Origin of the sequence: Methylobacter sp. (assembly GCF_036845245.1) — a bacterium.
GTDB lineage: Bacteria > Pseudomonadota > Gammaproteobacteria > Methylococcales > Methylomonadaceae > Methylobacter_A.
Window position 1 is genome coordinate 1 of the sequence record NZ_DAIUEH010000013.1, and the last position, 57,671, is coordinate 57,671.

At 48.5% G+C, this 57,671-nt stretch carries 46 protein-coding genes and 1 pseudogene (1 of these 47 running past the window's edge); 28 read left to right on the plus strand and 19 right to left on the minus strand.

From position 1 onward, the window contains the following. The 12 genes and pseudogenes from V7051_RS07535 to V7051_RS07590 all read left to right on the plus strand — a co-directional run. A pseudogene (locus tag V7051_RS07535) lies at nucleotides 1–1,520 on the plus strand (hypothetical protein); the annotation flags it as partial. Nucleotides 1,521–1,622: 102 nt separating this feature from the next. Next, nucleotides 1,623–2,624 (plus strand): UDP-N-acetylglucosamine 4,6-dehydratase (inverting), encoded by a 1,002-nt coding sequence (pseB, locus tag V7051_RS07540; RefSeq protein WP_333874415.1) that lies wholly within the window; start codon nucleotides 1,623–1,625, stop codon nucleotides 2,622–2,624. Between the two features lie 36 nt (nucleotides 2,625–2,660). Beyond that, on the plus strand, nucleotides 2,661–3,365 hold the full coding sequence (pseF, locus tag V7051_RS07545) for a pseudaminic acid cytidylyltransferase (RefSeq protein ID WP_333874414.1): 705 nt from the start codon (nucleotides 2,661–2,663) through the stop codon (nucleotides 3,363–3,365). A gap of 415 nt (nucleotides 3,366–3,780) precedes the next feature. After that, the gene (locus V7051_RS07550; protein WP_333874413.1) at nucleotides 3,781–4,653 is read left to right on the plus strand and encodes a dTDP-4-dehydrorhamnose reductase family protein; all 873 of its coding nucleotides are present in this window, start codon (nucleotides 3,781–3,783) and stop codon (nucleotides 4,651–4,653) included. Further along, nucleotides 4,646–5,725: an N-acetylneuraminate synthase family protein gene (locus V7051_RS07555; RefSeq protein ID WP_333874412.1), complete on the plus strand. Its 1,080-nt coding sequence runs from the start codon at nucleotides 4,646–4,648 to the stop codon at nucleotides 5,723–5,725. Before V7051_RS07550 ends, V7051_RS07555 begins: the two co-directional genes overlap by 8 nt. Next, nucleotides 5,707–6,372, plus strand: a complete 666-nt coding sequence (locus tag V7051_RS07560) for a glycosyltransferase family 2 protein (RefSeq protein ID WP_333874411.1) — start codon at nucleotides 5,707–5,709, stop codon at nucleotides 6,370–6,372. The genes V7051_RS07555 and V7051_RS07560 overlap by 19 nt, the downstream gene beginning before the upstream one ends. A 3-nt stretch (nucleotides 6,373–6,375) precedes the next feature. Then, nucleotides 6,376–7,431: a Gfo/Idh/MocA family protein gene (locus V7051_RS07565; RefSeq protein WP_333874410.1), complete on the plus strand. Its 1,056-nt coding sequence runs from the start codon at nucleotides 6,376–6,378 to the stop codon at nucleotides 7,429–7,431. Nucleotides 7,432–7,450: 19 nt separating this feature from the next. Continuing rightward, entirely contained in the window at nucleotides 7,451–8,752 is a 1,302-nt protein-coding gene (locus V7051_RS07570) for a DegT/DnrJ/EryC1/StrS family aminotransferase (protein WP_333874409.1), read from the plus strand. 105 nt (nucleotides 8,753–8,857) lie between these two features. Beyond that, the gene (locus V7051_RS07575) at nucleotides 8,858–9,391 is read left to right on the plus strand and encodes a GNAT family N-acetyltransferase (protein ID WP_333874408.1); all 534 of its coding nucleotides are present in this window, start codon (nucleotides 8,858–8,860) and stop codon (nucleotides 9,389–9,391) included. Continuing rightward, nucleotides 9,376–10,308, plus strand: coding sequence for a hypothetical protein (locus tag V7051_RS07580; RefSeq protein WP_333874407.1), 933 nt, complete (start codon nucleotides 9,376–9,378; stop codon nucleotides 10,306–10,308). The genes V7051_RS07575 and V7051_RS07580 overlap by 16 nt, the downstream gene beginning before the upstream one ends. A gap of 14 nt (nucleotides 10,309–10,322) precedes the next feature. Next, the gene (locus tag V7051_RS07585) at nucleotides 10,323–11,480 is read left to right on the plus strand and encodes an N-acetyl sugar amidotransferase (RefSeq protein WP_333874406.1); all 1,158 of its coding nucleotides are present in this window, start codon (nucleotides 10,323–10,325) and stop codon (nucleotides 11,478–11,480) included. Continuing rightward, nucleotides 11,477–12,859 carry an amidase gene (locus V7051_RS07590; RefSeq protein WP_333874405.1) on the plus strand — a complete coding sequence of 461 codons (1,383 nt, stop codon included), beginning with the start codon at nucleotides 11,477–11,479 and terminating at the stop codon, nucleotides 12,857–12,859. Before V7051_RS07585 ends, V7051_RS07590 begins: the two co-directional genes overlap by 4 nt. Before the next feature lie 8 nt (nucleotides 12,860–12,867). Here V7051_RS07590 and V7051_RS07595 read toward each other — a convergent pair whose 3' ends face one another. The 3 genes from V7051_RS07595 to V7051_RS07605 form a co-directional block, all read right to left on the minus strand. Further along, complete coding sequence (locus tag V7051_RS07595; RefSeq protein WP_333874404.1) at nucleotides 12,868–14,568, minus strand: hypothetical protein; 1,701 nt, start codon at nucleotides 14,566–14,568, stop codon at nucleotides 12,868–12,870. A gap of 91 nt (nucleotides 14,569–14,659) precedes the next feature. Beyond that, nucleotides 14,660–15,460, minus strand: a complete 801-nt coding sequence (locus V7051_RS07600) for a hypothetical protein (protein ID WP_333874403.1) — start codon at nucleotides 15,458–15,460, stop codon at nucleotides 14,660–14,662. 43 nt (nucleotides 15,461–15,503) lie between these two features. Then, the gene (locus V7051_RS07605) at nucleotides 15,504–18,056 is read right to left on the minus strand and encodes an O-linked N-acetylglucosamine transferase family protein (RefSeq protein WP_333874402.1); all 2,553 of its coding nucleotides are present in this window, start codon (nucleotides 18,054–18,056) and stop codon (nucleotides 15,504–15,506) included. Between the two features lie 750 nt (nucleotides 18,057–18,806). Here V7051_RS07605 and V7051_RS07610 point away from each other — a divergent pair. The 9 genes from V7051_RS07610 (at nucleotide 18,807) to V7051_RS07650 (ending at nucleotide 30,818) form a co-directional block, all read left to right on the plus strand. Continuing rightward, nucleotides 18,807–20,075, plus strand: a complete 1,269-nt coding sequence (locus V7051_RS07610) for an HlyD family secretion protein (protein ID WP_333874401.1) — start codon at nucleotides 18,807–18,809, stop codon at nucleotides 20,073–20,075. A 9-nt stretch (nucleotides 20,076–20,084) separates the two neighbouring features. Then, on the plus strand, nucleotides 20,085–21,242 hold the full coding sequence (locus V7051_RS07615; protein WP_333874400.1) for a cupin domain-containing protein: 1,158 nt from the start codon (nucleotides 20,085–20,087) through the stop codon (nucleotides 21,240–21,242). Continuing rightward, complete coding sequence (locus tag V7051_RS07620) at nucleotides 21,229–21,456, plus strand: hypothetical protein (protein ID WP_333874399.1); 228 nt, start codon at nucleotides 21,229–21,231, stop codon at nucleotides 21,454–21,456. The genes V7051_RS07615 and V7051_RS07620 overlap by 14 nt, the downstream gene beginning before the upstream one ends. 1,719 nt (nucleotides 21,457–23,175) lie before the next feature. After that, complete coding sequence (locus V7051_RS07625; RefSeq protein WP_333874398.1) at nucleotides 23,176–26,001, plus strand: M16 family metallopeptidase; 2,826 nt, start codon at nucleotides 23,176–23,178, stop codon at nucleotides 25,999–26,001. 349 nt (nucleotides 26,002–26,350) lie between these two features. Then, the gene (locus V7051_RS07630; RefSeq protein WP_334168731.1) at nucleotides 26,351–26,761 is read left to right on the plus strand and encodes a cysteine peptidase family C39 domain-containing protein; all 411 of its coding nucleotides are present in this window, start codon (nucleotides 26,351–26,353) and stop codon (nucleotides 26,759–26,761) included. After that, nucleotides 26,739–28,499: a peptidase domain-containing ABC transporter gene (locus V7051_RS07635; RefSeq protein ID WP_334168730.1), complete on the plus strand. Its 1,761-nt coding sequence runs from the start codon at nucleotides 26,739–26,741 to the stop codon at nucleotides 28,497–28,499. Before V7051_RS07630 ends, V7051_RS07635 begins: the two co-directional genes overlap by 23 nt. Before the next feature lie 72 nt (nucleotides 28,500–28,571). Continuing rightward, the gene (locus V7051_RS07640; protein WP_333874396.1) at nucleotides 28,572–28,760 is read left to right on the plus strand and encodes a hypothetical protein; all 189 of its coding nucleotides are present in this window, start codon (nucleotides 28,572–28,574) and stop codon (nucleotides 28,758–28,760) included. Beyond that, nucleotides 28,754–29,272: a transposase gene (locus V7051_RS07645; RefSeq protein ID WP_333874395.1), complete on the plus strand. Its 519-nt coding sequence runs from the start codon at nucleotides 28,754–28,756 to the stop codon at nucleotides 29,270–29,272. Before V7051_RS07640 ends, V7051_RS07645 begins: the two co-directional genes overlap by 7 nt. A gap of 187 nt (nucleotides 29,273–29,459) precedes the next feature. After that, the gene (locus V7051_RS07650) at nucleotides 29,460–30,818 is read left to right on the plus strand and encodes a TolC family outer membrane protein (protein WP_333874394.1); all 1,359 of its coding nucleotides are present in this window, start codon (nucleotides 29,460–29,462) and stop codon (nucleotides 30,816–30,818) included. 41 nt (nucleotides 30,819–30,859) lie between these two features. Here V7051_RS07650 and V7051_RS07655 read toward each other — a convergent pair whose 3' ends face one another. Continuing rightward, a complete protein-coding gene (locus tag V7051_RS07655; protein ID WP_333874393.1) occupies nucleotides 30,860–31,303 on the minus strand; it encodes an NfeD family protein in 444 nt (147 codons plus the stop codon). A gap of 1 nt (nucleotide 31,304) precedes the next feature. After that, the gene (locus V7051_RS07660; protein WP_333874392.1) at nucleotides 31,305–32,216 is read right to left on the minus strand and encodes an SPFH domain-containing protein; all 912 of its coding nucleotides are present in this window, start codon (nucleotides 32,214–32,216) and stop codon (nucleotides 31,305–31,307) included. A gap of 217 nt (nucleotides 32,217–32,433) precedes the next feature. Here V7051_RS07660 and V7051_RS07665 point away from each other — a divergent pair, with 217 nt between their 5' ends. Next, entirely contained in the window at nucleotides 32,434–32,730 is a 297-nt protein-coding gene (locus V7051_RS07665; protein WP_333874391.1) for a hypothetical protein, read from the plus strand. A 39-nt stretch (nucleotides 32,731–32,769) separates the two neighbouring features. Then, complete coding sequence (locus V7051_RS07670; protein WP_333874390.1) at nucleotides 32,770–33,564, plus strand: hypothetical protein; 795 nt, start codon at nucleotides 32,770–32,772, stop codon at nucleotides 33,562–33,564. Between the two features lie 92 nt (nucleotides 33,565–33,656). Here the strand turns inward: V7051_RS07670 and V7051_RS07675 are convergent, their stop codons facing one another. The 3 genes from V7051_RS07675 to V7051_RS07685 all read right to left on the minus strand — a co-directional run bounded on the left by V7051_RS07675 (nucleotide 33,657) and on the right by V7051_RS07685 (nucleotide 35,579). Beyond that, a complete protein-coding gene (locus tag V7051_RS07675; RefSeq protein WP_333874389.1) occupies nucleotides 33,657–34,403 on the minus strand; it encodes a DUF5765 domain-containing protein in 747 nt (248 codons plus the stop codon). A 115-nt stretch (nucleotides 34,404–34,518) separates the two neighbouring features. Then, a complete protein-coding gene (locus V7051_RS07680; protein ID WP_333874388.1) occupies nucleotides 34,519–34,947 on the minus strand; it encodes a GlcG/HbpS family heme-binding protein in 429 nt (142 codons plus the stop codon). A gap of 29 nt (nucleotides 34,948–34,976) precedes the next feature. Further along, the gene (locus tag V7051_RS07685) at nucleotides 34,977–35,579 is read right to left on the minus strand and encodes an arylesterase (protein WP_333874387.1); all 603 of its coding nucleotides are present in this window, start codon (nucleotides 35,577–35,579) and stop codon (nucleotides 34,977–34,979) included. 1 nt (nucleotide 35,580) lies between these two features. On the opposite strand from V7051_RS07685, the gene V7051_RS07690 reads away from it, so the two are divergent. The 3 genes from V7051_RS07690 to V7051_RS07700 all read left to right on the plus strand — a co-directional run bounded on the left by V7051_RS07690 (nucleotide 35,581) and on the right by V7051_RS07700 (nucleotide 39,601). Further along, complete coding sequence (locus V7051_RS07690; protein ID WP_333874386.1) at nucleotides 35,581–36,321, plus strand: ABC transporter ATP-binding protein; 741 nt, start codon at nucleotides 35,581–35,583, stop codon at nucleotides 36,319–36,321. 182 nt (nucleotides 36,322–36,503) lie between these two features. Next, nucleotides 36,504–39,038: an ABC transporter permease gene (locus V7051_RS07695; protein ID WP_333874385.1), complete on the plus strand. Its 2,535-nt coding sequence runs from the start codon at nucleotides 36,504–36,506 to the stop codon at nucleotides 39,036–39,038. Between the two features lie 167 nt (nucleotides 39,039–39,205). Then, entirely contained in the window at nucleotides 39,206–39,601 is a 396-nt protein-coding gene (locus V7051_RS07700) for a glycine zipper family protein (protein WP_333874384.1), read from the plus strand. Between the two features lie 247 nt (nucleotides 39,602–39,848). Here the strand turns inward: V7051_RS07700 and V7051_RS07705 are convergent, their stop codons facing one another. The 9 genes from V7051_RS07705 to rpe form a co-directional block, all read right to left on the minus strand. After that, nucleotides 39,849–40,520, minus strand: a complete 672-nt coding sequence (locus V7051_RS07705) for a tRNA1(Val) (adenine(37)-N6)-methyltransferase (RefSeq protein ID WP_333874383.1) — start codon at nucleotides 40,518–40,520, stop codon at nucleotides 39,849–39,851. 414 nt (nucleotides 40,521–40,934) lie between these two features. Beyond that, nucleotides 40,935–43,577 (minus strand): methyl-accepting chemotaxis protein, encoded by a 2,643-nt coding sequence (locus tag V7051_RS07710; protein ID WP_333874382.1) that lies wholly within the window; start codon nucleotides 43,575–43,577, stop codon nucleotides 40,935–40,937. Nucleotides 43,578–44,213: 636 nt separating this feature from the next. Then, the gene (locus tag V7051_RS07715) at nucleotides 44,214–48,323 is read right to left on the minus strand and encodes a hypothetical protein (RefSeq protein WP_333874381.1); all 4,110 of its coding nucleotides are present in this window, start codon (nucleotides 48,321–48,323) and stop codon (nucleotides 44,214–44,216) included. A gap of 355 nt (nucleotides 48,324–48,678) precedes the next feature. Further along, entirely contained in the window at nucleotides 48,679–49,035 is a 357-nt protein-coding gene (locus V7051_RS07720) for a hypothetical protein (RefSeq protein WP_333874379.1), read from the minus strand. A gap of 2 nt (nucleotides 49,036–49,037) precedes the next feature. Continuing rightward, the gene (locus V7051_RS07725) at nucleotides 49,038–50,099 is read right to left on the minus strand and encodes an AAA family ATPase (RefSeq protein ID WP_333874378.1); all 1,062 of its coding nucleotides are present in this window, start codon (nucleotides 50,097–50,099) and stop codon (nucleotides 49,038–49,040) included. 72 nt (nucleotides 50,100–50,171) lie between these two features. Further along, complete coding sequence (locus V7051_RS07730) at nucleotides 50,172–50,762, minus strand: anthranilate synthase component II (RefSeq protein WP_333874377.1); 591 nt, start codon at nucleotides 50,760–50,762, stop codon at nucleotides 50,172–50,174. Next, nucleotides 50,759–52,246 (minus strand): anthranilate synthase component I, encoded by a 1,488-nt coding sequence (trpE, locus tag V7051_RS07735; protein WP_333874376.1) that lies wholly within the window; start codon nucleotides 52,244–52,246, stop codon nucleotides 50,759–50,761. Before trpE ends, V7051_RS07730 begins: the two co-directional genes overlap by 4 nt. Before the next feature lie 43 nt (nucleotides 52,247–52,289). Continuing rightward, nucleotides 52,290–52,466: a hypothetical protein gene (locus tag V7051_RS07740; protein WP_333874375.1), complete on the minus strand. Its 177-nt coding sequence runs from the start codon at nucleotides 52,464–52,466 to the stop codon at nucleotides 52,290–52,292. Nucleotides 52,467–52,620: 154 nt separating this feature from the next. Continuing rightward, entirely contained in the window at nucleotides 52,621–53,292 is a 672-nt protein-coding gene (rpe, locus tag V7051_RS07745) for a ribulose-phosphate 3-epimerase (protein ID WP_333874374.1), read from the minus strand. 118 nt (nucleotides 53,293–53,410) lie between these two features. Between rpe and V7051_RS07750 the strand changes: the two genes are divergently transcribed. After that, nucleotides 53,411–54,283 carry a fumarylacetoacetate hydrolase family protein gene (locus V7051_RS07750; protein ID WP_333874373.1) on the plus strand — a complete coding sequence of 291 codons (873 nt, stop codon included), beginning with the start codon at nucleotides 53,411–53,413 and terminating at the stop codon, nucleotides 54,281–54,283. A gap of 167 nt (nucleotides 54,284–54,450) precedes the next feature. Here V7051_RS07750 and V7051_RS07755 read toward each other — a convergent pair whose 3' ends face one another. After that, nucleotides 54,451–56,046: an ATP-binding protein gene (locus V7051_RS07755; RefSeq protein ID WP_333874372.1), complete on the minus strand. Its 1,596-nt coding sequence runs from the start codon at nucleotides 56,044–56,046 to the stop codon at nucleotides 54,451–54,453. Next, nucleotides 56,046–56,705 carry a response regulator gene (locus V7051_RS07760; RefSeq protein WP_333874371.1) on the minus strand — a complete coding sequence of 220 codons (660 nt, stop codon included), beginning with the start codon at nucleotides 56,703–56,705 and terminating at the stop codon, nucleotides 56,046–56,048. The genes V7051_RS07755 and V7051_RS07760 overlap by 1 nt, the downstream gene beginning before the upstream one ends. 173 nt (nucleotides 56,706–56,878) lie before the next feature. Between V7051_RS07760 and hemW the strand changes: the two genes are divergently transcribed. Next, nucleotides 56,879–57,671 carry the 5' portion of a radical SAM family heme chaperone HemW gene (gene hemW / locus V7051_RS07765; protein ID WP_333874370.1) on the plus strand. Its footprint extends 341 nt past the window's final position, so the window shows 793 of its 1,134 coding nt (coding positions 1–793); it begins with the start codon at nucleotides 56,879–56,881; its stop codon lies beyond the right edge, outside the window.

Below are 57,671 nucleotides of genomic sequence, written 5' to 3' on the forward strand. Positions count from 1 at the left end.
CCCAGCTGATCGAGTTGACCACCTCTCAGGTTGTCGCGTTGCGCACCGCACAAGCAGCGGCGTTGACCACGGCCCAGATCGCGGCGTTGAGCTCAACCCAGGCGGTTATACTGGAAACGGCCGATATAGCCGCGCTGAAGAGCGGCCAGGTTGCGGCTTTGACCACAGCCAATCTCGCGCTGTTGGAAACTGTACAGATCGCGGCCCTGAGCACCTCCGGGATTGCAGCCTTGGGCACCACTCAGCTGATCGAGTTGACGACCTCTCAGGTTGTCGCACTGACCACCGCGCAAGCGGCGGCGTTGACCACAGCCCAGATTGCGGCGTTAACCACCACCCAAGCGAACGTGTTGGAAACGACCGATTTGGTGGCGTTGAAAACCAGCCAGATTGCGGCGTTGGCGACTGCCAATATTGCAGTATTAGAAACTTCGCAGATTGTCGCGTTGACCACCGCGCAAGCGGCGGCGCTGACTACGGCCCAGATCGCGGCGTTGACCACGTCTCAGGCGGTTGCGCTGGAGACGGCCGATTTGCGAGCGTTGAAGACCAGTCAAATAGTGGCGTTGAGTACTGCGAATATCGTCGAGTTGACTACAAGTCAGGTTGAGGCTCTAAGCACTCGTCAGGTTGAAGCGTTGACAACGACTCAGATCTCAGCTCTATCGACTACTCAAATATCACATTTGCATTTGGGTACGCCTATCGTATTGGATTTGAATAACGATGGTGTCAAAACGCTCAGCATTTCAGCAGGCACAGAGTTTGATTTATTTGCAACAGGTAAGGCAGTTAATACTGGATGGGCTTCTTCATCAGATGGTCTTCTAGCTTTGGATCGCAATCATGATGGCAAGATCAACGACGGTTCCGAACTTTTTGGAAGCTCTACGACTCTTGCTAATGGTGAGAAGGCTAGCGATGGTTATGTTGCCTTGCGCGAACTGGACAGTAACGGTGACGGTTCAATCTCTAAAGACGATGCGGAATGGGCTAACCTAAAAGTTTGGGTAGATAAAAACTCTGATGGTATTAGTCAAGATGGTGAAATGCAGACACTTGATTCTTTAAATATCACCAAGCTTAATCTAGCTGCCGAAACGACTACCATCAAGGATAATGGTAACTTGATTGGCCTAAAATCCAGCTACGAGACTGCCGATCAAGCTAGCCACGATATGGCCGATGTCTGGTTTGTTGCAGACAAGAACCAGGATCTGCGGACTCAAGTGAGTGGCTTGACTCAAGCGATCGCATCATTTGATGATTCGCAATCCGGTACAGGAAGCGATCCTGCCAATCCGATGGCAAGTCTCTTGTCCGGTGCGCAATCGACGGCAGGAAGTCAAGCTGTTGTTAATGTAGGAGGAATAGTCGATACATTGAAGCAATTTGATAGTAACGGAAATCTGATTACTAACGCAGGCCAATCTTCAAGCACTCTTCAAGCGGGGGTCGGTGAACAATCGTCATTGGTAAATGCTCAAGATCCTACCAAAAACGGGTTCTTAGCATCATAACATTGTAAACCGGTTGTTTTTAAGAAGACGGCAAGACTGAAAGGTTTTGTCGTCTTTTTTTATGTTGATCTATATAATTTAGTATTTTGGATGGAAGACCCAATGCTCAACAATAAAACTATCCTCATAACCGGCGGCACTGGCTCGTTCGGCAAGCAGTTCGTAAAAACCATCTTGGGGCGCTTCCAGCCCAAAAAGGTCATCATCTATTCACGTGATGAACTGAAACAGTACGATATGGCGCAGACATTCAATGCGCCACAGATGCGCTATTTCATCGGCGACGTGCGCGATCAGTCGCGTCTGAAGCAAGCGATGGATGGCGTCGATTATGTGATTCATGCGGCGGCGCTGAAGCATGTGCCGGTAGCTGAATATAATCCGATGGAATGCATCAAGACTAATATTTACGGCGCGGAAAACGTGATTCAGGCTGCTCTGGCGTCAGGAGTCGAAAAAGTTATCGCGCTGTCTACCGACAAGGCGGCGAACCCTATCAATTTGTATGGCGCGACTAAGCTGGCATCAGATAAGTTGTTTGTGGCGGCCAATAACATGGTGGGTGAGCGGAAGACACGATTTTCCGTTGTGCGCTACGGCAATGTGGTCGGCTCTCGTGGATCGGTTATTCCGTTTTTCCAAAAATTGCTCGATGACGGTGCCACTGAGTTGCCTATCACAGATGAGCGCATGACCCGTTTTTGGATTACGCTGCAACAAGGTGTCGACTTTGTCATCAAAAATTTTGAACGCATGCATGGTGGCGAAATCTTTATTCCGAAAATTCCGTCGGCTACAGTGATCGGGTTGGCCAATGCAATGGCGCCAGGTTTGCCGATGAAGATAGTCGGCATTCGCCCCGGCGAGAAATTACATGAAGTGATGTGTCCGTTCGATGATTCGCACCTGACGCTGGCATTCCACGACCATTTCGTAATCAAGCCTTCAATAGTTTTCACCTCGCGGCCCGACTTTGCTTGCAACAATTTGGGCGAAATAGGCGAACCGGTTATAGGCGGTTTTGAATACAGCTCCGGCACCAATACCGACATGCTCGATGTGGAGGGCTTGCGCAAGCTGGTCGCGCAAGGATATGAGTCTTGATTAGTGAATACATGAATCATTCGTGAGGTTAGTCAGATGAATATCGCAATTATCCCTGCCAGGGGTGGCAGCAAGAGAATTCCGCGAAAAAATGTCCGTGATTTTTGCGGTCAGCCGTTGATCGCGTATTCGATCAAGGCCGCTAAGGCTTGCAGCTTATTTGATCATGTCATTGTCAGTACCGATGATGAGCAAATCCGCGAGATTGCCAATGCATGTGGCGCAGAGACACCTTTTGTGCGTCCTGCAGAACTGGCGAACGATCATGCGACTACTGTTCCTGTTATCAAGCAGGCGGTCGAATGGGTGCAGGAGCATATCGGCAAAGTCGATAATGTCTGCTGCATTTATGCGACAGCACCGTTCATTCAGGCCGACGCCCTGCAAAATGCTTATGATTTGTTGATCCGGAAAGCGGTTTCCGGGTATGTTTTTAGCGCAACCACTTTTCCGTTTCCGATCCAGCGGGCGTTCAAGGTCAAGCCGACAGGATTCGTTGAAATGTTTGAACCGAAAAACTATATGACCCGCTCACAAGACTTAGAAGAGGCGTATCAGGATGCAGGCCAGTTCTATTGGGGTTCGGCCGAGGCTTATTTGAGCGAAAAAATATTCTTTTCCACCGACTCGATGGCCTATGTCCTGCCGAGACATATGGTGCAGGATATCGATACGCCGGAAGATTGGACGCGGGCGGAATTGATGTACGAAGCGCTGAAGAAAAACGGCGACATCCAATAGAAATGACTGGGCCAGGTTTCATTGCATGGCCCATCTTCCATTTTTTATGGTAAAGACAAATGATCGTTCAAAAGAAATCCTGTGGCATAAAGTGTTGTCCCTAGCCTGTTAGATAATGAAATTTTAGTTATCCCCTAAGGAAGCGCTGATTAAGTCCTTCGACAGGCTCAGGATGAACGGTAAGTTGTTGATTCCGTTCGTGGTGAGCTTGTCGAACCATGAGCGGAATCGATTTGATCAGCGCTTCCCTAAGTCGAGGCCTCACGTGCAGCTTTAACGAAACGGGACATATGAAGCCTGGAGCCGACAACTGCAATGGGTACAATAGTTGGTAGCCGGCTTGTCACAGAACATAAAAATATTTTCAAGTAGTACTATAATACTTACCGCTTCCATTCATTTTTGTTAAAAAACTTTGACTACCCACATACTCGTTACCGGCGCGACCGGATTACTCGGCTGTGCTTTAGTGCCGGCGCTCGAAGCGTGCGGACATACGGTAACACGACATGGATTTCACGCTACGGCGCAGGTGCAGGCTGATCTTTGCAACTATGCTGAAACAGCCGCTATGCTGGCGCAATATCAACCCGATTGCATTATCAACCTGGCGGGATTGACCAATGTCGATACCTGCGAGCTAGACCCTCATAGCGCCTACCTGCTTAATGTCGTTACAGTCCAAAACCTATGTGGCGGGATTAAACAGGAATCTCCCGGTTGTCATTTAATACAAATATCGACCGATCAGCTCTATGACGAGCCCGGCCCGCATAGGGAGTCTGAGGTCATGATCCGCAACAGCTACGCCTTTTCCAAGGTCGCAGCGGAAATTGCGGCATCGAGTGTTCCCTCGACCATTTTGCGGACCAATTTTTTCGGACGCAGCCGCTGTACCAAGCGAGTCAGTTTCAGCGACTGGATTTATCAGAACTTGCAACAGGGCTTGCCGTTGCAGGTGTTCGAGGATGTCCTGTTTTCTCCGCTCTCAAGTCCGACCCTGTGCGATATGATTGAACTTGCAGTGCAGCAGCGTCCGCTCGGTGTTTTTAATCTAGGAGCGCACGATGGCTTGAGCAAGGCAGACTTTGCCTACGCATTGGCGGAAGAGCTGGGCTTGCCCAGCCAGACCATGCGGCGTATCCATTTGAATGAAATGCCCTCATTGAAGGCGCATAGACCAAAAGACATGCGCATGGATAGCACCCGATTCGAACAGCAGTTCGGCCTGCGCTTACCTAAACTCATTGATGAAATTATCTTAATACGGAGTCAATACCTTGAATAAGCCTGATCGCGTCTTGAACATAGCCGGTAAACTGATAGGCGATGCCTATCCGACCTATTTCATTGCAGATATTGCAGCAAACCATGACGGCGACCTGGAGCGCGCCAAGGATTTGATCTTCATGGCCGCCGAGGCCGGTGCCGATGCCGCAAAATTCCAGCATTTCAAAGCCAATACGATTGTCAGCGATGCCGGATTCAAGGCGCTCGGCCAACAAAAATCGCATCAGTCCAAGTGGAAAAAAAGCGTTGTTGAGGTCTATCAGGACGCCAGCGTACCCTTGATGTGGACCACGACACTGAAAGAAACGTGCGACAAGGCGGGTATCTGTTTTTTCACCAGTCCTTACGATAAGGCACTGGTCGATCATATCGATCCTTATGTGCCGGCATTCAAGATCGGCTCAGGTGACATTACTTGGCTGGAAATCATCGAACATATTGCGGCCAAGCAGAAGCCCTACATTATCGCCACCGGCGCCTCCAACATGGACGACGTGCATCGGGCGGTCGATGCCGCATTGGCCATCAATCCGCAAATCGCGCTGATGCAATGCAATACCAATTACACGGCCAATCTGGAGAACTTTCGATACATCCAACTGAATGTGCTGAAAAGTTACCGTGCTATGTATCCCGACATGGTGCTCGGCTTGAGCGACCATACGCTCGGCCATAGCACGGTGCTGGGCGCTGTTGCGCTCGGTGCCCGGATGATAGAAAAGCACTTTACCGACGATATCGGGCGCGACGGTCCCGATCACGGCTTCTCGATGAGTCCAGGTGCTTGGCGTGCTATGGTCGAGGCGACCCGCGAACTTGACCATGCGCTGGGTAACGGCATCAAGCGGATTGAGGCAAACGAAGTCGAGACTGCCGTACTGCAACGGCGCTCAATCCGTTTGGTGCAGGATCTAAGTGCCGGTACTGAATTGACGCGCGACCATTTGACGATATTGCGCCCTTGCCCGGCCGACGCGATTTCCCCCGCGTTGATCACGCAAGTAGTGGGCAAACGGCTTTCACGCGATCTTAAATCCGGGGAGTACCTGAAATGGAACGATCTCGCATAGCGATCATCGTTCCTGCCTTGAACGAGGCGGCTACGATAGGTGCGGTACTGGCGCGGGTCAAAGAATACGGTCTTCCAATCGTGGTCGACGATGGTTCAAGTGACGCGACGGCGGCGCTCGCGCGTGAGGCTGGCGCTGAAGTGGTCACTCATCAGCAAAATCGTGGCTACGACGGCGCTCTTAATTCAGGCTTCGCCCGCGCCGCAGCTTTGGGCTGCGCGTATGCGATCACAATCGATGCCGATGGCCAGCATAATCCGGCGCAATTACAGGAGTTGATCGCCTACCTGAATCAGGATTACGAACTGGTGCTTGGCGTGCGCGACCGCTACCAGCGTATCGGCGAAGTGATTTTCGCCTACTGCACCAAATGTCTGTGGAATATTTCCGATCCTTTGTGCGGAATGAAAGGTTATTCGCTCGATCTTTTCAACAAAGCCGGTCATTTCGATAGTTTTCAATCGATAGGCACCGAGCTCGCAGTGCGTTCTTTGGTTAACGGCTGTCGTTATATCGAGATGCCGATCCTTACACGCGACCGCCAGGATGAACCCCGTTTCGCACGTAAATTCGCGGCGAATTACAAGATACTGCGCGCGATGACGATACTGGTGTTGCGCTACAGCATGAATAAATTAAAGAACTAAGTGATGGCTGAAAAAACTCCCGTTAATGTGGCAATCATCGGTTGCGGCCTGATCGGCGCGCAATGGGATGCGTTTGTTCAGCAACCATCGGTATCCCTGACTCATGCGGCCGGATTTTCGAAGCATCCTGATGCCTGCTTGGTTGCGGTTTGCGATCAAAACATACAAAAAACCGAGCAAGCGGCGCAGCGCTGGGGCGCTCGGGCCTATACCGATCAGGACCGGTTGTTTGCCGAGAATCCGGTCGATGTGGCGGTCATCGCCACTTCCAGCGCGGCGCGTTGGTCAGTGGTTAAAGCGGCGCTGGCGGCCAACGTCAAGGTATTGGTAATTGAAAAACCGCTCGCGTCGACGCTGGCCGAAAGCAGGAAGCTGGTTGCCGAGATCGATGCGGCAGGCATCAAATCGGTGGTTAATTTCTCCCGCCATTGGGATCCCAGCATGCGCCGGTTGCGCGATAGCTTGAGCCAAGGCGAGTTCGGCCCGATTCAGCGCATTGTCGGTACCTACGGTAAAGGCATTTCCAATAACGGCTCGCATATGATCGATTTGGTCGCTTTCCTGTGTAACGCCAAACCGGTTAAAGCAAGGGCCTTAGGTTCGCCGTTGGAACCGGGTGAGGCGCTTTGGTCAAGCGGCAAAGATCGTGCGCTCGATGCGCAGATCGTCTTTGCCGATGCGGCAGGGAAGCAGTTTCATCTGACCATGATTGCTACCGACCAGACGGCTTTTACCTGTTTTGAATTGCGCGTGATCGGCACCCGTGCGTTCTGCGAACTGGCGCTGGGCGGGAGAAAAATCACTTACACGCCGGTTCGGGACGATCCGCATTACGCCGGCTATACGATTCCCGGCGAACCGGAGGCTCAATCCGCCAGGGGGATGGAAGCCATGGACAGAATGGCCGATGAAGCGCTGCAACTTGCGTTGGGGCGGATCGGAGAGTCCAGCTGCGATGTGCATACCGCGCTGCTGACGGCCTTGACCGTTGAAGCCGTCAATCTGTCGGAGTCGGAAGGCGGAAGCTGTATAGAGATAGCTTCGTTGACTACAGAATAATGATGAAGGAGAGATAGTTTTGGCTGAATTAGCAATTGCAGGTGGCGTAGCCACACGGGCTCAGGCGTTTCCGGTTCGGCGCACAATGGGCGAGGCCGAGAAACAAGCGGTAATCGAAGTCATGGACAGCGGCGTATTGTCCGGCTTTTTCGGCAGTCCCGGCCCGCAATGGCTGGGCGGTTCCAAGGTTCAGGAGTTCGAGCGCAAATGGGCCGACAAATACGGTTTCAAACATGCGATTTCGATTAACTCCTGGACCACAGGATTGATGACCGCTGTCGGCGCGATCGGGATCGCTCCGGGCGACGAAGTGATCGTGTCTCCGTACACGATGTCGGCCAGCGCGACCGCGATCCTGTTCTACGGTGGCATCCCGGTCTTTGCCGACATCGACCCGGACACATTCAATATAAGCGCCGCCAGCATTGAGCGCTGCATTACTCCGCGCACCAAGGCCATCATGGTGGTGCATATTTTCGGGCAAGCCGCCGATATGGACCCGATCATGGAACTGGCACGGCATCACCAGCTTAAAGTCATTGAAGACGCGGCCCAAGCGCCGGGCGTTCATTACAAGGGCAAGCCGGTCGGCGCGATAGGCGATATCGGCGGTTTCAGCCTTAACTACCACAAGCATATCCATACCGGCGAAGGCGGCATGCTGGTGACCAATGACGCACGACTGGCGCAACGTTGCCAATTGATCCGCAATCACGGCGAAAACCTGATCGAAGCCCAGCAGGTCGAAGACCTGACCAACATGATGGGATCGAATTACCGGCTGACTGAATTGCAAGCCGCGATTGGTTGTGCCCAGCTTGACCGCCTGGACGGCTATTTGACGCATCGCCAACGCTTGGCGGCCTATTTCGGCGAGCAGTTGGCCTCGATTGCAGGATTGACCGCGGCCAAGATCGCCGACGGCGCCGAGCATGCTTATTATTTATATCCGGTTAAATACGACGCCAAAGTGACCGGCATTGCGCGCAATGTGTTCGTCAAAGCGGTCAATGCGGAACTGCCTCTGCCTGAAATCTGGGAACAAACCGGCTGGGTCGAAGCCTATGTCAGGCCGCTGTATCTGGCGCCGATGTACCAGAAAAAGGTCGCGTTCGGAACGCCTGGCTTTCCGTGGAGCATGAATCCTGAGGTCGACTACAATTATAAGCATGGCATCTGCCCAGTGGTGGAGCGCATGTACGAGGAAGAACTGATCTATACTCCGTTAATGCGTGAGCCGCTGCTCGAAAGTGATATCGATGATTTCGTCGCGGCGATCAAGAAAGTCTTGTTGAATAAGGCCGAATTGCAGTCGCTGTGAGCATAAACCTGTTCAGCCGACGGTAATTTTTACTGCACGGATTCACGCTGTTTTGCTCTCACTAATATTACAAGCCTTGTTGAAAAAGAAGCGGAGAAAAATCAAGTGCAACATCTTAACTTGCGATTGACAGGGCAATTAGTGACGCTAAGGCCGTTTGCCGAAGCCGATATTGCCCAGCGTTATATCGATTGGCTAAGCGATCCGGAACTGATGAAATACAGCAATCAGCGCTTTCGCAGCCATAGCGCCGACAACTGCCGCGACTATCTGGCGTCATTCCACAACAGCGATAATTTATTCATGGCCATTATTTACGACGGACAATTGGCCGGCACTATGACCGCCTATGTTTCATCGGTCCATCAAACGGCCGATATCGGTTTATTGATAGGAACTCAATCTCAGGGGAAAGGCCTGGGGAAAGATGCATGGGTGGCGCTGATGGCGCACCTGTTCCGGTCGGGCATCAGGAAAGTGACCGGCGGAACCTTGCGTTGCAATAGCGCAATGGTGCGCATCATGGAGAGCGCCGGAATGCAGCCGGACGGGATCAGGGTCGCGCAAGAGCTGGTCGATGGCAAGCCGGAAGATATTCTTTATTTCGCAAGGTTTAATTCCCCGTGTACGCTGCCTTAGACGCTCCAGTCGCCGTTGTCGCCCATGATGCAGGGGCCGCCAACCATATTTTCGCTTGGCTGAGGACAAGCGGCCACCCCAATATTATTCCCTGTCTAGCCGGGCCTGCTTTGACGCTGTGGAAACAGGAATATGGAAAACATCCGCAAACCGAGCTGGCCGATGCGGTCGCCGGTTCTAAAACCTTGCTGAGCGGGACAGGATGGGCCAGTCATGTCGAACACGATGCCCGGCGTTTGGCACGCCAACTCGGCATCAAGTCGATTGCGGTGATCGACCACTGGACTAATTACCGGGAGCGTTTTATCCGGGATGGACATGAAGTTTTACCCGATGAAATCTGGGTCAGCGATGCTTATGCCCGAGAAATGGCTGAAACCATATTTCCGAATATCAAAATTGTGCAACAACCCAATGCTTATCTTGCTTATCTGGTCAGCGAAGTCGAGCGAATCGAACAGTCCGGAACACCGGAAGCGGACGACAGGTTGCTGTATGTGCTGGAGCCGATACGGCAGGCCTGGGGAGATTCCGAGCTGGCCGGCGAGTTTGCCGCGCTCGACTATTTTGTTGAAAATTTGCATTGTCTGCAATTGGGGAAAGACGTGCAGATTCGCTTGCGGCCGCATCCATCCGATCCAACCGGCAAATACGATCAATGGATTCGCAAACAAGGAAATCCGAACATTATGCTCGATTGCGCTCCGACTTTAGCCGAATCGCTGGCTTGGTCGACGTTGGTAGCCGGTTGCCAGACTTATGCAATGGTGACAGCGTTGGCGGCGGGGCGCAAAGTCATTTGTTCGATTCCGCCGTGGGCACCGCCCTGCGTATTGCCTCACCCTGAAATTATCAAATTATCCGCTTTAATACCACCAACATTCTCCGATCAGAATGTAAAGAATGAATCACGCTAATAAATGGGTCTCATATGAATACTACTAGTTACGGACAGCCTCTTTTTCCTGAAATGCGCTACTGCGCCCGCTGCTGCATGCCGGAATCGAACGAGGGCATGCAGTTTGACGAGATGGGCATTTGCCAGGCTTGCCAGTCTTCGGAACAAAAAATCCGTATCGATTGGGTTGAGCGCGAAAAAGAGTTGGCGAAATTGCTCGATTATTACAAAAGCTTGAACAATGAGTACGATTGCATTATCCCTATCAGCGGCGGCAAGGACAGCACCTTCCAGCTTCATGTGTTGACCAAGGTTTACGGCATGCGCGCGCTGGCCGTGACTTTCAGCCATACCTGGTTTAGTGAAACCGGAAAATACAATCTCCAGAATTGTCTGGAACAGTTCGATGTCGACCATATCATGTTTTCACCCAGCCGTTCGCTGGTTAACCGTTTGGCGCGTCAATCGTTGTTCAAGATCGGCGACGCCTGCTGGCATTGCCATTCCGGTGTCGGTGCATTCCCAATGCAGATTGCGGTCAAATACAAGATTCCGCTGATGATCTGGGGCGAGTCGATCGCCGAAACATCCGGCCGGGCCACGCACCGCAATCCGGTACGCAAATTCGACCGCGACTATTTCACTAAAGTCTCGGCCAAACGCTACCCGGAAGAAATGGTTTGCGACAGCATCAGCCTGCGCGAAATGGCCGCATTCCGCCTGCCTTCTGTTGAAGAAATTGAAGCGGTCGGCGTGGTCGGCATCCATCTTGGCGACTTCATCTTTTGGGACGATGAGCGCCAGATGGAGTTTGTACGCGATGTTTACGGCTGGCGCGAAGACAAGGTGGAAGGCACTTATAAGCATTACAAAAGCGTCGAATGCAAAATGGCGGGCGTGCATGACTATGCCAAGTTCCTGAAGCGCGGTTTCGGGCGCGGCACCGATCACGCCAGTGTCGATGTGCGGGCCGGTTTACTGACGCGCGAAGAAGCGTTTGAACTGGCCAAGCAAAGCGACACCGAGCGCCCGCCCGCGCTCGACTGGTACCTGGAAATTACCGGGTTTAGCAATGAAGAGTTTGACGCGGTGATGGCGCAACACCGGCGCGATCTGGGCATCGCAACATTGACCGATGAAAAATTCAGTGCAGCAATCGAAAGCTATCGTAGCTCGCAGGTGAAATCATGAATGCACAAACCGAGATGAAGCAATTATCCGAATACACAGCGACGCAATTAATCGACCTGTTACAGGCACGGGAGGTCAGCGCGACCGAAATAACCCGCTCCTGTCTCGACAGCGTAGCGCAACATGAGGCCGACATTCACGCATGGACTTATCTGTCACCGGAACTGGCGCTCAAGCAGGCGGAAGAAGCCGACCGCAAACTGGCATCCGGCCAAGGCGGAAAATTGTGCGGCGTGCCGATCGGGGTTAAGGATATTTTCAACACAGCCGATATGCCGACCCAGATGGGTAGCCCGATCTGGAAGGATTTCACGCCTGGCAATGACGCGCGCGTCGTGCATTACCTGCGCATGGCCGATGCAGTGATACTCGGCAAGACTGTGACCGCCGAATTTGCGGTGCATGCTCCCGGCCCGACCTGCAATCCGCATCATCTTGACTATATTCCCGGTACTTCGTCCAGCGGTTCGGCGGCGGCGACTGCCGCGCATATGGTGCCGATGGCGTTGGGCACCCAGACCGCAGGCTCTATCATTCGTCCGGCCAGTTATTGCGGCGTGTATGGTTTTAAGCCGTCGTTCGGGCTGGTGCCGCGCACCGCGATGTTGAAGACGACCGACTCTTTGGATAGCGTCGGCGTGTTCGCGCGCTGTGTCGACGATCTGGCGCTGTTGTTCGATACGATTCGTGTGCACGGCATCGATTTTCCGATTGCCCATGCAATATTGAATGATCCTGCCCGCCAAACCCGGGGCGAGCGTCCTTGGCGTGTCGGTTTGCTGCGCGGCCCGAAATGGGATTGCGCGGAAGACTATGCACAGCAGGCGCTGCTCGACTTCGGTTCCCGTCTGTCCACGGTTCCCGAACTGGAAATTGAAGATGTTGTGCTACCCGCATCGTTTCAGGACGCGCATGAAATACACACGACGATTTACGACCGTTCACTGGCCTATTATTTCAAGGAAGAGTTCGTCGCCCAGACTTTGGTCAGTTCGATCATGTACGACATCGTCCAGAGAGGGAACCAGGTAACGCTGGAGCAATACCAACAAGCGTTTGCGGCACAGACCGCGTTGGCTCATGAACTCGACGATATTCTGAAGCAGCGTTACGACATCATCATAGACCTTTCTACCGGCGGCGAAGCCCTGAAAGGCCTGGACTCCTGCGACCGTCCCGACAACTGCCTGATCTGGACCTTGTGCGGAGTGCCGACGATGAACTTGCCGGTATTTACTGGTCCTACTCAATTGCCGTTCGGTGCGCAGATTTACGCCCGCCGTTACAACGACTATTTGCTGCTGGATTTTGCCCGCCATTTGCAGGCCCATGGGGTGATTGGCAGCGATACCAATCCGGCGCCCACATTCAGGCGGTAATTCTAACGTTACAAATGCGTCCGGAGCGGCCGCACATGCTGGAACAGCTCTATGTAATTCCTGAATTGCGTATTGCGGAATGAGGAAAAGTTCATGGGATTGGACTTGAATCCTTTCAATCTACGCAAAATCGCATCGACGCTCTCCTGCGGTACGACGTTGGCATTGACCATCGTCAGTTCCGCAGGCGACAGCGGTTTAACGACCGGATTGAGTATAGGGACCGATTGCTTGAGGAAATACAGGGCCGCTGACGTCGGCGTATCGTACATCAGGCACAGGTCGCAATTCTCGACATGCTGATCCATTGATTCAGCCAGGTTCTGGTGCAAGGTCGCAATATCGAGCCCTATTTCCCTGGCCAGCAGAGTCATGATCGAGTAACTCGGCTTGCAGCGGATTTTTAATGCGATATCGTTGTCCTTACACCACGCGACAATTTTCCGGATACCGTCCAGATAGTCGGCCCATCGGGTGTAGAAAATGCCGTTCAGCGATTGCGCGTTCAACAGTAGCGAAACGGTTTTGATGCCTTCGCTGGTCAAGCTTGAGCTGCTGAAAGTTTCGGGATAAATAATCGCCTCGTTGATAACGTGCCTGCCGTTGGCGTCGAAAATGTCTCGGCCCTGAATTGGGTGGGTTAAAGCTACGATATTGTCGTATTTGAACTCAATGTCGGCGCTGGTCTTGGCGTGAGGCAATAATAAGACGGGTAGAAAATTTTCTTTTGCAAAAGAAACAATAGGCCCGTGAAAGCCAGCGTCATGATCGGACAAGAGTATTTTTGACGGCTTCGAACGCTGGAAGTGCCGGTTAAGCTGATAATAGGTAACGAGCTGGGCGCGATAGAGATTGCTGATATATGCGATCTGGCGTGTACGGTACAACGGTATGACAATGTAGGGCTTTAAAAAGCGATCCAGGGTCGCCGCCAGTTGTTCCGAGAAGATATTGATTTTTTCCCGGCTTTCCTCCGGCAAAGCGGCAATTGTTTGTTCGGCGCTGATCAGGCCCAGATTCTTGTGCGCCTGCACCGGGGTGGCGAAATATCTCGCCTCAATGTTAATCAGTGTCTTTCCGCTTGCCCTGGCTTCTTGGTCGAAATAACTGAAGTCGTACATGCATGTCGGCAAATGAGTTAAAATCTGCTCAAAATGGTCATCGCTGTTTTCGCCGGATAGGTCCGGTATCAGATCGGTATTGTCCGGTTTTTCTCCGTAGCTATAACCCGAAAACTCGATCTCATGGCTTTTCAGGTACCACAACAGCAAAAAGGACGGGATGAAGGAGTGAAAATAATAGGCGGCAGGATTGTCGCAGATGAAAATATGCACCTTTTTATGGGCAAATAGGCCACCGAGTTGATCCCACAGTGCGGTATACCATTTGAGTGACATAAAAAGATAATACAGGTTCAGGTGCTGCCATGAAGCGATTGATACTTCGGGTACAATAGCCCTGACAGCCAGGTCGAGTTCAGCTTCCAGCGCGAATGCGGTCGCGCGCGCATCGGCGTCAAGTTCATGATAGAGCGGGCAGTTATCCCAGGTGATAAGCTGGATATTTTTGAGGCTACTGGCCGCGACGAGGTCGAACAGCATCGGATCGAAAATATAAACGGTATATGTCGGCAAGTCTTTGGCTATATGTTCGGCGGCAGTGATGTCTCCAACATTGATAATGACAATCGCATTTTCCATATTCAGCATCTATCGTTGTTAAGTAATATTAAGAATTTGGCGTTGACCGGTATAGCCGCCTATCAAGCGGAAAAGAGGATACCGGCAGGGCTGAGTGCGTTTAGCGTAGCCTGTCGCGCAATGTGGCAAAGGCGTCGCGATAGTCGGCGAAGCCCTGTTCTTTCATCGCAATTTTTAACGCATCGCTCAGCACGGCTTCGAGTTTGAACTGGTTCAGGCGGCTGGCCGACCATGCCGTATTAAAAGTGTTATAGGAGCGTACCTGCCACTTGGTATTCACGGTCAGCAATACCGATGCGATGCGTTCCATCAGGAATACTTTTCTTTGCACCGCGCCCGGATAGGGTGTTTCATGTAGCAGCGCCTGTTTCAAGTCGTTATCATCGGCACCTTCGCAGATGGCGAACAGTTGTTCGTTGATATTCAGCCATTCGCGCCAGAACGCAGGCCGTGCGACAAAGTAATTACTGAATATGATCTGCCGCGAATCCATGACCAGCGTAGCGAGTGTCAAAGGCATGTTGATCGCCTGGAAGAATGCCTCGCTAGCCGCAGTAAAACCGGCCTCAAACAGTTCTTCCTGTTCGAAAATATTAAGGAAAAAAGCACCCATGTCCGGTTGCGGGCTAAAGGAAACCAAGTCTGCGTCAGGGCTGGCGCTTTGCACGAACCCGGTTACCTGTTCATGAGTCAGGCCGACTTTTTCCTGAAAGCGTGGCGAGAAGAAGCCGTAATAACTGTCATCGTCCAGCGTTTCTTCGAGCAAGAAGTTTCTGATCGGCCAATACTCGCGCCAGTCATTCCGCTCTGAGTCGAGGTTGTTTAATATCCCGTATCCTGGAGGGACTGATTGCAATGTTTCCGGGGAATAGGCGATATGATACAGGTTGACTTGATTCATAAATTGGAGAGGTTCGGTTGTATTTTTTTAGTATAGGTTGGTATCAGTTAACCGCGACCGCCCTGACGACATATTGAAACGGGATCGCGTCCTGCACCGCCATATCGGGATCGGCGCCGGATGCGCTTGCGATTTGCCGGATGCCGGCGATCATCTCTTCACTGGGTTGTTGAAGAATCCGCGAAATCATTTCCACAACCTGGAAGCCGTTGGCGTTAAACAGGTCGATTATGGTGATCCGGGTCAGCCAGCGTATATGGGTGCGATCGAGCAAGCCGGAATCCTGATAAATGAAACGGCCGGAATTGAGTGTGGACTGGATTCCCCAGTATTGCGCGTTAGGGATGCAGGCGATCACTTCAACACCGGAGCAGGCATTTTGCTTGATGCGTCTTAATAATTGCCAGGGATCGTAGAGATGCTCAAGCGCGTCGGCAAATACCCAGCATTGGGCGTCACCCAGCTTGCTGAAAGTTTCGTCCGGCAGTTTTTCGACATTGCCGTAGATAACTTCCGTGCAATGCTGTTTCGATGCTTCGGCGTAGTCTTCATCGATCTCGATTCCCACATAACTGCATGCCGGGTTGATGTTGCGATAAGCTCGCGCCAGAGCGCCGCTGCTGGAGCCGACTTCGACGATACCGGTGAAATCGGCGCGCATGAAGTTGAGCACATCCACGTTGTGGACATTGTTTATTGGTGTCTGTTTGATCTCTTGAGTTGTTTGCACGGCGATCTCTTTAAAAATGTTTTCCAAGTCGCGCACAAACTGCGGACTGTCAAATAACGAACAGCTTAAACGGTTTTCTTGCAATTGACGCTTCATCGCGGCGATTTGGTCCGGCTGCCCGGCCAGATACACGGCTTTGTCCTCGTATTCTTGCAGGTCGTAGGTGATCAGTTGCGGCAAGTCGACGGCCATCAGCAAGCTGCCTGCCATGCGCGAGGAGAATGTACGGCCGACGCAGGTGAGCAGCGGAAGCCCGGCCCATAGCGCATCGCTGGCGGTCGTGCCGGCATTGAACGGTATCGTATCGAGAAACAAATCAGCGACTTGATAGCGCGCTAGGTACGCGGCGGGGCTTACGCGTCCGGCAAAGAGCAGCCGATCCGGATCGACGCCCAATCGTTGCGCATTGGCGCGTAAGTTGTTGCGTACCGATTCATGATCGGATACTAGCCATAACACGCTACCAGGTACGCGCGACAGGATACGCATCCAAGTCTCGAAAACCTCTTCGGTAATCTTGAAATTATTGTTGAACGAGCAGAATACGAATGCGTCGTTCGGTAAATCGCAGTCGTCTCGGGTCGGGCACGGGCCGATCTCGCGCTGGCGGTCGTTGATCTGGAACGAGTGCGGCATATACAGCGGGCGCTCGGTGAAATAAGGAGCGAGTTCCGGCGGTAATACGAACTTGTCGGCCACCACATAATCAATGCAAGGCAGGCCGGTGGGGCCGGGAAAGCCCAAGTAGGTGATCTGCACAGGCACCGGACGCCAGGAAAGGATGTTCGGGCGAGTGCCCTGCGTCAAGCCGTGCAGGTCGACCAGGATATCGATTTCATGTGAGCGGATGCAACGTGCCGCCTGCTCATCGCTCATCTCTCCGATGCGGATGAAATGATCCATCGCGTTGATGATGCGCGCCCGGATAGGCGAGCCGTCTTCACTGCTCCAGCAAAAGCCGTAGACTTCGACCTTGGTACGGTCGTGCAATTCAAAGAGTTCCGCGGTCAGGATGGCGACCGCATGCGCATGTAAATCGGACGACAGATAGCCGATCCGTAACCTTTTATGTGCGTAACCATTCGGATCGGCGAGGGGATTGAGATGGGTATCGACGTGTTCTTCGACGTAATTGCGCGAAGCGGCCAGTTGGCGCGCCGGGTCATTCGAGGCGCTCAGCATCGCAAGCGCCGAGGTCGCTTGCTGCATGTCGTCCGGCGCTACGCCGTCGATTTCGCAATATACCGGCCATTCGCATTGCTTCTGCCGCAAATGGACAAAATGGGTCAGCACTTTCGGCTGTTTCGGGTCGATTTTCAGGCTTTGCGCCAGCATTTGTTCAGCTTCCGGCAGGCGTTTGAGCAATTCGAGCAAACGGCCGAGATTATTCAAGGCTTGCACGTGCAGAACGGGATCAATGTCGGGTTTGCGTCGGGCAATCGTAATAACGTTGCGCCAGAGGGCGAGCGCATCTTCAAATTGGCCGTGCCGTTCGAGCAGCGTGCCCAGATTCAGGTGCGCTTCGATGAAGTCAGAATTCAGCTCGAGCGCGCGGCGGTAAGCCGCTTCCGCTGCAACATCGTCTTTCGTATCGTTCAGGCAAACCGCAAGATTGAATTGGACGGCATATGCGACGGGGGACGTGGTATGCTCCAGCCATGAGCCGTACAAGGCGATGGCTTGATCGGAATGCCCGCAGTCTCTAAGCCATTGTGTGGCCGAAAACAATTCGGCGATGGGCAAGGAGGCGTCCTGTTCAGCCAGACGGGTCGCCAGCTTCATTACGGTGTCCGGCAGGTTGTCATTAAGTGCCTGATGCAATTGCCCCAGATAATCAGTCGGATTGAATGTCGTTTCAAGTTTCATGGTCTAATGTTTTCGCTCTAAGGCCGAGGTTGCTCTATTTTTCGCTGGCGGGCCCAGTGCAAGCCTAAACCGTGGTCATAATATAACAATCGGAAGGCTTTGAATACTCTGTTTCCGGGACCGAATAGGTCTGCCTGAAAACCGTTTACGCAGTGCGATAATATTGAAGCGCGCCACATTTAAGAGTAATCGCCCTGATGTATCTAGAATAGAACTTTCCACGAGGATCATATCCGTCTTGGTTAATAGTTAAACCCATTCGTAACATGTATTGATCAAGTTTCTGGGACAGGGAGATCGATAGGAAAAATGGCTCATACAACTCAAGTTGCTTGAATTAAGATATTGCTGGGCCAGCATCGCAAGTTGACATTTTAAAATATTGGATTTATAGTCAACTCAGTTTTCACGTAGAAGACTCATCGCCAGCCATGTCTCCCGACTAGCCAGCTAATATTTCCAGTGATTGATTTCGCCAACAATTAGGCATCGGGGAGACGTTATGACAAAGTCGTGTTTTGTCTGTCACATCGCGGTATTTACCGCAATTTTGTTTTTCGGTTCTTCAAAAATTTGTCTTATTGAACACTCGAACCGTGCACTGACTTGGAAGCGACAGCTTTGCAGCTGGTTTCGATATTCCTCCGGATGGAGTCTACATAAGGAAGACCTTTTTGTCGAATTCGCGCGAGAAAAAGCAACACTCATCGAACACCGAATTGGGTTGAGCTAAATTAAGCGAAACTTCCTATGAGTTTATACCGTATAGAATCGCTGGAGGCACAGGCCGACCGCTTTGAGGGAGAAATTTTACTCGCTAGATCGTGGTCGTCATGGGTTATTTTTTGGTTGGTATTGGCACTTATTTTGGCAACAATAGCCTATCTTTTTTTTGCCTCCTACACAAAGAGAGCCAATGCTCTAGGGATGTTGATGCCCGGCAGAGGCGCCATACTGATCGCCGCTCCCGCGCCTGGCATCATCTCTGAGATTCGAGTGGCGGAGGGGCAATTTGTACATGCAGGCGACTTACTTTTTACGTTAAAGGATGAGCGTCATTTTTCATCATCTATAAACCATTCAACAACAATGGATAACCGATTCGCAGACCGTGTTGAAGACGCGTTACGAGATGAAGAAGAGGCAAATCTACGAGAAAAAGAACAGATGGCTATATTGTCCAAGAAAAACGATTTGGCTCTTAGCCGGCAACTGGAGGCAATAAAAGTCATGATATCGGATGTTAGGCAACAATTAATTCAACATAACCAAAGGCTGGCTTTGGCAGAGCAAAAGTTACAAAAACACCAAGGCTTAGCGGTGTCCGGTTTTATCGCTAAAGACAAAATAAATGATGAAGTAGATAACTTAGCGTTGCTACGTGCCCAGGCTTTGGAGTTAAAACGAAATGGTGATGAATTAAATCGAAAAATGCTTGAACTCGAAGATGAGCGGCGCACCGCGCCTGAGAAAACACAGATTAATATTGCCAACATTGATCAGGATTTAAGCTTGCTTCGTCAAAAAATGCAAGAACGGTATATCCAAAATCAATTATCTATTGTGGCGCCAGTGGATGGCATTATTACCGGAATTACAGTTCATCTAGGCCAAAATGCAGATAACCAAGCTTTGGCAATACTATTGGCCGAAGGCGCTGAACTTACCGCACAATTATATATAACGACGCGAGAGGTTGGTTTTGTCGAGGTTGGCCAAAAAGTCCGTCTTCGGTATCAGGCATATCCTTACCAAAAATTTGGTCAGTATTCGGGTTCGGTAATCGCCGTGTCGCAAAACCCCGTTGCATCGAGCAGCTTACCCAAAGTATTTGCCAATACGCCGCCCGACGATTTTTACCGCGTTACTGTAAAGCTCGATTCGCAGTTTGCCATGGCATATGGTGAACAGAAAAAACTAGTCTCCGGTATGCTTTTGGAAGCAGACATTGAACAAGACACGCGAAAATTGATTGAGTGGATTATAGAGCCACTTTATGGGTTAACTAAATACAACTAGGGGGACGATATGACATATATCCATTTCGGGGTAGATCGACAAGAGTTTTTTGACAATGTCTATGGAAATAAATGGCTGTTACAGCGCCAAGCGTTGCCCGAGTTACGCTTGACGTGGAAAAATGTCGATTTTGCACTTTATGCATTAGAAAACGCGAGCACGCAGATCAAACTATATAAAGAAGGGGCTGTTGATCCAAGCCAATACACTGAAGTTTATTGGGAATTAGGTGAACAGCGCACTAGGATAGTAAAAGACATTCTTTATCGCTATCTAAAAGATGGCGCCACGCTCGTTCTCAATAAACTTCAATTGTATATGCCTGAAGTTAATGATTACTGTATGGATGTCGCGCAGTTTGTCGGCGAAAAAACCAATGCAAATTCCTATATCGCTTTCGGTGGTGAAGGCTCATTTGGAAAACACTGGGATACGCACGATGTGTTCGCGTTGCAATTGATTGGCAGGAAACGCTGGTGCCTGTACCAACCCACGTTTGAATTGCCGCTGAACCACCAAACCAGCTTAAATCACAAAGCGGAATGTCCACCGGAACCAGTATTGGACACCGTGCTTGAAGCGGGCGACATGCTTTATATTCCACGGGGATGGTGGCACGAAGCGTTACCTATCGAGGGAGAAGAAACATTTCATATTGCCATTGGTACGTTTCCACCGAAAATGCTTGATTACCTGATTTGGTTATCCGTTAATCGATTACCCGAGTGTATTGAAAGCCGTCAAGCTATCAATCCGTATCCGGAAACAGCCGGGCCGCTTAAAGACTTTGCGCAAACTACTCAAGCGTTGCTAATGCAGCCGGAGCATATGGAAGCATTTCGCATGGCGTTTGCAGAACAGCAAAGAGTAAAGTCGCGTTTCAGCATCGCTGGAGTATCCCCGGCCGCGGCTAAAGACAGCCAGCAAAGCGACTCCGCGTCTAAAGTTAGAATCAATTCTTTCTACCCTCTATCGAGCGGTCAGGAATCGCTTTTAGTGAACGGCTTTAAACTTAACCTGGATTCCATAAGCAGCAGTTTTTTGGCGGATATCGGCTCATTTAAAGATATTCAGGACAATCATATTAACGATTTTGACAATATGTCGGAAAAGCAAATGCAGCTGTTAGAGCAACTGTCTGTATTAGATGTTATTGAAATTTCATAAGAAAAATCTATCTAAGTTTCCTTGCAAATTATTTATAGCTATACCGAATACAATTAAAGCGATTGTATTTTTTCTTAACCAAAATGATGAAGATGAACAGGAGAAAAATATGCGTGAATTAACAATTTCAGAAATGGAGATTGTCGGAGGAGGGGTAGACTGGGACGAAGTAAGCGGTGGGTTAGCATTTGTAGGGACCGGATCGGATTACTAGTAGCCGCGCCTGAAATAGGCGCCGTCACCCTTGTGGCGGCAACTGCAGCCATAGTCTTAGGCGGATTTGCTGTAGGTGATGGCTTGGTTGAAGGCGGTGTTTTGAGCAGCGGAGGGAGTGGAGATGGTGATGATAGTTAATTATCATTTATTTACTTAACACTACATCATTACCACTATGAACGAGATACAAATCTATTTATTATCTTTTGGCCTTATTCTGATCGTAATTACGATCATATTAGCAAAATCTAAATATATCAAACCGGATTCAGAAACAACGAAAAAGAGAGCACTTTGGATCAGCTTAATAATTATCTATATAAGCCTCCTAATTCGTTTCGTATTAGATTTTTTTCGTGATTAATACGGATACGCTGTACTGTTTAACACCACTACAATTGGTTCGGTGGTCGATTAATATACCGGGCGAATTTTATTAAAATGCTAAAAATTGACAGGAGAAAATGTATGCATGAATTAACAATGATTGAGATGCCTGTTGTCGGTGGTGGGGCTATGTAGGAGCCGCGTTTACTGCGGGGTATACGTTAGGCCAATTATTAAACGAGCACACTGATATTCAAAAATTCATTGCGGAAAACATAGGCACGGTAGTAAACGCTCTGAACACAGGTACCTTAGTAAACGCCCAGTCTGGAGAAGATGGTGATGGTCAATGATAATTCGAGTCGCTTTGTCTGTAAGAAATTTTGCATAGCGGTAACCGTCGTAAGATTTCTAGCTTTATTCAGTGTCGTGATGGCTTTAAAAGCCGTTGCTAGGGGGGGCGGTTTGGGAGCGTCTACAACTAACGGGAGCAGGTTTTATACTTTGGTTTTCAGTTTTTCATATCTATGAATTAACGCAGCCCATTCATGGAGTTGCTTACTTGTTTAGGAAGCGTAAGGCTGTGACCGTTTTACATCGCATTGAATGGATATTCATTTGTCTATTTATATTCGGAACACTAGGTAGATTACTAGTATAGCAACTTATATTGTTGCTTAGTTTCTACTCACAAGTGCAATTCCGATTTGATGTGCTGTAAAGGGACTAGGGCGTAGCGTGAGATTTCAAATTCGGCACAATGCATTTGATTTGTTGGGCCTTAGGTGTCTCTGCATGGCGAAGATGGTGATGGCGGGTAGAGTGTAACGCTTTACTCTACAGAATATTTGTTGAGGGCTCGTGAAATGATTTACCTAGTCGTTAGCTTGTCGTTTGCTGCAATAGTATTCGCTATTTCTTTGGATATGTTGGTTAAAAGTGCATTGCGTGAAGCCGTGAATAAAATAACCAGAATCCAATTTTTACTTCATATGCTCAATTCCACTGCAATTTTAATAGTCGCGTGGTCTTATTTAAGGGATTGAATTTCATTTTTAGAGGGCCCTAGGTCCGATTAGTGAAACGTAATTGGAGGAATTTGGAGCCTTTATTCCTCCGATTACGCTATGGACATTCCACCCATGAGATTAAAAAACCGGTGTAAAACATTTCAATCTTTTGCCTTAAGTCTCAGTATAACCGATTCAACACGCTACGGAATTAAGCTCATTTTTATATCCGACGTATTTCAATAAACCGGGTTATTGCAGCCTCTAGGAGCACTTGTTGTATGGAAGACAATTCGCTGTTGGTTTTCCAAAATTGATTGCTGCTTGATCTATTTACTATGTTTCGATTTATTATCCAATCCTAGAAAGGAGTTTTGTCCATGAAACGCTGTCGTTCAGCTCTTATAACATTTTTGATGCTGGCCCTCGCCTGCACGTTAACAGCGCACGCTACGGAAAATAATACAAACAAGAGCGCCGCCGAGAAATACGGCGCGATCGAGCGGCAATTCAAGAATGGTTTCCGGGCGTTGTTGGTTTCCGATGAGAAGGCCGACAAAACGGCGGTGACGCTGGTGTACTTTAGCGGTTCGCTCGCCGATCCGGAAGGAAAATCCGGCCTTGCGCATCTGGTGGAGCATTTGCTCTTTAATGCACCTACTACACAAGGCAATCATTCGCTGGTCAGCGAGATGGCAAGTCGGAACATCGCTTACAACGGCAATACCAGTTTTGACCGCACTATCTACCACTCCGCCTTCTCCGCCAATCAGGAAGTACTGAACTGGCTGCTGGAGCAAGAAGCGTTGCGTATGCACAAGCTCACGATGACCGAAACGGATATTGCAAGAGAATTGTCGGTAATATTACGAGAAAAGGAAATTGTCGATAGCAATCAGGCGCAGAAATTAACTCAGCAAATACTGCCTGTTGCGACTCATTTCGCCCCCTATGCGCGCTCACCGGTAGGTAATGAGGCCGAATTACGCAGCATTACGTTAGGCAATGCACGAGATTTTTATCGGACACATTATCGCCCCGATAACGCTCTGCTGGTCATTACCGGCCGGTTTGACGTTGCGGCTACCTTAAAGCAACTGGAAAGTCATTTTGCTACGATTAAATCCACGAAAACTAAAGCGACACCAAAATTGAAACCTGTTGCTCAGTTTGAAAGCAGCGATTCGCAACGGATCTTTCGAGGCGAAGGTGACGCATCCTTGGTCTCTCTGTTTTATCCCCTGTCTGATTCGTCCAATGTCGGGAACGCCGCAGCCTTAAATCTTTTGAGCGGGATCCTGGCAGGTTCGCCCGCCAGTCGCCTGCATGAATCGTTGGTCGGCTCCGGGCAGGCGACCGCAGTAGCGGCAGCGCCATTGATATTGCGTAATGCAAGTGTATTTCAAGTGACGGCGCTCCCTCTAAAAGCTGATGCTGAAACACTGGAGCAGCTCCAAAATGCCCTAGTCGCGCAATTGAAATCCCTGGGCGATACACCCATCACCGAAATTGAATTGGAACGCGCTAAAGCTTTAATCCGCAACAACGCGTCACAAGTGCGCTCTCAATCCGCCGCATTGGGCTATCGGTTGGCTGAATCGGCATCCAGCGCGGACTGGAGGCTGTGGTTTGAAAGTATTGATGCAGTCCAAAAATTTTCCTTACCGGAGATTCAGCAAATCGCCAAAACGGTTTTCCAGCAGAGCGCTCCAGTTGCACAGTTGATGACCAATCACCACGCGACGAGCGCTGTGACGGAGAAGGAATCAGCTGTGCAACTCGCCACAGTAGGCGGGCCGTATCCTATTAACGCGCCGGCGCATCCGCCGGAAGCCGTTATTCCCGCAAGCAAAGACTCGACGGCGGCGCAACTCAATGCGCAAATCGAGCGCTTTACCATCAACGACTCGCTGGCAGTGGCCCTGTGGCCAAAGCCGATACCGACTGGTCGCGTGCAGGGTCTGTGGAATCTTCGTATGGGGACGGCCGAAAGCTTGTTTGGCAAACGTATTTTGGCGGATATAACCGGTAGTCTGTTGGCCCACGGTTCGGCGGAGATTGACCGCTTGCAACTTTTCGATCGATTGGTCAGTTTGGATGCTCGCTTGTCAATGACGCCCGTGGATGACCGATTATCCATTCGCTTTGATCTGCCCGCTAAATCGTTACACGACTTTCTTGGAATTCTGATAGATGTCCTTAGAAACCCGGCACTTCCGGAACAGGGATTCAAGGAGGTAAGGAACCAGTTACAAGTCGCCTACCAAAGTCAGGCAACAACACCGCAAGTCGTCGCCGAAGAAGCCGTGACGGCATTGACCAGCAATTACCCTATTGGCGATATCCGTCGAGATCCAACCAAGGCGGAATCTCTCGCTACGTTAGAGGGTATTGAATTGAACGATGTAAAAGCTTTCCATGATAATTATTTCGGAGCGAATGGGGAGTTGATGCTATCTGGAGAATTTGACGCGAAGACAACACGCCAGCAGTTGGAGAACCTGTTGGGTCCGTGGCGCAGCAAGCAGGCTTATCGGCGACCTCCGATGCCTTATGCTGCATTAATTCCCGGTCAGCATTTTCTTGCCGTACCCGAGGCAGCGCACGGTATTTACACGGCACAGCTCAGACGGCCATTGCAAGCGGACGAGACTGACGCGCTGGCGTTAGCGCTTGTTAATTTTGCGATGGGTGAGGATGCGCTTCAGTCTCGCCTTGGTCAACGCCTGCGTAAACAGGAGGGTATTTCGTACAGCGTTGCTAGTAAGGTGGGCGTTTCAGCGTTTGAACCGCGAGCGACCCTCACTATCAATGCTACCTATGCTCCGTCCATGCGACAACAGCTCTCAAAAGCCGTGCATGAGGAGTTGGCGCTGCTGGTTAAAAGCGGCCTCACGGATGCGGAGTTCAACAGCGCGAAAGCTAACTGGCGCAATCGCAATGACCTGAGCAAACTCGATCATGACAAGCTCTTCGGTAAGCTGAATCTGTTATTGCGCTTGCGGCGCGATATACAGTACTACTCTGACGTCAATGCCCGCGTTGAAGCATTGACCCTTGCTCAGGTAAATGCCGCGATTGCTCGCCACATTAATCCCGATCAGTTGCTCGAGGTTTTTGTCGATTCCGAAATTGGCGAGGCATCGAGTACTTTAAATAACACAAACGTTGTATCGAAAGGAAATTCACCGGAAGACAGACCATAAAGTTCACGTATCGGCACAATAACAAACTATCTGGTAGCTGGATTTAATAGGGGCGTAGGGCAGAATCGAGTAGCGTATTCCGCCGTATGAGATTTCAAATTCAGCGCAATGCATTTCATTTATTGCGGCTACGTCTCTATCGAGCGGTCAGGAATCGCTTTTATTGAATGGCTTTAAACTTAATCTGGGCTCCTTGAGCAGCAGTTTTTTGGTGGATATTGGCTCAATTAAAAATACTCGGTACAAATCATATGAACAATTTTTGACAATATGTCAGAAAAGCAAATGCAGCTGTTAGAGCGTAAGCATCTATCGGCACCACCTGTCAATCGAACTAACCCTTTGATATATGAATAAACTTAGCTACTCGCATAAATCTTCATACTTGCAAAGCACGGCGACCGAGTGTGGCTTGGCCTGTCTTGGCTATATAGCCGCTTGCTACGGAGCTGAGCACGATATGAGTGACTTACGAGCAAAATACCTGGTTTCGTTACGAGGAACCACTTTAATGGATTTGGTCCGTATCGGATCATTACTTGGTTTTTCGTGCAGGCCGGTGCGTCTTGAGCTGATGGAACTGAAAGATCTTAATATTCCATGCATTTTGCATTGGCAAATGAGTCACTTCGTAGTTCTCAAAAATGTAACACGTAAACATATAGTTATTCATGACCCTGCAAAAGGCGAACGTAAACTTACCTTCGCTGAAACCAATAAGCTTTTCACTGGCAGCCATGGAACTTACGCCCTCGCCTGACTTTGAATTTGTCGCGCCCAGACCACGTATTCCGGTAGGTAGACTTGTCGGAAAAATAAAGGGTCTATCGCGAAGCCTATCTCAGATTGCAGTGTTGGCTGTCGCACTACAAATTTTCGCGTTATTCACGCCAATTATTACGCAGTGGGTCGTAGACAGCGCCATTGTTTCGGGTGACCGCGAATTTCTGATGGTATTAGCTGCCGCCTATGTGCTGACTGCTATTGTCAAAATTATACTGCAGGCGGTTAGAGGCTGGCTGGCAATTGTGCTGTCAACGCAATTTAATCTTCAATGGGCGGGGCGAATCATCGGTCATTTGTTGAGATTGCCTGTGCATTGGTTCGAGGTACGCCATACCGGCGATGTAGTTTCAAGATTCCAGTCTATGCAAGCCATTCAACAAACCATTACCGGCAAGCTGGTGGAAGTTATTCTTGATGGTGGATTTGGTTTGATTGTTTTAGCTGTGATGGTGTTATATAGCGCCAAATTAAGTGCTTTTGCCATTGTTGCAGTTCTTTGTTATCTACTGATTCGAGTCGTCCCCCATGGCATCTATCATCGTTTGAATGATGAGGCATTGATCCATGAAGCCAAAGCGCAAAGCCATTTCCTTGAAAGTATTCGGGCTATACACACGACCAAATTGGCAGGGCTAGAGGATCAGCGGCGGGCACGATGGTTGAATTTATTTGTTGCCGGGGTTAACAAGAGAGTTAGTGCTCAAAAAATGACATTGGGATTTTCTATCGGTTACGGAGTGGTATTTGCCGCCGAAGCAATTGCTGTTTTGGGAGTGGGCGCGATCATGGTAATGGACAATGACCTTACTGTTGGTATGCTGATGGCTTTCATTTCGTATAAAGACGACTTTACTGCTCGAATGCAACGATTTATCGACAACCTGATGTCCATGCGCATGATCAGTCTGCACGTGGAGCGTTTATCGGATATCGTGCTCGCTGACAAGGAATATACGGAAGGTTATTGTTCGGAATGGGACAAATATCGACAAGGTGGTTTTAGCCCGATTATCGAGTTTGACAAGGTCGGTTTCCGGTATGGCGAAGGAAGCTCTTGGGTATTACGTAACTTTACAATGAGCATCCGACCTGGAGAGCACATCGCTATTATCGGCGCTTCGGGTTGCGGTAAAAGTACGCTCGCCAAGTTACTATTAGGCTTGCTCGAACCCACCGAAGGCAAAATAAGGATAGATGGCGTTCCTCTGGCACAATTCGGTATTGCAAATTGGCGAAAAATGGTCGGAGCTGTATTGCAAGACGATCAGTTATTCTCGGGAAGCCTACAGGAAAATATTTCGGGATTCGACTTACAAAGCGATTTGGAGCTTGTTAAAAAAAGTGCGCTACTAGCGGGAATCCATGAAGAAATTGCAACCCTGCCAATGAGCTATATGACACACGTTGGTGATATGGGAAGTAGCTTTTCCGGTGGGCAAAGACAAAGAATCATAATCGCCCGCGCACTGTACAAACAACCTTCAGTGTTAGTTTTAGACGAAGCAACGAGCCACTTGGATGTTAACAAAGAACGGAGCGTTAGCTTGGCGATTAATTCTTTGAATATCACCCGATTAACGATTGCCCATAGACCTGAAACGATAGCTATGGCTGGCAGGATTATTTCTCTTGATGGTAGTATTTATGACGAGAGGCCTGGCAGCTCTGATTGCTATGACGAGAATCCGGACAGCTCTGATTGCGTAGCATAATTAAAAATCCAATTCAATTTTGTCAATTAATAGTCCCAAAAGCTTTTGCATGGTTATGTTAAAATTAAGTTTATGAATAAATCCGAACAACGAAGCCAAAAGCGAAAAGAAGTCGTCGAAGCTGTAGCGGTGCGTAACGAACCCATAAGCGTGGTGGCCTGTATTTTTAACATTCCAATCCGGATAGTGCTCGGTTGGCTGGGGCCGATATTAAATGAAGAAAATCGCCGGGGACGGTTAACATTATCCAGACATTGCTAGATAATGAACGCCGATTAAAGCTATCGAAAAGCAGCGTATGCCGATTGCTCGGACACTTTGGCCTGAGTCCGCAACGGCCGATTTATAAGTCTTACCAACATCCCGACAAAGTTAGGGACTATCTGGCCGAGACCTATCCAAAGGCCGTTGCTGTAGCTAAAAAAAACCGAGCTCGCCTGTACTTTGTCGACGAGGCGGCGTTCCGTAGCGATGCGCACCGAGGCACGTTCTGGGGCAAGGTCGGAAAAACTCCGGTGGGCAAGGATGGTGGTGAGCGGTTCAGCTTTAAGCTAGTCAGTGCTGTTTCTGCTCAAGGGAACCAGCATTTCAACGTAATCGACAGGACGATGGACGCGGAAAGGTTTATTGAATTTCTAAAAAAGCTGCGCCACGATACCGGATGCCCTATCTTCGTTATTGTTGACGATGCAGGGCACCACCATAGCAAGAAAGCCGGCCTTTTTAGACACTCAGCGCGGGGAAGTCACGACGGCGTATCCAATCAAGAATGAAATGGAGGCCGCCATGCAATCCATCAAAGAAAAAACCGAGTTGGTGGAGAGTTTTCCGTTTGTCGGAAACGAAGTATGCAGGAGGCTGATCATGAACATTGTGTCAGAACTTTTGAGACGATAATAGCTATCGTGTAAAACGGCTTTTTAAAGTCATCAATGCATCCAACCCAAAAATAAAAATTGCATGTCCATTAATATAATCAAGCAAGCCGTAGCCAATTATTTATCTGGTTTAATCGTTATTTTTTTTATCGGGATTTCACCTGCCGCATACGCCCAGGATTTGTTGGAAATCTTTGAGCTGGCGCTGCAAAACGATCCTGTTTTGAAACAAGCGCGTGCCAGCCAGCTTGCGATCGGCGAATCAAAAGACCAAAGCGTTGCGAATTTTTTACCCGATGTTTCGGCGACGGGCATTAGCAACCTGAACCGCTTGGCTAATAAAAGGGCAACTTATCAAGGCAGCGGCGTACAGAACTATTCTGACAACAATTTTAATGTGAACTTAACCCAACCCTTGTTTCATTGGGAACACTGGATACAGCTGAGTCAATCCGATAACCAAATTGCCCAGGCCGAAGCGGATTACCAGACTGAACTGCAAAAGCTGATGGTTAAAATCACTGAGGCTTATTTCAATGTCTTATCTGCCGAGGACAATCTTGAATTTAGCCGCTCGGAAAAACAGGCGATTGCACGACAGCTCGAACAGGCCAAGCAACGATTTGCAATCGGCCTTATTGATATTACCGAAAGTCGTCAGGCTCAAGCCGCTTTCGACACAGCCACCGCCAATGAAATTGAGGCATCCAATAATGTCGATAACCAAAAAGAAGCGTTAACAGAGATTATTGGCGGACAAGACCTCGAACTTAATAATATGGGCGAGATCATTCCACTCACCAGGCCGGAACCGGATGACATATCGATATGGAGCGATTCTGCCGAAGTCGGTAATTTCAATATCATTTCAGCGTTTAACCAGATGGAGTTTTCTCGAAAAGCGATTGATTTACAACGTACCGGGCATCTGCCGAAATTGGATTTGGTTGCTTCTTTGGGCGAATACGATACCACCAGCCAGTTTGGTTTACGAGGATCGACAGAGATTGTAGGCGTGCGTTTAAATGTCCCTTTATTTGAAGGCGGTGCGGTAAATTCCAGAACCCAGCAGGCAATCTATAAATACGAGCAGGCAAAAGAGCAATTAACGGCTGCGAAACGGGCGGTCAATCGTCAGGTAAAAGATGCTTATCGGGGAATCACCACCAGCATTAGCCGGGTAGAAGCACTGAAAACCGCAGTCAGTTCCGCTGAAGTCGCCGTGCAGTCAACTGAAGCGGGTTTTGAAGTGGGCGTCCGGACCTTGGTTGAAGTATTGGACGAGCAAAGAAACTTATATCGGGCTAAACGGGATTATTCGCGCACCCGCTATGATTATTTGCTGAACAGCATCCGGTTAAAACAGGCATCAGGTAATCTTGCCCAAGAAGATATTGAACAAATAAACCATTTATTGGTGGCAAGCCCCGCTTCAAGGTAAAAATAGATTGGTTTCTGCCTTACGATAAATAATGGTGGGGGCTATTCGACCTTTTCCACGTCAAATACCGTGCCGCGAACCGCGATGACTTTTACTCTGGTGTTTATATCGCAATCTTCGCCGTGAACTTTCCAGATCGAATCGTCTACTTTTATTTTACCTTCGCCGTTTTCTATCGGTTTGTAAAGGCTAAAGATTCTGCCGATGTATTGAGCTCCGCGTTTATTTAATAAAGGATGGTCTGTTGTTATGGGATGTTTTTTGCTGTAAAGCTTCCATGCGGTAATCAAAACAACGGACAATACGGAAAAAATAGCGACCTGTAATTCCATACCGATTGCAGGTATCAGAAATAACAGGCATCCGGTTATAAAACCTGATGCCGCCATCCAAAGAAAGAAGAAGCCGGGAGCTAGCAGCTCAACCACTAACAAAATGAGCGCTAATACCCACCAGTTCCAAAAAACAATTTCCAGTTCAGCCATGTTAACTCTTTTTAGCCATGGCTTCTTTCGCCAGTTCGCTAATGCCGCCGAGAGCTCCAATCACACTCGACGAATCCAGCGGCATAAAAACCAGTTTGCTGTTGTTAGCGGCGCCAATCTCTTTCAACGCCTCTATGTATTTTTGCGCGACAAAATAGTTAATGGCCTGGACGTCGCCTTTGCCGATTGCTTCCGACACCATTAACGTTGCCCTGGCTTCAGCTTGGGCCAAGCGTTCGCGGGCATCAGCGTCGCGGTAAGAGGCTTCTTTACGGCCTTCGGCTTCCAGGATGGCCGCCTGTTGCGCACCTTCGGCGCGTAAAATCTCGGATTGTCTTAAACCTTCGGCTTCAAGAATGGAGGCGCGTTTCAGGCGCTCGGCTTTCATTTGCCGGCCCATGGCTTCGACCAAATCTTTGGGCGGGGCAATGTCTTTTATTTCGATACGGGTGACTTTGATGCCCCACGGTGTGGTGGCGTCGTCGACAACGGACAGCAGCCGTGCATTGATGTCATCGCGGCGGGATAACAATTCGTCCAGGTCCATCGAGCCCATCACGGTGCGGATATTGGTCATCACAAGATTCAGGATGGCCCAGCCTAGCTGGCTGACCTCATAAGCGGCTTTGGCGGCATCCATGACCTGGTAGAAGATCACCCCGTCGACAGTAACCATTGCATTATCTTTGGTGATGACTTCCTGCGACGGCACGTCCATTACCTGTTCCATCATCACCATTTTTTTACCGATACGGTCGATAATCGGCACGATGATATTCAAGCCCGGCGTCAGTGTGTTGGTATATTTGCCGAAGCGTTCGACTGTGTATTCCATGCCCTGAGGAACCGACTTGACGCTCATAAAAACTATCAAGACAGCAAAAATCAATAATGCTAAAACAAAACCACCCATGGAACCCCCTGACTTTTGTTATATGAAAAAACTCAATAGATGAGAGTTTTTTGATGCGGGATGTATCAACGTCTGTCAGCCGACTAAGACAATCCATGCCAACAATTCAGACCCTGATAAAGTAAAACCGTTAAAATAACATCACGGCGTGTTGCAAACAGCCGTGCAACTAATAATAATATAAATCTATCTAAATGTAAGTTAACGAGTAATTATAATGCTGATAACCGCCGCTTTTCACACAGGGATCTGGACCCTGCTTTTTTTTATTGTCGGAATGATTAAGCCGAAATGGCCTTTATTCTTTTTGAAAAAACCGGACAGATTTTTAGTTTTGATTATATCGACCGTCTTGTTTATGGTTTCCGCTACGCTTTATGGTGAAGGCAACCGTCAAAGAGCTTTAGAGGAAAAAACTGTTAAAGAAACTGTTTCCAAAATCATGGAGCCGTCTTCCGCTCCGGTTCCTGTCCCTGAAGTTCCCGCGTCCAAGCCAAATCCTCCGAAAAATTAGTACACTTCCATCAGCGGGTTATGTAGTTCCGGCCTTTCTGTGATAAAAATCGCCGGAACAACCGGTCTAAGTACATTATTTAAAGCATTTGCCGCACAGGCACTGGGTTTGGCGCTTACATTGACTCTGGCCTGGATGTCGCCTGCTCTGTTTCACGGCGCATGGCGATTGGCGCTGGTGCAAGGCGTAGCGGCTGTTTTATGGTCCCGCACATTACGCCAGCCGTATTGGTGGGTTCCGATCCATTTACTGTTTCTGCCTATGGCAATCGCCATGCTCACCTTGCAGTTGCCTTCCTGGTTATATCTGCTGATCGTGCTGCTGCTGGCGTTGGTGTTTTGGGGTACGGTCAAGGGCGATGTGCCGCTGTTTTTGTCTTCTACTTCAGTAGCGGATGCGGTAAGGGCAATTGTTGAACGGGAAAATGTCCACGCATTCGCCGATCTTGGTGCGGGAGTCGGTTCCGTGGCGGTACCGATTGCGCAGAGCCGAGCCATGATGGTCGATGCGTGGGAACGTGCGCCGCTGCCGTGGCTGATTACCTGCTGGCGTTGCCGCAAGTTGTCGAATGCGACCGTAAAACGCGCCAGTTTATGGGATTCTGATCTGGCCCGTTATGGAGCGGTGTTTGCTTTTCTTTCTCCGGTAGTCATGGCGGAGCTGGGCGAGAAAGTCAGGCGTGAAATGCGCCCCGGCAGCTTGTTTATCTCTTCATCCTTTCCGGTACCGGATTGGCAGCCTGAATCGATAATAGATATTTTAGATAGACGAAAGACTAAGCTTTTTTGTTATCGGGTATCAACTGCTGATCATCCGCGACAACGTTTTGAATGATTAAAGCATTTTATTCACCACGAAGAGCACGAAGTTTTTATTTCTTAGTGTCTTCGCGGTGAAGTCTTCTAACTTATTCTCCTGTAGTCTTTTCAGGTTTTCAGGTATTTCCACCAAAACCAGCTACGCACATGCAAATAATTACGTATCGGCGTTTTGACCAGCAATAGCAACAAACCGATTGAATACAAGCACCAGACCGCGGCCCATTCGTTGGGATTGGTCGTAGTCAGCCAAGCCAGGAACGGTCCGGTAACAATATAATAGGCGGTCATTTTCCACGAGCCGTAGAAAATAGGCATTACAAATGCTGCGACAACGTACATATTGAATAACATCAGATTTGCCGTAGCCGGGATTTCCCAGGCGATATGCCAGTCTCCGGAAGTAGAGCAGATCCGCCTGCCGCAAAACGGTACATTAAACGACTCGGCATATTGGCTGAACAGGATAAAACGGGTTTTAACCTCGTAACAGAATGGAGCCCATTCGAACGGATATAGGCGTATCAACAAGCAGACCGTGGTCACCAGGCAGATAAAATAAACCGATGCGGAAATCTTGTCCCTGATTTTTTCGGGGATAAAATACATCGACACCGCATTGACAAAAAACGGCTGGAAAGCGATATGAATATAGCCTAACAAGGTTGCTACCTGATTGCCCGGATTAGAGCAGTCGTCAATTACTGTATAGGTATAGGCCTGTAAGGCTTCCATTAACGACAAGAAGCCCAACGCATAACAAAGTGGGGCAGGTTCTTTTTTATAATAAAAATAAGCAGTACTCGATAATCCGATAGTTGCTAATACAGTCGAGGCTTCCCCGCTCCAGCACATAGTCTTTCCGTTATTTTATTAAATCCGAATGCTCAATTCAGACCGCTTGGTTTGTTAATTATCCCTGATTATAAAAAGAGGATAAGGTTTGGATATTCAGCTCGGTTTAACAGTTTTAAACCCCAGCAATAAAACCGACTGCTTCAATGCCTGCAATCGCGCAACGCTCGTCCTGGTCGGAAATATCGCCGCTGATACCGACTGCGCCGATCAGATTGTTTTTGGTATCGCGAATCAGGACGCCGCCCGGAACCGGCATTATTTTTCCATCCGCCATACTTAATAAGGCGTTCATGAAATCGGGCCTCTTTTCCGCCACGCTGGCCAAGCTGCGCGATGAGATGCCCATGCTGACGGCGCCCCAGGCTTTTGCGAGAGCAATTTGTTCCCTGATCATCGTTGCGCCGTCTTCCCTTTGCATGGCTTTTAGATGTCCCGCCGCATCCAACACTACTACGGTAATCGGTTCCATGTTTAATTTACGGGCTTTATTGGTTGCTGTGTTAATAATGAGATTAGCTTTTTCAAGTGTTAGTGATTTCATCAATTGTTCTCTTCTTGTTGAAGGTTTTGTTATTTTAATAGCGGCAGCAGTTGCGGCCATACTTTATCAGCAATAAACGGCTGCCCTTTGGCATTGGGATGCAGACCGTCTAGTTGCATCATATCCTTGGTCAGGGCGACATCTGCCATAATAAAAGGCACATACGAGACGCCCAGCTCCGTAGCTAATTGTGGGTAAATATTGTAGAAAAGATCAGTATAGCGCTTACCGTAACTGGGCGGGATTTTCATGGCCAGCAATAATATTTTTGCACCGGCTCGTTGAGCCCGATGGGCAATTTCGGCAAGATTGTTTTTTATCAATGGCGGCGGCAAACCGCGCAAGCCGTCATTAGCGCCCAGCTCAATGATGACGATATCCGGCTTGTGCAAGGCCAAAGCCCGGTCTATACGCGCCAAGCCGCCAGCCGTAGTATCTCCGCTGATGCTCTCATTATGAATAATATAGCCGGTGGCTTTTTCATTCAGTTTTTGCTGCAATAAAGCCACCCAGCCCTGAGAGACTTCAATTCCGTAACCGGCACTGATACTATCTCCCAAGACAACAATGGATTTGGCCGTAGCGGTCATCGACGTTAACGAGATTATCAAGGCAAATAGAAACCTGGTCATTATGCAAACTCAATCATTAAACAACATTATTGACCGCGCCTGCTCACAGCCGGACTGCGGTGTACATCCCATCCCTGATATTATAGTAACGGAAAACCTGAGTAAATCGGTAGCCACGTCCGATGGAATATTGCATATCTTGTCATCCATAGATTTGATAATCAAATCCGGTGAGAGTATTGCGATTGTCGGCGAATCCGGTTCAGGCAAATCGACCTTAATCAGCCTGCTGGCCGGATTGGATACGCCGACTTCCGGGACTATCAGTCTGGATGGAAAATTATTAACAAAGATGGACGAAGACGGCAGGGCGGCGATGCGTAATGAGCTGATAGGCTTTGTGTTCCAGTCCTTTCAATTGCTGCCGGGATTGACCGCATTGGAAAATGTGATGTTGCCTTTGGAATTAAGCGGCGATAAAAACGCTAAAGTTTCGGCCTCAGCGTTATTGGATAGAGTCGGCCTGTCGCACCGTTTATCGCATATACCCCAGAAACTTTCCGGCGGCGAGCAACAGCGCGTGGCGCTAGCCCGCGCTTTTGTGACTAAACCCGCAATCTTGTTTGCCGATGAGCCGACCGGCAATCTGGACAGCAAAACCGGTACCACTATTATTGATCTGTTGTTCGAGCTTAATTTGGAGAACAAGACGACGTTAATTCTGGTGACGCATGACCAAGCCCTGGCGGCTCGATGCCAACGCACCATTAAGCTGGATTCCGGGCGCATAGTGGATAATTAAATCCATGCAATGATTAAGAAATTTTCATCACGAAGACACGAAGGTTTAATGATCATCAGGAATAGGGCGTTTCATAATGACTACAGATCATAATTTCCATGAAAATCCAATTATTCCCTGTCCCTTTCTTGTATTCGTGCCCTTCGTGGTAAATTCAAAACATAAATTTTGTGGACAGACTTATGACACGTTTTAATTTGGCATTGCGGCTATTATGGCGCGACAGCCGTTCCGGCGAGTTAACCATACTGATACTGGCTCTGATCATTGCAGTCACCAGCTCGACCGCCATAGCTCTGTTTGCCGACCGGTTGCAACGCACTATGGTTAATCAGGCTGCGGAGTTTCTGGCGGCGGATTTAGTGATCTCAAGCCCGGCTGCGGTTCCTGCCGAATGGTTGTCCAAAGCAACAGAGCTCAATCTTGCTCAAGCGCAAACGGTTGAATTTTCCAGCGTGTTGATTGAGCATGACGAGTTATTACTGGCGAGCATTAAAGCGGTCAGTTCCGCTTATCCGTTGCGCGGTTTTTTAAAAACCACCACCCCGGATTATATCGCCAGGGACGGTGAGTATGCCGCTAGCCAGTCGGGAGCTGGCGCGGCGTCGACTGAAACTGTCGAGCACACCGGCCCAAAACCTGGAACGGCCTGGGTTGATAAACGCATCCTGTCGGCGCTTAAACTTAACCTAGGCGAACCGTTAACGGTCGGAGAAAAACAACTCATCGTCAGCAATGTCATTACTTACGAGCCCGATAAACGAGGCGATTTTTACAGCTTCTCCCCACGGGTGATGATTAATGCGGACGATTTGCAAGCTACCGGCATTTTGCAGCCGGGTAGCCGTGTCCGTTATTTCTTTCAGTTTAGCGGCGAAACCAAAAGCTTAACCGAATTCCAAAGCTGGCTCAAGCCGCGGCTGAACCCATCCCAGCGTATTATGGATATACATGAAGACCGCCCGGAACTGGGTTCGGCGCTGGAACGTGCCGAGCGTTATCTGGGCTTATCCAGCATTATCGTTATTTTAATCTCAGGTGTGGCGATTGCGATGGCGACGCGGCGTTATACCGAGCGGCACTTTAATGCGACCGCGATATTGCGCTGTCTCGGTTGTAAACAGAACGAAATACTCTGGCTTTACGGCAGCCAGTTTGTCGTGTTGGGTTTATTGGCCAGCGCGATAGGCTGCCTGCTGGGCTGGTTTGCGCAGGAGACGCTGTTTCATTTGTTAAGGTCGCTATTGCCCCAGCAGGTCGCCGCTCCCGGCTTGTTGGCGGTTTTTTTCGGTTTTATTATCGGCATGGCTATTTTATTGGGGTTCGCGCTGCCGCCGTTATTGCGCCTTAAAAAAGTTCCGCCGCTTAGGGTATTGCGCCGCGAACTGGAACCTTTGCCGAGCAGCGGATGGCTGATTTACGGTTTGGCAATCGGCATTGTCGGCGTATTAATCTGGCGTTATACCGATGATCTTAAAATGACCTTGGCTATTATCGGTGTCGGCTTGATCTCTTTGTTGGTATTCGGGTTGTTGGTTTATGCTTTGCTGAGGTTTAGCCGGAGATTATTGCCGCATCTTGGCTTGACCTGGCGTTTCGGCTTACAGGGATTATTAAAAAACAGTCAGGGCAGCGTCGGCCAAATATTGGCCTTCAGCATTACGCTGGTAGCGATGGTGCTCAGTTTTACCGTGCGTACCGATTTAATCAACGACTGGCACAAACAGTTACCGGCTAATGCACCCAATCATTTTGCGCTGAATATCTTTCCCGATCAGCAACAAAACTTTCAACAAGACCTGCAACAGCAACAAATCAACGACAGCCGGTTTTATCCGGTCGTCAGGGGCCGTTTAGTAGCCATCAACAACACACCGGTACAGCAAATCGTCAGCAAGGATTCTCAAGGCGAAAATGCCACGCACCGGGAATTAAGTCTTACCTGGACCAAGGAGCTGCCAGCCGATAATAAAATCACCGCCGGAAGTTGGTGGAACGATGCCCAAGCCGGGCAGGTTTCCATTGAGCAAAAGTTGGCCAAGAGCCTGAAAATCAAGCTGGGCGATTTATTAGCCTTTACCGTCGGCAGTGAGCAGTTTACAGCTACCGTTGCCAGCATTCGTGAGCTTCAGTGGGATACCATGAAGCCGAATTTTTACATGATCTTCTCGCCGGGCACGCTGGATGCTTTTCCCAGCACTTTTATCACCAGTTTTTACTTGCCGGAAAGCCAAAAAGATTTTTTAAATACACTGGTAAAAAAATACCCAAGCACCACCCTTTTGGAAGTCGATTTAATTTTGCGCCAGCTTCAAACCATACTGAGCCAATTGACCGAGGGAATCAATTACCTGTTGTATTTTGCGTTGATGGCCGGATTTACAGTGTTGTTTGCCGCCGTTTATGCCACCTTGGACAGCCGTATCCATGAGGGTGCGTTAATGCGGACGCTGGGCGCCAATCGCGCATTTTTAAGAAAAACCCATATCATCGAGTTTAGTCTGCTCGGACTGATTTCCGGCCTGTTAGCGGTCATCATCTCGGAAGTCATGCTGTACGCGTTGTACACTCAAGTGATGCATATGGATTACCGCGCTAATTTTTACTTATGGATCTATGTGCCGTTAACCGGCGCTTTATTTGTAGGTTTGGTTGGCTGTTGGGGTGTAAGAAACGTGGTTAATAAATCCCCTCTCCAGGTTTTAAGAGGGCTATAATCTCAAGACCTGACGGTTTGGTAACATTTTCTGGTGATTGACGTGACCGGGCTCTTTATTCTAAAATTTTTTGTAAACCACTAACTATCAGTATGTTATGGCATTCATACTTTATTCATGAAAATAAAGTATTCTGTAAGGAAACAATTTTATTAGAGGTAATTAACATGAAAAAACTAACAACCAGCATCGTTTTTATAGGCAGCGCATTAATCGCAGGCTGTTACAGTCAAGGCGGATGGACGCCAACCGTAGATGCCTATAACGATCCTAACGCCTATCGAATCAATCAGGATATGGCTGAGTGCAAAGATTTGGCGAGTCATGCCTCCGGCGGTACTGCGAAAGAAACCGCTATCGGTGCAGGTGTGGGCGGATTAGTCGGCGCGGCCGGCGGCGCCGCATTAGGTGCAATCTTAGGGAATCCCGGAACAGGCGCAGCGATAGGCGCGGCAGCCGGCGGTATTGGCGGCGGTGCTAAACAAGGTTTTGAGGGTGAGGCCGGATACAAAAGAGCCTACTCCAATTGCATGAGAAACCGGGGACACCGGATTGTTAACTAATCGGGCGAACCAAAAAATGCAATAAAGCTACGTATGTAGGCGTGGGTTGAGTTGCATTAGCACTCTGCATAAATTCAAGTCATAAAATCCGAAGATCACTAATCTTCCGCATTACTCCTTTATTGCCCACTAAAGCAGGCGCTTTAGTGGGCAGCCTCTGTCTGGTTTCAAACTGTATTGCTCAACTGAAAGCGATTCAGTTTGATTCAAAAAAACGGCAGCATAAATTGTTAGTACTTCAGGTAAGTTACTTAGGTTGGTCTTTAGCAAACCGCAACAGAAAATCCGCTAAATAAGTTTCAGCGTCCTGACTATAGACGTTGCGGGACTCATAAATCGTCAACAACCTGGACGTCAATGCAGCTGCTATGCGGCTGAATGTCAGCACGCTTACTTTGGTTTCGTTATGGGCATAGCCTCGAAAATCGGTTTGATTGATCAAATAAAATCCCGCCGCTAAAGCCTGCGCGGAAAACTTGGCGACTGTATGAGTGGGAATCAACAGGTAAAACAATCCCTGCGGGGACAATAATTGTCCGGTAATGCCGATTAAGTCGGCAAAAGGCAATTGATCGGTGTGCCGGGCGGTATTTCTAAGAGCATTGATGGTTTTGAGGTGGTTTTCAAAAAACGGCGGGTTGCTGATGATCAGGTCGTATTGCCGGTCTGCTGTTATGGCAAAGCTTTGAATATCCTGATGCACAGCCTCAAGCTGAGCTGCCCAGGGGCTATTGTTGAAATTAATGTCGGCTTCTTTAAAAGCTTCCAGCGTCAACTCAACTGCGGTCACTTTTGCCGCACCGAGCTGGGCTGACATTAGCGCAAGCACACCGGTTCCGGTGCCGATGTCCAATACCTGGTCGTCCTGATTGACCGGCGCCATCGCACCGAATAAAACGGCATCCGTGCATATTTTCATGCCTGAGTGCTTTTGTAATACTGAAAATTGCTGGAAGTGGAAGGTTGACATTAAACGGTTTTGTCAGCTTATTTGAGTGTCAGACACAAGTCGGGAGTAGCGCTGCTTACCTATCGTTATTGTCCCAAGGCGGAAAAATGCGTGCTTAATATTTGCAGCAAAAAAACAGCGGTTTTCAAGCGGATACGACGGTGGACAACATCAGCGTCAGTCCCGGTTACGGCTGGACCCGGAACTCCGATAACTGGATCATTAAATTGATACCGGGTCTGCCGTGTTCACCTGGACGATAGAGAATTTCTTCCGGTGAAGATTTTAAAATTAAACGGTCGATCCTTTATTTACAATGACGTAGAAAAATACCGAATCCCAGACCCGATCAGCTTAAAGCGGCTTATGCTCGACAGTGATTACTTAAAACTCTTCCCATTCATCATTAGCAAGGGCCAACGGTTGAGTTTTCGATTTTGCAGCAACAGGTTTTGTTGACAAAGCAACGTCTTTCTTCAAGCGTATAATGGCAACACCGACTGCGCTTGATGAAGAAATGAAGGCAGAGTTAGTGCTGAGCATAGTATTCGCTTCCTGGTGTCTGTTTTCATTGATAGCTTGTGCAACTTTGCCTGCTTCGACATGAAATGCGGCGTGTTGCGAAATACATTCTGAAAAGCTATCCAGGTGACCAAGATGCAGCTTGGTATTACCGTGTAGCCATTTGCCAAAATCACAGCAATTATCTTTTGAAATAGTGGCGACATCCAGTTTCTCGTGATGAGATATAGCGGTACGGAATTTCACTTTCCATTCGGCGTGCTTACGCAATGCGGTATCAAGCTCCATGCTGATTCCTTGCACATTATGGATGCTTTTATTGTCCTGAACAGGAGCCGTGTGATTGCCTTTATAGGTTTCTATTTTTACCGGCACCGCTTTTTGTTCTTTCCGGTTAATAGCCCGATTTGATGAGCTACCATCCGTTTTAAAAACAGCTACCGTAGCCGAGAGATTTTGAGTCTGTTCTTCCATGGATTCTGCCGCAGCAGCAGCTTGTTCGACCAGTGCTGCATTTTGCTGGGTTACGTCATCCATTTGAGCTATCGCTAGATTGACTTGCGAAATGCCGGAGCTTTGTTCGACCGAGGCGGCTGAAATTTCTGACATGATAGCTGTAACGTGTTGAATAGAATTAACTATATCTTTCATTGTATGGCCGGCCTGGGTAACCAACTTACTGCCGTCTTCAACTTTTTCTACCGAATCGGCGATCAAACCTTTTATCTCACCTGCCGCGGCAGCTGCACGCTGGGCAAGATTACGCACTTCACTGGCGACAACAGCAAACCCTCGCCCCTGTTCGCCGGCGCGAGCGGCTTCTACCGCAGCGTTCAGGGCTAAAATATTAGTCTGGAAAGCGATGCCGTCTATGACCGAAATGATGTCGACAATTTTATTGGACGATGCATTGATTGACTCCATGGTCATAACCACTTTGCCAACTACGGCGACACCTTTATCCGCTGTTTCGGCAGCGCTCTTGGCTAGCTGGTTAGCCTGTTTGGCGTTTTCAGTATTGGCTTGTACTGTAGAAGTCAGCTCTTCCATGCTAGCAGCCGTTTCTTCAAGGCTGGCCGCCTGTTCTTCAGTGCGGTGCGACAAATCGTTATTGCCCGATGCAATTTCTTTAGCTGCGGTGTTGATAGTCTCTGCCGCTTCTTTAATTTCACTAACCAGACTTTTAAGATGCTCTCCTGTCAGGTTCATACTCGCAATCACTTCTCCGAAGGTGCCGGGGTAGTCTTTGTCGATAGTATGGGTCATATCGCCTTCAGCCATCGCGTTGGTAACACTCAATATATCTTTAAAGCCAACGTCGCATGTTTCTATCAGGGTATTAAAATCGGTCAGTATGTCTTTGAACATGAACTCGAATTTGGAGGTATCGGCGCGCTTGGAAAAATCACCTTTGGATCCGGCTTCAGCAAGTGCATCGATTTCACTGCTGACGTCAAAAAGGGCCTTTTTAACGTTATCGACAGCTTCTGTAATTTTGGCTTTGTCGCCGGGCAAGCGATCCATATCAAGACTGAAATCCCCTTTGGCATAGTGAGAGATAATGTTCACTACCTGCATTTTTATATCGATATGGGATTTAACCAGTGTATTGATATCGCGCGCCATTTTGCCGTAAGTACCGGGAAACCGGGTGGCATCCATCTCTTCCCAGATCCAGCCTTCTGCGTGTTTTTGCGACATAACATTTTGTGCGGCGACGAAAGCATTGATCGACGTTTGTATGGTTTTAATTGCATACAATAAGCTGCTGTTATCGCCTTCGTCCAGGTTGATATCCCGTTTAAAATTACCGTGGGCGATTTCCTTGGCAATGCTTTTTGCATAGAATGGATCTATACCCAATTGTTTGTAGAGATAATTGGCTAAGTAAAAAGCGATGCCCAGGCTCAGCGTTACCAGTAGAACAGATATCCCAATTAAAAGATGAGATGCGTGCTTTGTCGCGCTGCTTAGCTCAGTGGTCGTTTGCAGCTGTTTATTGATCGCACCGCTCTTAAAGTTTCGCATAAGTCCAGCCAAACTGAGCGACGTAGCATCGAAATCTTCCATGATGGTATTGCCCGCTTCAAGCCCCTGATGAATATATGCAGCGGCCATGAGCTTGCCCTGGGCGTAAAATTGGTCGAAAGCAACATCAAGCTTGGTCAACTCTTCCTTTTGTGACGCGGTGATGGACTCAAATGCGAGGATTTCCTTCATGCTTTTTTTAAAATCAGCGGCGGCGGCCTCGGCATCCTTGTAGCCTTCGGGATCATGAGTTGCTGAGACATCCGTTAAGAACTGCTGGACTTGTATCACATCAACTACCATGTTTTCTGCGGCTACAGCAAAAGGCATAATCGTATTGTTTAATTCCGCCGTATTTCGCTGAACCGTTGAGAACTGAAGCAAACTTACATAAATAATGACAGCCATCATCATAATGAGACTGCAAAATCCGAGCAGAATACGGTTTTTGAAACTTATGAAAATATTTTTAAACATTTGATAAGCAAGGTTTTTATTATTATATTAATACGAAGCAGCCGTTGTTTGGCTGATGTTATCCAGTAGGCAATTGCAATCTCTGAATAACAATCTGATACGGCTTACTGGAAGGTAGAAAATGGCAGCTATTGCCGACCTGTTGGAATACTAAATTCCAAATTAAATCATACGCAATGCATGGGTATTATGCAACGATAGGCGGCGCATTCAATTACAGCAAAAACCTGGACTAACCCTGTTAGCCAAGCATTAAACAAGGGGCGTTTTTTATAAGTAATTGTAAGTAAATAACTACGGTTTATTTTAGGGGGAATTTACGCGTTTTGATTTGAATGATGAAACGGAATAAATAATATGGAATAACCTATCAGCTGTTTTTTTGTTAAATCATATCGTCCATGCTCACGCGGATGAGCCGTATGCAATGAACATGGTCGGCTTTGAGATTATCTATTGTGAAAGAAATGTAAAGCCGGCCGTATAAATCATTTGAGTAATGCGCGTTAACAGCTAAAACTTGTATAGGATTATCTTCTTAGCGTAGCAAGCGGACTGGTTTTCTTTTCTATGTGCCCATCCGAATCCGGTTAAACGCAATTAAAAGTTTTAAAAAAAATTTCGGTCAGCGCATTATTAACTGCCGGTGTTTGCGTTCTGATTTTCTTCTTTAACTTCCGTCTTCCGTTCAACTATATTTCTATGCCATAGTCCGTTGCTTGAGAAGCACTCCCAGCCCCATTTGAGCCAGTTGAGTAATGATACCGCCAGCCATAGCGACCAAGCCAGCATCAATAACCGATAGACTATCAGCGGTACAGAGATCAGTGTCGCTATGGGTAAAGTCGCCGGACTTCTATCCTGATACCAGTTTAAGTTGTAGGCTGAAGACTGGTTGCCGATGATCTGCATATTGGGTGAGCCCAATAAACCCTGCTCGACCGCTAAAAACAACATACCTAGCGATGCTACGGTTAATCCGCCGATGATGACTTGCAGCGCATTAAAATAGCGTAAGCCGGAAGCCTGTTGCGCCTTGCGCCAACCTAACACCATCAACCAAGCAATGACAATGCCTGCCGATTGTAGGGGTATCTGGCTAAGTCCTATCAATAATAAAAACCATTGCCGGGCTTTTAACGGCGTAAGCTCGATTTTTCCCAGGCCTGGCGACAACATAAAAATAACAATCAGCACGCCCCAAAATAAAACCGCCGGCCCCAGCTTCGGCCCCAGCGCAAACAATACCCAGCGATCCTGGCCCAGGCCGATATTCAGGTTCGCATTGACGCTCGCCAGTCCCAAGTCAACCTTTGGGGTCGTCATGACGTTTGCTATGCCGGTCGCTTCATGCCAGCCGATTGATAGCTCCTGCTTGCCGGGGTTAATCGGCAAGGTAAGCTTTCTGCCTTCTTGCCTGATTGGCTGGGTCTGCCCATTGATCGCGACGGATTGTAATACGGCTTTTTCCGGCAGGATTAGCGTGTGCTGCGAACCTTGCGAACTTCTGAGGCTGATATTCAATTCAGCTTCCTGACTGCGTTGTCCCGGCTTGATGCTTAACCGGCTGTTGTCGATGGTTAACGTTTGTCCTTCTGCCGCCTCTGGTCTTGTTATTTGCAGACTGATTTTTTCGCCCGGCCAAGGATGCCATTCCGGCAGCCATTGCCCGTCGTTATTCAGGTGTATCATCGCGATGCCAGCCGTTTCAACATGCCAGATGGGGCTGATATCGGCTTTTAGCACTTCGATCCATTGCGCGGTTTCGGTCGCGACAACATCGATTTTTTCCGATTTTTCGAGCGTAGATTCCCATTGCAATGCGGTTTGCTGTGCAGGTAGATTAACCTCGGCTTTTCCTTCTTGAACCCGAATGCCCGTCGTCGTGACCGACTCACCCGGTAACAAAGGAACGGACAAAAACACGGCGGAATCTGCCAGTGAAACCCGGATGATTCGGGTGATCACCCGCCAGTCCAAGCCCAGTTGCAAGGTGCGTTCAATCCTGACAAACGCGGGCAGTGCACCGGGCTCCAGCGCGGTTTCACTTTGTTGTTCGGTCCGGTTAATGCGGCTAAATTGCAGCTGATCGTCTATCTCGCTATTTTCCTGAATGCCGATAACTTGCCAGCCGGTATTTTGAACGCTTACCCAATTCGGTTTTAACGGCAACGGCAGGGTGAATTTATTTAATAGGGGGACAGCTCCACCCAGCACAACCTGATGTTCGCCTTCATTCAGGTTAAGCCACAAACCGTTGTTATTGCGATAAAGTCCCTCTGCTGTTTTGCCGTCAACAACGACATGATTAGGAAACCATTGCTCATATTCAGCGGGTAAAGGAATGGCCACGGATTGTTGGGCATGAACCTGTAGCGCGATTGTCAATTCCTTGTCGGAAATCGTTATTTTCATCTGCGGAATTTGCGCGCAACTCGGCAGGCAGTCCGGCGGCAGCGGTTTTTCCAGCAGCTTGCTACGCAGCTCGTCCAGTACGGTTTTATCCGGAATATCGGCATAGACTTTTTGCGATGGCATGGACAGCATCGGCAACAGCAAAAACCAGAGTAGTAACGGTGTTGAAGACCGAAAACCTTTAAGCCTGAATTTTTCCGCAACGCCGAACATCAGCAAGGCCAGGGTCGCAACTAAAATTGTACGGATAAAGTTGAGCAGCATGGTCAGCGTCGGCGTTAAATACCATAAATGCAGTTGTTGCCCTGAATCGACCGAACCGTTCCAGGATAGCAATATTTTATTCCATTGCCATTGCGGTAGGCCGGGACCGGTCTGCACTTTGGCTTTAGGGTCGATGCGGTCAAAATCGCTTACTGTGTCCGAATAGCTATAAAACGATGAGGAATCGGATGGCATCGATTTTCTTAATGCCTTTCCTTTCATTTCACCGATCGCTTCAGAGGCTGGTGCCGGTGCATTCATTTCCGTCACCTGTCCTGCCATGTCACCGTATTGAGAGCCCGGCATATTGACCTCTTGCCAAGGTTTTTCAAGTTGCGGATACAGCCCGGTGCGCACCTGTTCCACCATAAAAGGCAACGTTGTCATAATGAGCGCGAGCCAGAAGGCATTGCGATACCAGCTCATGAATTTTAAAAACTTACCCTGCGGTAATACTTTGATCAAGGCTGTCGCGGCCAGGATATTCAGCCAGACGAAATGAGGCGAGTCCGGTTCATGCCAGATTAGCACCAGCGTTACCAAGGCGAGCAAGCCCCAATAAGGATTCCAAAGCCGGCCTGTTGCCAGCGCCGCAATCAAAACCAGGAACAAGTCCAGTAAGGTCCAGCGCGAAATCCAGCTGTCAGGCACATTATCCACGCCACTTGCCGCCAGCAAGCGCCAGCCCGGCGGCAGGTTCAGTTCGGCGCTGACATTATGAAAGTCCTGTTCCCAGCCTACCGCGCTGATTGAGCTAACGGCACCAACGGCGCGGCTGTCGGCATTCAGCGCTATCGTGCCGTTTCTGACTTCAATGCCTTGCTTGCCGGATTTATCCAGGGTAATAAATTGGTTGTTGCCGTTTAAAGTGACTTTGCCCAGTTGCGTTTGCGGCAAGTTATTAAGCCGCCAGCCGCTGGTCATTTTGCCGGTAATCGTGTCATTGACGGTATAGCCTTCGCCGTCGAAATCCAGCCATAGTTTTCTGGATAGATTGAGCTGGTTGGGTTCAGGTTCCGGGTCGCCCCGGCGTATGGTTTTAAAACCCATAGACTGGCCTTGGTTGATTTTATAAGCGGGGAGGTCTTTCCAGTCGTCAGGCAAATTGGTTTGGTTGGGATCTACGGCACTTAGCTGTTCGATTTCAACGACACGAAGTTGGGGACGGGCATCGAATACCCAGATTTCCGATTCCGGCCATTGGATTTTCTCATTCTCAAGTTCCGGCTTGGGAGAGAGCGGTAGCGTATTCAGTTCTTTGCTGTTTTTTGCCAATATGTCGACCTGCCAGTGGCCGGGACGCAACTGCATCAATAGCTGTCCGTCAGGTTCCAGTCGTGCAGGCAATGGGCTTTGCAAGCTCAGCGGGATAAATCCGTCCAAAATAGGCCGGGGTAATTTTACCTCGCGCTGCTCGCCGGAGACTTCCAGCACCAACCGGGTTAGAACCTGTGCGGGGACTTCATCGATGATTTTTCGAAATACCTGTATGTCCATGTTATTTTGGATGTTTTCCGGCTTATTTAAGCCGGTCTCGCTTGCTTTCAGCCACAGCTGCCCGTCTTTAATGGCCGGAACCGGTATTGCCGTTCCGTTAATCCGTAACTCAATCAGTCCGCTATCGTCGGGTATCTTTAAGTTATCAGGAATCGCAGTCCACAAGAATCCGCCTTTGATTTGGTGCTGTAAGCCCGCGGCCAGTTTAATCGAGGGAGTGCCGTTTCTATCCATAACCAGCGCGGCCTTGTTATCAACCGTCACATTGAGCGGCCAATGTTTTTTATCGCCCGGCAAGCTGATCCAACTGTCTTGGTATACCAGCCAACTGATCGAAAAAGCGCCTTTGTCGGGCGTTAAGTCCAGCTGCGTTTGCGTAGGCCAGCTACAGCGCTTTTCTTCATAGCTGTTGTAGATGAAGGGGCAGGTGGGTTCCGGGATATTATCCTGCAATACCCAGGCTATCCAGGGTTTGAGTGGTTCAGGCACCTGTTCAGGGGTTAACGGTTTTGCCTGGGCGGCCGATGCAAATACTACTGCGCTGAGAAATAGCCAAGCGAGACGGTTCATGATGCACTCCTGAATAGTTAACCCCGAAAGAGACGAATTTTTCTGTGTTCGAAGATGATGAGCCCTTATTAAGGACAATTATTTATGTGGAGCTACTCGTTAACTTACATTCCACTCAAGGTCTTTCATTGATCTCATATCAACAACCAGTGGATGAGCATCAACTGGTTTTAGCAATTGCCGAATTTTTTGTTGCACATCCGCAGGTTTTATCGCGCGTGGACGCAGCTTTGAATGTTTCTCCGGTTGCTCAAGATGTAAGACTACTCTTAACTTCCGTGAAACCGATACGGCTCGAGCTAGTGTTTAATTGCAAAAATTAGATGTTTTATTTTTCAAATTAAGTAATTGATATTTATAAATAAATTATCTGAAGAATACGATTCGAATTAATGCAATTAAGCACTAGCTGCTTTTCATCAGTATCGGTTGCATGGACTTTTGCTGGAATGATTGCCGCTAATGTATCAAAAACCTTGTGCGCGACTTCTTCTGACAAATCAGAAGGTTTTGTGCGGGAATTGACACGATAATCTTTAACCTCGATTAACCATGCTGTTTTATTTGGATCAAGAGCAAGTAAATCCAAAGACTTGATACCGTTCCACATTCGTGAGAACTGATTCCGATAAAATGACCAGTCATCGTATTTGCAGACCTGCCAATCATCAGGAAAATCAAAATTTAACCCATCCACGTTAAAACGCTGCATGATCAGTCGACCGCTAGAAAGCGGTCAGATTGTGCCAGTTCTTCGTCCAATGCAGCAATATCGCCTATGTCGTCTACTGTGGACCCTTGATCGATTCTAACGCCATCCTCAGTTTGATGAAGCCCGAAGAATTTTGTTTTAACTTTTTTACGTATTGGATCCGATAGCAATATTTCAAGCTCTCGAAGCAAGAAAAGGCTATGTGTAGCAATAAAAACTTGAATACCGGAATCGCACAAATCCAAAATGCTTTTTGCTACTTGTTTTATAAGTATAGGGTTGAGATTGGCTTCAGGTTCATCCCAGAACAGGTAGCCTTTGTCGAGTAGCGCCCCTGTTGCAATTAGTCGTGCAAGCATCCCTAATTTTCGCAAGCCCTCGGCAACCAAGGGCATTTCCATACGGCCATTACCATTTTTTAAATAGAAACGTCCGTTCTTATCGAGTTCTATTGTTCCGCCCATTGCTGTTTCTAAAGGTCCAAGAAATTCGCGGATTCGTTTTTCCTTGGGACCTCTTTGTACTAATGCTCCAAGCAAAAGACAGGTATCCCGCCACGTTTCTTCAAACTCAAGATAGTGTCCTTCGTAAACCGGAATGAAGTTAGGATATATGGTCAGCAATTCACGTGTTGGCAGATACACTGGGGACACATCTATCCAAGTTTCCGGCAACGTTTCAATATTGACCTCGGATTTACTGTTGGTGGCAAAACTGAATGCGATGTTCCATTCAGTTTGCTCAAAGATTAAGCGAATATCGCAACGCTCACGTCCTTGTTTTCGTTTCACTAGGCGACCTAGCGATTCTGGGCGAAAGATATTGACCAGTTTATCAGCCAGTCGTATTTGTAAAAACGATTTAGTGGGTAATGACCATGCAGGAATTAGTCCCTTCGGCTTACGCTGTTCTTCCGAACTCACCGCCAGTACAGAATAAATCATCTTAAGTAGATGTGTCTTACCTGCACCGTTTTCGCCGATAATCACATTTAAATGCTGCCCGAATTCAAGGTCTGCTTCTGAAAAGACAGTCAGGTTTTTGAGGGTCATCCGCTTCAGCATTGTTGTTTCTCCATAGGAATCAACGCAGTATTAACCGTTTGTTGCTCTCAATCAGGAGGTGAAGTACCAAAGTCACCGCTCCAAAAAATTCCTCAACATATCATGCCCATGCTCAGTCAGGATCGACTCGGGATGAAATTGCACGCCCTCAATATCCAGCTGCTTGTGCCTTACGCCCATGATTTCATCGAGTTTGCCTGCTTCATCCTGTGTCCAGGCAGTGATTTCCAGACAGTCGGGAATGCTCTCCTGCTCAATGACCAGCGAATGATAGCGAGTGGCGGTAAACGGATTATTCAGTCCTTTGAACACGCCTTGATTATGATGATAAACCAGCGAAGTTTTACCGTGCATGATGCTTTTGGCGTGGATGATATGGCCGCCGAACGCATAGCCGATGCTTTGATGGCCCAGGCAAACACCCAGGATAGGAGTTTTTCCGGCAAATTTTAAAATGGCTTCAACGGATATGCCTGCTTCTTTGGGTGTACAGGGGCCGGGAGAAACCACCAGTTTATCGGGCGCCAGTTTTTCTACGTCTTCTACGCTCACCTGATCGTTACGCACGACGGTGACATCGGCGCCTAATTCGCCCAAATATTGCACCAGGTTGTAGGTGAACGAATCGTAATTATCGATCATGACGACTTTGACTGCGCTCATGATTGTTCCCCTTCCAAGCCTGCTTCGGCCATACTCACAGCGCGGAAAATGGCTCGGCCTTTATTCATGGTTTCATCCCATTCGTTGGTAGGTACGGAATCATAAACGATACCGGCACCGGCTTGTATATGTAACATATTGTCTTTGATGACGGCGGTTCTGATTGCGATTGCAGTATCCAGGTTGCCAGACCAAGCTATGTAGCCGACTGCGCCCGCATAAACGCCGCGTTTAACGGGTTCGAGTTCGTCGATAATTTCCATCGCGCGTATTTTGGGTGCGCCGCTGACGGTACCTGCGGGGAAAGTTGCCGACAGCACATCAAACGCGTTGTCGCCTTGCTGCAACTGTCCGGTGACGTTGGAGACGATGTGCATCACATGCGAATAGCGTTCGACAATCATTTTATCGGTTAACTGCACGGTGCCGGTTTCCGCGACCCGGCCGACATCGTTGCGGCCCAAGTCTATCAGCATTAGATGCTCGGCCAATTCTTTGGGATCGGCCAGCAGGTCTTTTTCCAATTCAAGATCCTGCTCCGGCGTTGCACCGCGCCGACGGGTGCCGGCAATCGGGCGGACGGTGACCATGTTATCTTCCAGCCTGACCAGGATTTCCGGCGACGAGCCGACGATATGGAAATCGTCCAGGTTCAGGTAAAACATATACGGAGAAGGATTCAGGCAGCGCAAAGCCCGGTATAAGTTAAGCGGCGAAGCGGTGTACGGGATGGACATGCGTTGCGATAACACTACCTGCATGATGTCGCCGTCGGTGATGTATTCTTTGGCTTTCAATACCGCATCTTCAAAGCCCTGCTGGGTAAAGCCCGAGATAAAATCGGATTCCTCTACCTGTTTGGGTGCATGATGATTTTTCGGCTTGGCTTGCAGCTCGCGCAGTTTGACGGCCAAATCGTTCACCCGTGCCACTGCACGGTTATAGGCGTCAGGTTCTTCAGGATTGGCGTGAGTCAGCAGCAGCATCTTGCCGGACAGGTTATCGAATACCAGCATTTCTTCCGACACCATCAGCAGTATGTCGGGATTACCCAACGGATCGGATTTTTTCTTGCCACGCAACTTCGGCTCGATATAACCGATGGTTTCATAGCCGAAATAGCCGACCAAGCCGCCGTTAAAACGGGGCAGGGTATCAATGTCGGGCACATTGTATCGTTCTTTAAACTGCTCTATCCAGATCAGCGGATTATCGTGCGTGAGCGTTTCCAGCAGTTCGCCGTTTTGTTCCAGGCGGATTTGATTGCCGGTAATTTTAACGATGGTAAGACAAGGCAGGCCGATGATCGAATAACGCCCCCACTGCTCGCCTCCGTGTACCGATTCAAACAAATAGGAATAAGCGCCATCCGCCAGTTTCAGGTAAGCGCTTAACGGCGTATCCAAATCGGCCAGCACTTCGCGGCAAATCGGGATGCGGTTGTAGCCCTGCCGGGCATAGTGATTGAATTGTTCTGGGGTCATGTTTGTTATTCAGCTGTATAGAGTTCGGCAAGTGAGGCCGATTTTAAAATAAAGAGCTATCATCAGGATGAGTATTGCGCTTTCTAAGCGAATCAAGGTCAAAATTGAGATTGACCTTACCTCTATAAAATTTTAGCTCTGCAACTTTATTTTTATTAATTAACTCTTGTATCGCCAATACAATAACTTTAGTTTTTGTTTTAGTGTTAATAAATTGCATGGCTTGTGGAACTCTTCGATTGGATAAAGCGTTGTTTTCATTTTTGTAGCTCTTTTGTTAGCCATTTTTTATAACACTAAAGAATGAACGCGTAGGGTGGGTTCGCCGCCTGCAATTACCGGTGCGAAACCGCCTTACGTCGTATTGTTAGCCTTTAAACGGCTTTAGCCAATTCGGCACGCATTTCGTCAATTACCGTTTTATAATCCGGTTGGTTGAAAATCGCTGAACCCGCCACGAAAGTATCGGCGCCGGCCGCTTTAATTTCACGGATATTATCGACTTTAACGCCGCCGTCGATTTCCAGACGAATATTCAAGCCGCTGTCGTCGATTCTTTTCCTGACTTCGCGTAATTTACCCAGCGATGAAGGAATAAAGGACTGGCCGCCAAAGCCGGGGTTAACCGACATCAACAAAATCATATCCAGTTTATCCATCACATAATCCAGGTAATGCAACGGTGTGCCCGGGTTAAATACCAGTCCGGCCTTGCAGCCGGAATCTTTAATCAATTGCAGGGTGCGGTCGATATGGATGGAGGCTTCGGGATGGAAAGTAATAATACTGGCGCCTGCTTTGGCAAAGTCAGGAATAAGACGATCGACAGGTTCAACCATTAAATGCACATCAATCGGTGCGGTAACGCCGTGTTTTCTCAGCGCTTCGCAAACCAAAGGCCCGATGGTCAGGTTGGGCACGAAATGGTTATCCATCACATCAAAATGCACAACATCGGCGCCCGCTTTTAAAACATTATCAACTTCTTCGCCTAATTTGGCGAAATTGGCTGACAGGATGGAGGGAGCAATCCAGTTTTCGTTCATTTTATGATCCTCTTGATTTAAAAAATTATTAATTATATCTTTTTTTTTGCACAAGCTCTTGGGTTTACGCTTGCGTTTATAATAGCTTTACTTGAAATTCTACGGATAAGCTTAGCTGATGAAACTGGTAACTTTTACTCATAATCACGAAACCCGTGTAGGCGCAGTCGTTGATGGCTTTGTCGTTGACGGCAAAAATAATACTAGAATCCCGGCAACCATGCTCGAATTTCTGAGTGCAGGTTCCGGGGTGCTGGATGTGATGCAGCGGCAAATCGACAGCGGCAACGATCGTATCGCTCTGGATCAGGTCAAGTTGCTGGCGCCGGTGCCAAGACCCGGCAAATATTTAGGCGTCAGCCTGAACTATAACGACCATATTGAAGAAACCGGACTGGACAAGCCGGAATATCCCAGCTTTTTTACCAAGCAAGGCACCTGCGTGATCGGGCCTGGCGATGCGATACACCGGCCTAAAGTCTCCGACAAGCTGGATTATGAAGGCGAGCTGGCGTTTGTTATCGGCACCCGCTGCCGTCATGTGCCTGTCGATAAGGCTCATCAAGTCATTGCCGGATTTACCATTGCCAATGATGTTTCGGTACGGGACTGGCAGTTCCGTTCGCCGACCTTCACGCTGGGTAAATCATTCGATACCCATGGTCCGCTGGGGCCGTGGATCGTTACTGCCGATGAAATCAGCGATCCGCATAACCTGAATCTTAAAACCTGGATTGATGACGAGTTACGGCAAAACTCCAATACCCGACACATGATTTTTAACTGCTATGAAATGATCGCCTATTTATCGCAAGCGATGACGCTGGAGCCCGGCGATGTGATCAGCACCGGTACGCCGGGCGGGGTCGGCGTAAAAATGAAACCGCGCGGGTATATGTTGCCGGGGCAAACCGCCCGGATTGAAATTGAAAGTATAGGGACTCTGGTTAATCCGGTTATTGAGGAGCCGGATGATCTGGTTATTTATTAACTGATATTGCGTTACGGATTGTGCACGAAAAGCGCGAAAGACACGAAATAAGCGAGTACATTAATTGTTTAAGTCATCCATTCTTGGGGTGACGAACTACCGTCCGGCATTTTTTAGAATATTTTCGTGCTTTTTGTGGCTTTCGTGGATTACGCAATTTTCTAGGTTCAAGCGCTTTTCTTGATAGTAAAAAAACTTAACTTGCCAACATTTTTTTTAATTACAGCCCTGGCCGGTAAGGTAAATATAACCGTCACTTTCAAGCCGCCGAATTCGGATTCGTCCAGGACAAGCTCGGCATCATGTATCGTTGCAATGCGTTGCACGATTGAAAATCCCAAGCCGGTACCCTGTACTTTATTGGCGGTTTCAACACAACGATGAAATCGTTTTAGCGAGTTTTCATATTGATCGGGTGCTATGCCCGGCCCGGAGTCTTCAATGCATAGCTTTAATTGATGTTCGGTTCCTGTCAGGCTAATTCTTACGATTCCTTGAGCCGGTGTATATTTGATCGCGTTGTCGATAATGTTCCTGACCAAAATATTGATCAGCAGGGTGTTTGCCACGATGGGGACCGCATTAGCTTCATCGTATTCCATATGAATCCGTTTTTTATGGGCCTCCGGATCCAGCTCCGCAATAATTCGCATCACTTCACGATTGAGCACTGTCGTTTCTTTGGCTAAATACTCAGTGCCGGATTCGATACGCGAGAAGGTCAATAATTGCTGCACCATATAAGTCATGCGGTTAACGGCTTGCTCAATTCGTTTGAGCGCCTGATGGCGAACCGATTCATCGCCGGTGCGCATCGCAACCTGAGCCTGGGTCAGTAAGCCTGCCAACGGTGTTCTTAATTCGTGCGAAGCATCGGCGGTAAATCGGCGCTCGTGTTCAAAGGCCTGTTCAAGCTGGGCGAACAGGTTGTTGATTTCATTGACCACGGGGATGATTTCTTTAGGAAGCTTTTTACTGGATAGCGGCTTAAGAAAGCTGGCTTCCCGTCTGGACAAGGCTATTTCCAATCGATTAAGCGGTTTTAACGCATGCCCGACAATAATCCAGATCACGATGCCTAAAATCGGCAAGCCGACCAGAAATTGCATAACCAGTTGCGCCGATATTTCATCGGTTAATTCGGCGCGAATTTCTTCTTTTTGGCCGACATGAATAATATATTCGCCATTTGAGCTGGAAATACTGAACACATGCCACACATGTTCATCGATATTGGTTTCACTGAAGCCGTTAGCTGCCGAGGAAAAGGCAAATGTCGGCGCGCTTTCCGAACGCAGCAATAAGCCGTCGTTCTTGGACCACAATTGGAAAGCGACTTTTCGTTCATATTTATGACCTAAAGCATTGGCTTCCAGAAGCCCGTCAAAGACATCCCATAATTGGTCATCAATATTTTTTTTGCTGAATCCGTGTACCGCAAACTCAGGTGAGTTTTCCGAACGCAGTAATAAGCTGTCCCCTTTAGCCCAGAGCTGAAAGGCGCTTTTATTTTTACGCCCGGTGTAAGGATGTAAGCGTTCGTCAGTCTGCGTTTGCGCCCAATGCTTGGATAACGAGCCTTCCCGCACCAGGCTTTCGACAAATACATGCAGTACTTTTGCCGATTGCGCCAATTCCGCATCAAACAGGCTGGCAACTTCGTCCCGGGTGACTTTATAGCTCATATAAGCCGTCACTCCCCAGATCAACATGGATGCGGAAAGCAGGCTAAACAATAACAGTTGGCGTAGCGAATAATTCATTAATCTTCATCAATAATATAACCCACACCCCTGACGGTGCGGATAATGGACGGTTCGAGCTTTTTTCTAAGATGGTGTATATGAACCTCGACGGTATTGCTTTCTACATCCGAATCCCATGAGTACATGCTTTCTTCAAGTCGGGCGCGGGAAATAACCCGGCCGATATTACTCATTAAAAAACTCAGTATTTCAAATTCTTTTTGCGACAAATCAACCTTTTCATCGTTCCAGGTCACTTGATGCGAGGCCGGGTCCAGAATAATGCCTTTATATTCAATATTGGGAGCGCTGCGTCCTTCGTTTCTTCTAGCCAATGCTCGTAACCGGGCGCACACTTCGTCCAGTTCAAACGGTTTAATTACAAAATCATCGGCACCGCTATCCAAACCCATGACGCGATCCGGAACGGTATCCTTGGCGGTCAAGACCATCACCGGCGTTTCATCTTTACGTCCTCTTAACGCTTTCAGGATATCCAGGCCTTCCATGTCCGGCAAGTTCAGGTCCAGCACGATCAGCTCGTAGCAATTGATTTTTAGAGCCTCGTCGGCAAGCTTACCGTTGGTTAGCCAGTCAACCGCATACCCTTCCATTTTTAAACCCTCGACCAGTCCATCGCCTAATATTTCATCGTCTTCAACCAGTAACAGTCGCATATGTTCTCGCTTTAAATCGTAGTTAATTATCAACAAAAAAGTATAAGCGTAATCAAGCAAAGTTAAGCTCTACTTAAAGTTCCATGGTGATTTGAAATCGACATGGAGTCTTATTCATCAGCGGTCCACGTGTTAAACTGAAAGCTATCTTAAACTATATAGCAAAAAATCTCTTGCCGCCGCTTAGTCTCTATATTCATATTCCCTGGTGTATTAAAAAATGTCCTTATTGCGATTTTAATTCACACGCCGTTAAAGCCGAACTGCCTGAATCGGCCTATATAGCTGCATTGCTCGATGATTTAGCCTTCGACATACAACGCTTTAATATCACCAGGCCGATAAGCAGCATTTTTATCGGTGGCGGTACGCCCAGCTTGTTTTCGCCTGAAGCGATTAATCGGTTGCTACGCGGTATAGAACAGCAGCTGAAGCTTGAAGAGGGGGTGGAAATTACTCTCGAAGCCAATCCAGGCACTTTTGAAAGCCATAAATTTGCTGAGTTCAGGGCGCTTGGCATCAATCGCTTATCGATTGGCATACAAAGCTTTAACGACCTCTTGTTAAAAAAACTGGGTCGGGTTCATTCGGCGCAAGAGGCCATTCATGCCGCCGAGATTGCCCACCAGTCAGGTTTCGACAATTTCAACCTGGATTTGATGTTCGGTTTGCCGGGCGCAAATCCTGAAAACAGTAGAATAGACATAGAAACGGCGATAAGCCTCAAGCCTACTCATATTTCCTTTTACCAGCTAACGTTGGAGCCTAACACTTGGTTTCATAAATTTCCGCCCAAATTGCCCGATGATGAAACAATCTTCAGTACGCAAAAACAGTGTCAGCAAATATTGGCAGATCACGGTTATCAGCAATATGAGGTCTCGGCCTATAGTAAACAAGGCCTGCAATGCCGGCATAATGTAAATTATTGGCGGTTTGGCGATTATTTGGGCATAGGTGCGGGCG

Coding starts and splice junctions, on each gene's coding strand:
- V7051_RS07625 (WP_333874398.1), top strand. CDS start 23,176: ATGAAACGCTGTCGTTCAGCTCTTATAACATTTTTGATGCTGGCCCTC.
- rpe (WP_333874374.1), bottom strand. CDS start 53,292: ATGAACGAAAACTGGATTGCTCCCTCCATCCTGTCAGCCAATTTCGCC.
- V7051_RS07720 (WP_333874379.1), bottom strand. CDS start 49,035: ATGCAGCGTTTTAACGTGGATGGGTTAAATTTTGATTTTCCTGATGAT.
- V7051_RS07715 (WP_333874381.1), bottom strand. CDS start 48,323: ATGAACCGTCTCGCTTGGCTATTTCTCAGCGCAGTAGTATTTGCATCG.
- V7051_RS07685 (WP_333874387.1), bottom strand. CDS start 35,579: ATGACCAGGTTTCTATTTGCCTTGATAATCTCGTTAACGTCGATGACC.
- V7051_RS07710 (WP_333874382.1), bottom strand. CDS start 43,577: ATGTTTAAAAATATTTTCATAAGTTTCAAAAACCGTATTCTGCTCGGA.
- V7051_RS07615 (WP_333874400.1), top strand. CDS start 20,085: ATGACATATATCCATTTCGGGGTAGATCGACAAGAGTTTTTTGACAAT.
- V7051_RS07640 (WP_333874396.1), top strand. CDS start 28,572: ATGAATAAATCCGAACAACGAAGCCAAAAGCGAAAAGAAGTCGTCGAA.
- V7051_RS07655 (WP_333874393.1), bottom strand. CDS start 31,303: ATGGCTGAACTGGAAATTGTTTTTTGGAACTGGTGGGTATTAGCGCTC.
- V7051_RS07585 (WP_333874406.1), top strand. CDS start 10,323: ATGAATACTACTAGTTACGGACAGCCTCTTTTTCCTGAAATGCGCTAC.
- V7051_RS07730 (WP_333874377.1), bottom strand. CDS start 50,762: ATGAGCGCAGTCAAAGTCGTCATGATCGATAATTACGATTCGTTCACC.
- V7051_RS07740 (WP_333874375.1), bottom strand. CDS start 52,466: ATGCAATTTATTAACACTAAAACAAAAACTAAAGTTATTGTATTGGCG.
- V7051_RS07610 (WP_333874401.1), top strand. CDS start 18,807: ATGAGTTTATACCGTATAGAATCGCTGGAGGCACAGGCCGACCGCTTT.
- pseB (WP_333874415.1), top strand. CDS start 1,623: ATGCTCAACAATAAAACTATCCTCATAACCGGCGGCACTGGCTCGTTC.
- V7051_RS07750 (WP_333874373.1), top strand. CDS start 53,411: ATGAAACTGGTAACTTTTACTCATAATCACGAAACCCGTGTAGGCGCA.
- V7051_RS07700 (WP_333874384.1), top strand. CDS start 39,206: ATGAAAAAACTAACAACCAGCATCGTTTTTATAGGCAGCGCATTAATC.
- V7051_RS07605 (WP_333874402.1), bottom strand. CDS start 18,056: ATGAAACTTGAAACGACATTCAATCCGACTGATTATCTGGGGCAATTG.
- V7051_RS07665 (WP_333874391.1), top strand. CDS start 32,434: ATGCTGATAACCGCCGCTTTTCACACAGGGATCTGGACCCTGCTTTTT.
- V7051_RS07705 (WP_333874383.1), bottom strand. CDS start 40,520: ATGAAAATATGCACGGATGCCGTTTTATTCGGTGCGATGGCGCCGGTC.
- V7051_RS07725 (WP_333874378.1), bottom strand. CDS start 50,099: ATGCTGAAGCGGATGACCCTCAAAAACCTGACTGTCTTTTCAGAAGCA.
- V7051_RS07675 (WP_333874389.1), bottom strand. CDS start 34,403: ATGTGCTGGAGCGGGGAAGCCTCGACTGTATTAGCAACTATCGGATTA.
- V7051_RS07630 (WP_334168731.1), top strand. CDS start 26,351: ATGAATAAACTTAGCTACTCGCATAAATCTTCATACTTGCAAAGCACG.
- V7051_RS07755 (WP_333874372.1), bottom strand. CDS start 56,046: ATGAATTATTCGCTACGCCAACTGTTATTGTTTAGCCTGCTTTCCGCA.
- V7051_RS07690 (WP_333874386.1), top strand. CDS start 35,581: ATGCAAACTCAATCATTAAACAACATTATTGACCGCGCCTGCTCACAG.
- V7051_RS07565 (WP_333874410.1), top strand. CDS start 6,376: ATGGCTGAAAAAACTCCCGTTAATGTGGCAATCATCGGTTGCGGCCTG.
- V7051_RS07560 (WP_333874411.1), top strand. CDS start 5,707: ATGGAACGATCTCGCATAGCGATCATCGTTCCTGCCTTGAACGAGGCG.
- V7051_RS07760 (WP_333874371.1), bottom strand. CDS start 56,705: ATGCGACTGTTACTGGTTGAAGACGATGAAATATTAGGCGATGGACTG.
- V7051_RS07695 (WP_333874385.1), top strand. CDS start 36,504: ATGACACGTTTTAATTTGGCATTGCGGCTATTATGGCGCGACAGCCGT.
- pseF (WP_333874414.1), top strand. CDS start 2,661: ATGAATATCGCAATTATCCCTGCCAGGGGTGGCAGCAAGAGAATTCCG.
- V7051_RS07660 (WP_333874392.1), bottom strand. CDS start 32,216: ATGGGTGGTTTTGTTTTAGCATTATTGATTTTTGCTGTCTTGATAGTT.
- V7051_RS07650 (WP_333874394.1), top strand. CDS start 29,460: ATGTCCATTAATATAATCAAGCAAGCCGTAGCCAATTATTTATCTGGT.
- V7051_RS07600 (WP_333874403.1), bottom strand. CDS start 15,460: ATGAATCAAGTCAACCTGTATCATATCGCCTATTCCCCGGAAACATTG.
- trpE (WP_333874376.1), bottom strand. CDS start 52,246: ATGACCCCAGAACAATTCAATCACTATGCCCGGCAGGGCTACAACCGC.
- V7051_RS07590 (WP_333874405.1), top strand. CDS start 11,477: ATGAATGCACAAACCGAGATGAAGCAATTATCCGAATACACAGCGACG.
- V7051_RS07680 (WP_333874388.1), bottom strand. CDS start 34,947: ATGAAATCACTAACACTTGAAAAAGCTAATCTCATTATTAACACAGCA.
- V7051_RS07635 (WP_334168730.1), top strand. CDS start 26,739: ATGGAACTTACGCCCTCGCCTGACTTTGAATTTGTCGCGCCCAGACCA.
- V7051_RS07595 (WP_333874404.1), bottom strand. CDS start 14,568: ATGCTGAATATGGAAAATGCGATTGTCATTATCAATGTTGGAGACATC.